56 protein-coding genes (2 of these 56 only partly in view) are annotated in these 56,507 nt (G+C 74.7%); 37 read left to right on the plus strand and 19 right to left on the minus strand.

From position 1 onward, the window contains the following. Positions 1-3,603, plus strand: the 3' portion of a protein-coding gene (gene metH / locus BMY88_RS09965; RefSeq protein WP_091942657.1) for a methionine synthase. Its footprint begins 207 nt before the window's first position; 3,603 of the gene's 3,810 nt are visible here — the last part of the coding sequence; its start codon lies beyond the left edge, outside the window; it ends in the stop codon at positions 3,601-3,603. 10 nt (positions 3,604-3,613) lie between these two features. On the opposite strand, the gene BMY88_RS09970 is transcribed toward metH, so the two are convergent. The 3 genes from BMY88_RS09970 to BMY88_RS09980 are packed head-to-tail and all read right to left on the minus strand — an operon-like array spanning position 3,614 to position 6,014. Continuing rightward, positions 3,614-4,513 carry an LLM class F420-dependent oxidoreductase gene (locus tag BMY88_RS09970; RefSeq protein WP_091942659.1) on the minus strand — a complete coding sequence of 300 codons (900 nt, stop codon included), beginning with the start codon at positions 4,511-4,513 and terminating at the stop codon, positions 3,614-3,616. Between the two features lie 34 nt (positions 4,514-4,547). Beyond that, positions 4,548-5,351: a thioesterase family protein gene (locus tag BMY88_RS09975; protein ID WP_139220455.1), complete on the minus strand. Its 804-nt coding sequence runs from the start codon at positions 5,349-5,351 to the stop codon at positions 4,548-4,550. 42 nt (positions 5,352-5,393) lie between these two features. Next, a complete protein-coding gene (locus BMY88_RS09980; protein WP_170861048.1) occupies positions 5,394-6,014 on the minus strand; it encodes a TetR/AcrR family transcriptional regulator in 621 nt (206 codons plus the stop codon). A 118-nt stretch (positions 6,015-6,132) separates the two neighbouring features. On the opposite strand from BMY88_RS09980, the gene BMY88_RS09985 reads away from it, so the two are divergent. Together BMY88_RS09985 and BMY88_RS09990 are read left to right on the plus strand one after the other, a co-directional pair. Beyond that, the gene (locus BMY88_RS09985; RefSeq protein WP_091942665.1) at positions 6,133-6,996 is read left to right on the plus strand and encodes an amidohydrolase family protein; all 864 of its coding nucleotides are present in this window, start codon (positions 6,133-6,135) and stop codon (positions 6,994-6,996) included. A 104-nt stretch (positions 6,997-7,100) separates the two neighbouring features. Beyond that, positions 7,101-8,288 carry an amidohydrolase family protein gene (locus tag BMY88_RS09990; RefSeq protein WP_091942667.1) on the plus strand — a complete coding sequence of 396 codons (1,188 nt, stop codon included), beginning with the start codon at positions 7,101-7,103 and terminating at the stop codon, positions 8,286-8,288. A 120-nt stretch (positions 8,289-8,408) separates the two neighbouring features. On the opposite strand, the gene BMY88_RS09995 is transcribed toward BMY88_RS09990, so the two are convergent. Next, positions 8,409-10,121: a class I adenylate-forming enzyme family protein gene (locus BMY88_RS09995; RefSeq protein ID WP_211435586.1), complete on the minus strand. Its 1,713-nt coding sequence runs from the start codon at positions 10,119-10,121 to the stop codon at positions 8,409-8,411. 110 nt (positions 10,122-10,231) lie between these two features. Between BMY88_RS09995 and BMY88_RS10000 the strand changes: the two genes are divergently transcribed. Continuing rightward, positions 10,232-10,999 carry an enoyl-CoA hydratase-related protein gene (locus tag BMY88_RS10000; protein WP_170861049.1) on the plus strand — a complete coding sequence of 256 codons (768 nt, stop codon included), beginning with the start codon at positions 10,232-10,234 and terminating at the stop codon, positions 10,997-10,999. Here BMY88_RS10000 and BMY88_RS10005 read toward each other — a convergent pair. Both BMY88_RS10005 and BMY88_RS10010 read right to left on the minus strand, forming a co-directional pair. Next, complete coding sequence (locus BMY88_RS10005) at positions 10,970-11,644, minus strand: TetR/AcrR family transcriptional regulator (RefSeq protein WP_091942671.1); 675 nt, start codon at positions 11,642-11,644, stop codon at positions 10,970-10,972. The genes BMY88_RS10000 and BMY88_RS10005 overlap by 30 nt on opposite strands. Positions 11,645-11,684: 40 nt before the next feature. After that, on the minus strand, positions 11,685-12,485 hold the full coding sequence (locus BMY88_RS10010) for an acyl-CoA thioesterase domain-containing protein (RefSeq protein WP_170861050.1): 801 nt from the start codon (positions 12,483-12,485) through the stop codon (positions 11,685-11,687). 58 nt (positions 12,486-12,543) lie between these two features. Here BMY88_RS10010 and BMY88_RS10015 point away from each other — a divergent pair, with 58 nt between their 5' ends. Further along, positions 12,544-13,281: an HAD family hydrolase gene (locus tag BMY88_RS10015; RefSeq protein WP_244524565.1), complete on the plus strand. Its 738-nt coding sequence runs from the start codon at positions 12,544-12,546 to the stop codon at positions 13,279-13,281. A 4-nt stretch (positions 13,282-13,285) separates the two neighbouring features. Here the strand turns inward: BMY88_RS10015 and BMY88_RS10020 are convergent, their stop codons facing one another. From BMY88_RS10020 to BMY88_RS10030, 3 genes are all read right to left on the minus strand, one after another. Further along, positions 13,286-13,810 carry an HtaA domain-containing protein gene (locus BMY88_RS10020; RefSeq protein ID WP_170861051.1) on the minus strand — a complete coding sequence of 175 codons (525 nt, stop codon included), beginning with the start codon at positions 13,808-13,810 and terminating at the stop codon, positions 13,286-13,288. A gap of 36 nt (positions 13,811-13,846) precedes the next feature. After that, positions 13,847-14,635: a maleylpyruvate isomerase family mycothiol-dependent enzyme gene (locus BMY88_RS10025; RefSeq protein WP_211435588.1), complete on the minus strand. Its 789-nt coding sequence runs from the start codon at positions 14,633-14,635 to the stop codon at positions 13,847-13,849. Positions 14,636-14,714: 79 nt separating this feature from the next. Continuing rightward, the gene (locus tag BMY88_RS10030) at positions 14,715-15,629 is read right to left on the minus strand and encodes a RecB family exonuclease (RefSeq protein ID WP_091942677.1); all 915 of its coding nucleotides are present in this window, start codon (positions 15,627-15,629) and stop codon (positions 14,715-14,717) included. Between the two features lie 121 nt (positions 15,630-15,750). Between BMY88_RS10030 and BMY88_RS10035 the strand changes: the two genes are divergently transcribed. The 9 genes from BMY88_RS10035 (at position 15,751) to pafA (ending at position 25,610) form a co-directional block, all read left to right on the plus strand. Next, entirely contained in the window at positions 15,751-16,722 is a 972-nt protein-coding gene (locus BMY88_RS10035; protein ID WP_280138711.1) for a tRNA (adenine-N1)-methyltransferase, read from the plus strand. A 216-nt stretch (positions 16,723-16,938) separates the two neighbouring features. After that, positions 16,939-18,663 (plus strand): proteasome ATPase, encoded by a 1,725-nt coding sequence (gene arc / locus BMY88_RS10040; protein ID WP_244524566.1) that lies wholly within the window; start codon positions 16,939-16,941, stop codon positions 18,661-18,663. Between the two features lie 80 nt (positions 18,664-18,743). After that, positions 18,744-19,640 carry a septum formation family protein gene (locus tag BMY88_RS10045; protein WP_091942682.1) on the plus strand — a complete coding sequence of 299 codons (897 nt, stop codon included), beginning with the start codon at positions 18,744-18,746 and terminating at the stop codon, positions 19,638-19,640. Positions 19,641-19,725: 85 nt separating this feature from the next. Then, positions 19,726-21,231, plus strand: coding sequence for a depupylase/deamidase Dop (dop, locus tag BMY88_RS10050; RefSeq protein ID WP_091942685.1), 1,506 nt, complete (start codon positions 19,726-19,728; stop codon positions 21,229-21,231). 80 nt (positions 21,232-21,311) lie between these two features. Continuing rightward, entirely contained in the window at positions 21,312-21,521 is a 210-nt protein-coding gene (locus BMY88_RS10055; RefSeq protein ID WP_091942687.1) for a ubiquitin-like protein Pup, read from the plus strand. A 252-nt stretch (positions 21,522-21,773) separates the two neighbouring features. Then, positions 21,774-22,298, plus strand: coding sequence for an endonuclease VII domain-containing protein (locus tag BMY88_RS24400; protein ID WP_280138712.1), 525 nt, complete (start codon positions 21,774-21,776; stop codon positions 22,296-22,298). Between the two features lie 144 nt (positions 22,299-22,442). Then, entirely contained in the window at positions 22,443-23,294 is an 852-nt protein-coding gene (prcB, locus tag BMY88_RS10065; RefSeq protein ID WP_091942903.1) for a proteasome subunit beta, read from the plus strand. 4 nt (positions 23,295-23,298) lie between these two features. Then, the gene (gene prcA, locus BMY88_RS10070) at positions 23,299-24,177 is read left to right on the plus strand and encodes a proteasome subunit alpha (protein ID WP_091942689.1); all 879 of its coding nucleotides are present in this window, start codon (positions 23,299-23,301) and stop codon (positions 24,175-24,177) included. A gap of 74 nt (positions 24,178-24,251) precedes the next feature. Then, positions 24,252-25,610 carry a Pup--protein ligase gene (gene pafA / locus BMY88_RS10075; RefSeq protein ID WP_091942691.1) on the plus strand — a complete coding sequence of 453 codons (1,359 nt, stop codon included), beginning with the start codon at positions 24,252-24,254 and terminating at the stop codon, positions 25,608-25,610. Between the two features lie 51 nt (positions 25,611-25,661). On the opposite strand, the gene BMY88_RS10080 is transcribed toward pafA, so the two are convergent. Continuing rightward, on the minus strand, positions 25,662-26,822 hold the full coding sequence (locus BMY88_RS10080; protein ID WP_244524567.1) for a DUF3866 family protein: 1,161 nt from the start codon (positions 26,820-26,822) through the stop codon (positions 25,662-25,664). A gap of 113 nt (positions 26,823-26,935) precedes the next feature. Here BMY88_RS10080 and BMY88_RS10085 point away from each other — a divergent pair, with 113 nt between their 5' ends. The 10 genes from BMY88_RS10085 (at position 26,936) to BMY88_RS10130 (ending at position 36,994) form a co-directional block, all read left to right on the plus strand. After that, a complete protein-coding gene (locus BMY88_RS10085; RefSeq protein WP_091942693.1) occupies positions 26,936-27,919 on the plus strand; it encodes a helix-turn-helix transcriptional regulator in 984 nt (327 codons plus the stop codon). Next, on the plus strand, positions 27,916-29,007 hold the full coding sequence (locus BMY88_RS10090; protein ID WP_091942695.1) for a helix-turn-helix transcriptional regulator: 1,092 nt from the start codon (positions 27,916-27,918) through the stop codon (positions 29,005-29,007). Before BMY88_RS10085 ends, BMY88_RS10090 begins: the two co-directional genes overlap by 4 nt. A 59-nt stretch (positions 29,008-29,066) precedes the next feature. After that, on the plus strand, positions 29,067-29,339 hold the full coding sequence (locus BMY88_RS10095) for a hypothetical protein (RefSeq protein WP_091942696.1): 273 nt from the start codon (positions 29,067-29,069) through the stop codon (positions 29,337-29,339). Positions 29,340-29,375: 36 nt separating this feature from the next. After that, on the plus strand, positions 29,376-29,732 hold the full coding sequence (tatA, locus tag BMY88_RS10100; RefSeq protein ID WP_091942698.1) for a Sec-independent protein translocase subunit TatA: 357 nt from the start codon (positions 29,376-29,378) through the stop codon (positions 29,730-29,732). A 19-nt stretch (positions 29,733-29,751) separates the two neighbouring features. Next, positions 29,752-30,699 carry a twin-arginine translocase subunit TatC gene (gene tatC / locus BMY88_RS10105; protein WP_244524568.1) on the plus strand — a complete coding sequence of 316 codons (948 nt, stop codon included), beginning with the start codon at positions 29,752-29,754 and terminating at the stop codon, positions 30,697-30,699. 7 nt (positions 30,700-30,706) lie between these two features. Next, entirely contained in the window at positions 30,707-31,639 is a 933-nt protein-coding gene (locus BMY88_RS10110; RefSeq protein ID WP_244524569.1) for a diacylglycerol kinase family protein, read from the plus strand. Then, positions 31,636-32,244, plus strand: a complete 609-nt coding sequence (locus BMY88_RS10115) for a TetR/AcrR family transcriptional regulator (RefSeq protein ID WP_170861052.1) — start codon at positions 31,636-31,638, stop codon at positions 32,242-32,244. Before BMY88_RS10110 ends, BMY88_RS10115 begins: the two co-directional genes overlap by 4 nt. Before the next feature lie 130 nt (positions 32,245-32,374). Next, complete coding sequence (locus tag BMY88_RS10120) at positions 32,375-33,187, plus strand: SDR family NAD(P)-dependent oxidoreductase (RefSeq protein WP_091942702.1); 813 nt, start codon at positions 32,375-32,377, stop codon at positions 33,185-33,187. 195 nt (positions 33,188-33,382) lie between these two features. Then, complete coding sequence (locus BMY88_RS10125) at positions 33,383-36,235, plus strand: DEAD/DEAH box helicase (RefSeq protein ID WP_091942704.1); 2,853 nt, start codon at positions 33,383-33,385, stop codon at positions 36,233-36,235. A gap of 111 nt (positions 36,236-36,346) precedes the next feature. After that, positions 36,347-36,994: a DUF4333 domain-containing protein gene (locus BMY88_RS10130; RefSeq protein ID WP_091942706.1), complete on the plus strand. Its 648-nt coding sequence runs from the start codon at positions 36,347-36,349 to the stop codon at positions 36,992-36,994. A gap of 42 nt (positions 36,995-37,036) precedes the next feature. On the opposite strand, the gene BMY88_RS10135 is transcribed toward BMY88_RS10130, so the two are convergent. Further along, positions 37,037-37,954 (minus strand): 5'-3' exonuclease, encoded by a 918-nt coding sequence (locus tag BMY88_RS10135; RefSeq protein ID WP_091942911.1) that lies wholly within the window; start codon positions 37,952-37,954, stop codon positions 37,037-37,039. An 80-nt stretch (positions 37,955-38,034) separates the two neighbouring features. Between BMY88_RS10135 and BMY88_RS10140 the strand changes: the two genes are divergently transcribed. The 4 genes from BMY88_RS10140 to BMY88_RS10155 are packed head-to-tail and all read left to right on the plus strand — an operon-like array spanning position 38,035 to position 41,194. After that, a complete protein-coding gene (locus BMY88_RS10140; RefSeq protein WP_244524570.1) occupies positions 38,035-39,174 on the plus strand; it encodes a M24 family metallopeptidase in 1,140 nt (379 codons plus the stop codon). Further along, on the plus strand, positions 39,149-39,622 hold the full coding sequence (locus BMY88_RS10145; protein ID WP_091942708.1) for an Lrp/AsnC family transcriptional regulator: 474 nt from the start codon (positions 39,149-39,151) through the stop codon (positions 39,620-39,622). The genes BMY88_RS10140 and BMY88_RS10145 overlap by 26 nt, the downstream gene beginning before the upstream one ends. A gap of 9 nt (positions 39,623-39,631) precedes the next feature. Then, positions 39,632-40,027: a nitroreductase/quinone reductase family protein gene (locus tag BMY88_RS10150; protein ID WP_091942711.1), complete on the plus strand. Its 396-nt coding sequence runs from the start codon at positions 39,632-39,634 to the stop codon at positions 40,025-40,027. Between the two features lie 45 nt (positions 40,028-40,072). After that, a complete protein-coding gene (locus BMY88_RS10155; protein ID WP_091942713.1) occupies positions 40,073-41,194 on the plus strand; it encodes an Rv2578c family radical SAM protein in 1,122 nt (373 codons plus the stop codon). A 112-nt stretch (positions 41,195-41,306) separates the two neighbouring features. Here the strand turns inward: BMY88_RS10155 and BMY88_RS10160 are convergent, their stop codons facing one another. Beyond that, positions 41,307-42,152 (minus strand): hypothetical protein, encoded by an 846-nt coding sequence (locus BMY88_RS10160; RefSeq protein ID WP_091942715.1) that lies wholly within the window; start codon positions 42,150-42,152, stop codon positions 41,307-41,309. A 109-nt stretch (positions 42,153-42,261) separates the two neighbouring features. Here BMY88_RS10160 and BMY88_RS10165 point away from each other — a divergent pair, with 109 nt between their 5' ends. Continuing rightward, on the plus strand, positions 42,262-43,470 hold the full coding sequence (locus BMY88_RS10165; protein WP_091942717.1) for a carboxylate-amine ligase: 1,209 nt from the start codon (positions 42,262-42,264) through the stop codon (positions 43,468-43,470). Between the two features lie 45 nt (positions 43,471-43,515). After that, positions 43,516-44,376, plus strand: coding sequence for a lysophospholipid acyltransferase family protein (locus BMY88_RS10170; protein WP_091942719.1), 861 nt, complete (start codon positions 43,516-43,518; stop codon positions 44,374-44,376). A gap of 4 nt (positions 44,377-44,380) precedes the next feature. Here BMY88_RS10170 and BMY88_RS10175 read toward each other — a convergent pair whose 3' ends face one another. After that, on the minus strand, positions 44,381-44,911 hold the full coding sequence (locus tag BMY88_RS10175; protein WP_091942720.1) for a GNAT family N-acetyltransferase: 531 nt from the start codon (positions 44,909-44,911) through the stop codon (positions 44,381-44,383). Positions 44,912-44,973: 62 nt separating this feature from the next. Between BMY88_RS10175 and BMY88_RS10180 the strand changes: the two genes are divergently transcribed. The 3 genes from BMY88_RS10180 (at position 44,974) to BMY88_RS10190 (ending at position 49,269) form a co-directional block, all read left to right on the plus strand. Next, on the plus strand, positions 44,974-46,497 hold the full coding sequence (locus tag BMY88_RS10180) for an amidohydrolase (RefSeq protein WP_091942721.1): 1,524 nt from the start codon (positions 44,974-44,976) through the stop codon (positions 46,495-46,497). Positions 46,498-47,002: 505 nt separating this feature from the next. Then, a complete protein-coding gene (gene lnt / locus BMY88_RS10185; RefSeq protein WP_091942723.1) occupies positions 47,003-48,637 on the plus strand; it encodes an apolipoprotein N-acyltransferase in 1,635 nt (544 codons plus the stop codon). 143 nt (positions 48,638-48,780) lie between these two features. Further along, positions 48,781-49,269, plus strand: a complete 489-nt coding sequence (locus BMY88_RS10190; RefSeq protein WP_091942725.1) for an FxsA family protein — start codon at positions 48,781-48,783, stop codon at positions 49,267-49,269. A 206-nt stretch (positions 49,270-49,475) separates the two neighbouring features. Here BMY88_RS10190 and BMY88_RS10195 read toward each other — a convergent pair whose 3' ends face one another. The 4 genes from BMY88_RS10195 to BMY88_RS10210 all read right to left on the minus strand — a co-directional run bounded on the left by BMY88_RS10195 (position 49,476) and on the right by BMY88_RS10210 (position 52,484). Then, positions 49,476-49,820, minus strand: coding sequence for an RNA polymerase-binding protein RbpA (locus tag BMY88_RS10195; protein WP_091942727.1), 345 nt, complete (start codon positions 49,818-49,820; stop codon positions 49,476-49,478). Positions 49,821-50,005: 185 nt separating this feature from the next. Beyond that, complete coding sequence (locus BMY88_RS10200) at positions 50,006-50,836, minus strand: thymidine kinase (RefSeq protein WP_244524571.1); 831 nt, start codon at positions 50,834-50,836, stop codon at positions 50,006-50,008. Further along, positions 50,833-51,711 (minus strand): lysophospholipid acyltransferase family protein, encoded by an 879-nt coding sequence (locus BMY88_RS10205; protein ID WP_091942917.1) that lies wholly within the window; start codon positions 51,709-51,711, stop codon positions 50,833-50,835. Before BMY88_RS10205 ends, BMY88_RS10200 begins: the two co-directional genes overlap by 4 nt. Beyond that, positions 51,708-52,484 (minus strand): glycerophosphodiester phosphodiesterase family protein, encoded by a 777-nt coding sequence (locus tag BMY88_RS10210; protein ID WP_091942920.1) that lies wholly within the window; start codon positions 52,482-52,484, stop codon positions 51,708-51,710. The genes BMY88_RS10205 and BMY88_RS10210 overlap by 4 nt, the downstream gene beginning before the upstream one ends. Positions 52,485-52,622: 138 nt before the next feature. Here BMY88_RS10210 and BMY88_RS10215 point away from each other — a divergent pair, with 138 nt between their 5' ends. Next, positions 52,623-53,045 (plus strand): hypothetical protein, encoded by a 423-nt coding sequence (locus BMY88_RS10215; protein WP_244524572.1) that lies wholly within the window; start codon positions 52,623-52,625, stop codon positions 53,043-53,045. A gap of 5 nt (positions 53,046-53,050) precedes the next feature. Here BMY88_RS10215 and BMY88_RS10220 read toward each other — a convergent pair whose 3' ends face one another. After that, entirely contained in the window at positions 53,051-53,260 is a 210-nt protein-coding gene (locus BMY88_RS10220) for a hypothetical protein (RefSeq protein WP_091942729.1), read from the minus strand. Between the two features lie 519 nt (positions 53,261-53,779). Further along, positions 53,780-54,601 (minus strand): ArsR/SmtB family transcription factor, encoded by an 822-nt coding sequence (locus BMY88_RS10225; protein WP_244524573.1) that lies wholly within the window; start codon positions 54,599-54,601, stop codon positions 53,780-53,782. Positions 54,602-54,702: 101 nt separating this feature from the next. Between BMY88_RS10225 and BMY88_RS10230 the strand changes: the two genes are divergently transcribed. The 3 genes in view from BMY88_RS10230 to BMY88_RS10240 are tightly spaced (at most 51 nt apart) and all read left to right on the plus strand, a layout consistent with a single transcriptional unit that may run on beyond the window. After that, on the plus strand, positions 54,703-55,062 hold the full coding sequence (locus tag BMY88_RS10230; RefSeq protein WP_244524574.1) for a VOC family protein: 360 nt from the start codon (positions 54,703-54,705) through the stop codon (positions 55,060-55,062). Between the two features lie 17 nt (positions 55,063-55,079). After that, the gene (locus tag BMY88_RS10235) at positions 55,080-55,916 is read left to right on the plus strand and encodes a helix-turn-helix domain-containing protein (protein ID WP_091942731.1); all 837 of its coding nucleotides are present in this window, start codon (positions 55,080-55,082) and stop codon (positions 55,914-55,916) included. A gap of 51 nt (positions 55,917-55,967) precedes the next feature. Continuing rightward, positions 55,968-56,507, plus strand: partial view of a TIGR03086 family metal-binding protein gene (locus BMY88_RS10240; protein WP_091942733.1) — the 5' portion only. The gene runs 57 nt beyond the window's last position; only the first 540 of its 597 coding nucleotides appear in the window; the start codon lies at positions 55,968-55,970; its stop codon lies beyond the right edge, outside the window.

Here is a 56,507-nt window from a genome sequence, read left to right on the forward strand (position 1 = left end):
CGGCCCGAGATCATCGCCGGCATCCACCGCGAATACCTCGAGGCCGGTGCCGACCTCGTCGAGACCAACACCTTCAACGCCACCGCGATCTCCCTGAGCGACTACGGGATGTCCGAGCTCGCCTACGAGCTCAACGTCGCCTCGGCCCGGCTGGCCCGCCGCGAGTGCGACGCGATGACCGCCCGGACGCCGGAGAAGCCGCGCTACGTCGTCGGCGCCATCGGCCCGACCAGCCGGACGGCGTCCATCTCGCCCGACGTCAACGACCCCGGCGCCCGCAACGTCACCTTCGACGAGCTCGTCGCGGCCTACCTCGAGCAGGCCGACGGCCTGGTCGACGGCGGAGCGGACGTCCTGCTCGTCGAGACCATCTTCGACACCCTCAACGCGAAGGCCGCGATCTTCGCGCTCGAGACCCTCTTCGAGCAGCGGGACCGCCGCTGGCCGGTGATGATCTCCGGCACGATCACCGACGCCTCCGGCCGCACCCTCTCGGGCCAGGTCACCGAGGCGTTCTGGCACTCGGTGCGGCACGCAGCCCCGCTGCTGATCGGCCTGAACTGCGCGCTCGGGGCCAAGGAGATGCGGCCCTACATCGCCGAGATCTCGCGGATCGCCGACACCTTCGTCTCCTGCTATCCCAACGCGGGGCTGCCCAACGCGTTCGGCGAGTACGACGAGTCGCCCGCCGAGACGGCGGCGATCGTCGGCGAGTTCGCCGAGGCCGGCTTCGTCAACCTCGTCGGCGGCTGCTGCGGCACCACGCCCGCGCACATCGCCGCGATCGCCGCGGCGGTCGAGGGCGGAACGCCGCGCACCGTTCCCGAGGTCGCGCCCGCGCTGCGGCTCTCGGGCCTGGAGCCGCTGACCGTCACCGCGGAATCGCTGTTCGTCAACGTCGGCGAGCGCACCAACATCACCGGCTCGGCCCGCTTCCGCCGGCTCATCCGCGAGGGCGACTACGCCGCCGCGCTGGCCGTGGCCCGGCAGCAGGTCGAGGCCGGCGCGCAGGTCATCGACGTCAACATGGACGAGGGGATGATCGACGGCGTCGCGGCCATGGACCGCTTCCTCAAGCTGGTCGCGGGCGAGCCCGACATCTCCCGCGTGCCGCTGATGGTCGACTCCTCCAAGTGGGAGGTCATCGAGGCCGGCCTGCGGTGCGTGCAGGGCAAGGCGATCGTGAACTCCATCTCCATGAAGAACGGCGAGGAGGAGTTCGTCCAGCAGGCGCGGCTGTGCCGCAAGTACGGCGCCGCGGTCGTCGTCATGGCCTTCGACGAGCGCGGCCAGGCCGACGACCTGGCCAGGCGCCAGGAGATCTGCCGGCGGGCCTACGACATCCTCGTCGACCAGGTCGGGTTCCCGGCCGAGGACATCATCTTCGACCCCAACGTCTTCGCCGTCGCCACGGGCATCGAGGAGCACGCCACCTACGGCGTGGACTTCATCGAGGCCACCCGCTGGATCAAGCAGAACCTCCCCGGCGCGCTGGTGTCCGGCGGGGTCTCGAACGTGTCGTTCTCCTTCCGCGGCAACAACCCCGTCCGCGAGTCCATCCACGCGGTGTTCCTCTTCCACGCCATCGCCGCGGGCATGGACATGGGCATCGTCAACGCCGGCGCGCTCGAGGTCTACGACGAGGTGCCGGCGCAGCTGCGCGAGCGGATCGAGGACGTCGTCCTCAACCGCCGCCCCGACAGCACCGAGCGGCTGCTGGAGATCGCCGGCGACTACGCCGGCGACGGCGCCGTCAAGGAGGTCGCCACCGAGGAGTGGCGCAGCCTCCCGGTGGGGGAGCGGATCACCCACGCGCTGGTGAAGGGCATCGACGCCTTCGTCGAGGACGACACGGAGGAGCTGCGCGCGCTCATCAGCGAGCGCGGCGGGCGGCCCATCGAGGTCATCGAGGGCCCGCTGATGGACGGCATGAACGTCGTCGGCGACCTGTTCGGCGCCGGCAAGATGTTCCTGCCGCAGGTGGTGAAGTCCGCCCGCGTCATGAAGAAGGCCGTGGCCTACCTCATCCCGTTCATCGAGGCGGAGAAGAAGCCCGGCGACGTCGAGCGCAGCAACGGCAAGGTCGTCATGGCCACCGTGAAGGGCGACGTCCACGACATCGGGAAGAACATCGTCGGCGTCGTGCTCCAGTGCAACAACTACGACGTCGTCGACCTGGGTGTCATGGTCCCGACGCAGAAGATCCTGGACGCCGCCAAGGCGGAGGGCGCCGACGTCATCGGCCTGTCCGGGCTCATCACCCCGTCGCTGGACGAGATGGTCACCGTCGCGTCGGAGATGGAGCGCCAGGGCTTCGAGATCCCGCTGGTGATCGGCGGGGCGACGACGTCGCGGGCGCACACCGCCGTCAAGGTGGCGCAGCGCTACCACGGCCCCGTCATCTGGGTGAAGGACGCCTCCCGCTCGGTCCCGGTGGTCGCGGCCCTGCTGTCCGACGAGCAGCGGCCCACGCTGCTCGCCGACACCGACGCCGAGTACGCCATGCTGCGCGAGCGGCACGCGGCCCGGCAGGACAGCCGCAACCTGCTCGCGCTGGACGCCGCCCGCGCTGCGGCACCGCCCCTCGACTGGAGCTCCTACACCCCGCCTCGGCCGCGGATGCTGCTGCAGCAGGCGCGCGACGTCTGCGACGGTCCCGGCTGCGACCACGCCCACGGCCTGGCCACCCAGTTCGTGAAGACGTTCCCCGACTACCCGCTGGACGAGCTGCGCGACTACATCGACTGGCAGCCGTTCTTCAACGCGTGGGAGATGCGCGGCCGGTTCCCCGACATCCTGCACAACCCCACCTCCGGCGAGGCCGCCCGGCGGCTGTACGAGGACGCCCGGGCGATGCTCGACCGGATCGTGGCCGAGCGGTGGCTGCGGGCCAGCGGGGTGTTCGGGCTGTTCCCGGCCAACCGGGTCGACGGCGAGGACATCGAGGTCTACACCGACGAGACCCGCCGCGAGGTGCGCACCACCCTGCACCAGCTGCGCCAGCAGACCGAGGGCCGCGACGGCTCGGCCCGCAAGTCCCTGGCCGACTTCGTCGCGCCGAAGGAGAGTGGGCTGCGCGACTACGTCGGCGCGTTCGCGGTGACCGCGGGCCTGGGCTCCGCGGATCGGGTGGCGGCGTTCAAGAAGGAGCACGACGACTACAGCGCGATCCTGCTGGAGTCGCTGGCCGACCGGCTGGCCGAGGCCTTCGCCGAGCGGCTGCACGAGCGGGTGCGCCGCGAGTTCTGGGGCTACGCCGCCGACGAGCACCTCGACAGCGGCGACCTGATCGCGGAGAAGTACCGCGGCATCCGGCCCGCTCCGGGCTACCCCGCCTGCCCGGAGCACACCGAGAAGCGGACGATCTGGGAGCTGCTCGACGTGGAGGCCGCGGCGGGCATCGAGCTGACCGACAGCATGGCGATGTGGCCGGGCGCCGCCGTCAGCGGCCTGTACTTCGCCCACCCGGAGGCGCAGTACTTCGTCCTGGGCCGGCTGGGCCGCGACCAGGTCGAGGACTACGCGCGCCGCAAGGGCTGGACCCTCGCCGAGGCCGAGCGCTGGCTCTCGCCGAACCTGGGGTACCGCACCGACGACGAGTGACCGTCCGGCGTCACCGCAGGACGGCGTCCACCCGCGCCTTCAGCCGGGCGATGTGGTCGACGTGCTCGGCGACGGTCGTGAGGCCCTGGCGGGCGCTGGTCACGGTCACGTCGGTGGCTCCCGCGTCGCGCAGGCGGGGGAGGGCCTCGACGGTCCGGGTGGCCCAGTCGCCCCCTCGCTCGTCCGGCAGCAGGACGAAGACGCCCCGGAACCCCGCCGGGGAGCGGCCGGCGTCGCGCAGCAGCTCCTGGACGCGCTGCCACTGCCCGACCGCGGTGTCGCGGAAGGCGTAGCCGAAGACGAACCCGTCGGCGAGCTCGGCCGCGCGGCGGAACGCCGCCTCCGACGAGCCGCCGTACCAGATCGGGATGCTGCGGCCGGCCGGCGGCGGGTTCAGCGCGGCGCGGTCGATCTGGTCGAACTCGCCCGTGAAGGTCAGGGCCTCGCCGGTCCACAGCTGCCGCAGGTAGGGGATCTGCTCGGCGATCCGGCGGCCGCGGGCGCTCCAGTCCGCCCCCATGGCGTGGTACTCGACGGGGTTGTACCCGACCCCCACGCCGAGCCGCAGGCGTCCGCCGGACAGCAGGTCGACGTCGGCCGCCTGCCGCGCGAGCAGCACCGTCTGCCGTTGCGGCAGCACCAGGACGCCGGTGACCAGCTCGATCCGCCGGGTGAGCGCCGCGAGGTGGGCGAATGCCGTCAGCGGGTCGTGGAACGGGTCCCGCTCGGTGTACATCCGTGGCGGCATGGGCAGGTCGCGGGGCGCGTGCACGGCGCCGACCACGTGGTCGAACATCAGCAGGTGGTCGTAGCCGAGCTCCTCGACCGCGACCCCGAACCGGCGCAGGGCGTCCGGGTCGCCGCCCAGCTCGTCCTGCGGATAGGCCACGCCCACGCGAACCGTCGTCATCGTCCGTCCTCCCTGCGCCGACACCCCTGACCGCTCAGCGCGGCAGGGGCTGGACCAACTGGCCGATGGTGACCTCGGCGAACACGCCGTCGCCGTCGTGCAGCGCGGCCCGCACGACTCCACGCCCCAGCGTCGGGGTGAACCGGGTCAGGCCGGTGATGGCGACCCACTCGCCGGTCTGCTGCCGCAGCACATGGGCGCTGACGTCGGGGTTGATCGTGCTCGCCGTGGCAGCGCCGAAGTCGACGCCCATGTTGTTCGCGTAGTCGAAGCTCACGGCCAGGCGCGCCGACGGACGGACCGGCTCCCCGGCGACCACCGGGACCTCGAGCCGGATCCACAGCCCCGTCGTCGACCCCTCCCTGCTCGGGGCGTACCGCATGTCGACCCCCCGGAGGAAGCCGCGCGCCGGGGACGCCGACTCGCGCAGGCTCGGCACCTCCTCCGGCGGGACCAGCGGGCTGCCGCCGTCGGCCGGGGCTCCGGTCGGCAGCCCGTCGAGCGCCGACAGGTCCGCATCGCGCAGCCGCAGCGCGGAGGCGCGGGCGTGCAGCTCGCCGTCCACGAGCAGGTGCAGGTCGACCAGCTGGATCTTCTTGCCCTCGCGGACGACGGTGGGCTCGACCGTGAGCCGCCGGCCCACCGGGAGGGGGCGGACGAGGTCCGCCGTCATGCGACTCACAGTCATCGGGACCAGCGTGGGGACCGTGTCGAGGACCTGACCCAGGAGCGCGAGCGTGGATCCGCCGTTGGCGTGCCGGGGATCCCAGGCACCCTGCGTGCACTCGGTGGCGACGTAGCCGTCCCCGTCGCGGACGAAGAGGGCGCCGGCGTCCATGCCGCCCACCGTCTCACGGCCGGTCGGCGGACCCGACGGGGGTCAGGTGCCGGCGGTGCGGGCGCCGGCGAGCAGCAGCCGGGCCACGCCCTCGACCCGGTCCACCGCCTCGGCCAGGCTGGCCCGCCCGGTCACCAGGGCGGTCACGGAGTTCATCAGCACGGCGTCCAGGCCGCGGCCCACGTACGGCACCGCCTCGGGCGGCAGCCCGACCAGCATCTGCTCCATGAGGGCCTTGCTGCGGGTGCCCATCTCCGCCACCGTCTCGACGACGTCCGGATCGGCCGAGGTCTGCATGAGCACCATCAGCGCGCCCATGTTCGGGTTGCGGTGGAACGCCCGCACGGCCCGGCGCAGGTAGGCCGACACCAGCTCGCCGGGGTCGGCGTCCCGCGTCCGGCTCACCGAGGCCATGCGGCCCATCAGCGGCTGCTGCCACTCGGCCAGCGCCGCGGCCAGCAGCTGTTCGCGTGAGCGGAAGTACTTGTAGGCCGTGCCGAGGGCGACGCCGGAGCGCTCGGCGACCTCCCGCATCTGCAGCGCCTGCGGACCCCGCTCGGTGACGATCTCGACCACCGTCTCCAGGAGCCGGGTCCGGCGCGCCAGCTGGCGGGGGGTCATGGCCTCGCGCGGCAGCGGCGCGGGGGCCTCGACGGCGGTCACGCCGACGACGGTATCGGGCGCCGACCCGGCCGGGGAGGAGCGCTCCCGCCCGGACCCCCCGGCCGGGGGAGACGCGCCGCGCCTTGACACGAAATGGAACGATGTTCCAAAGTGCCCCGTGCCCGGACCCACAGACCTGCCCGTGATCGACACGCTGATCGGCTTCCCGACCGAGGGGTCCGGGCAGTACGACTTCATCCGCCGGCAGACCAAGGACGCGGCCTCCCGCGCGTCGGCCATGCCGGTCGAGTACATGTTCACCGACGTCCCCGACGTCGCGCCGACGTCGGACCCCGTGTCGATCACGCTGCACGAGATGGACCGCTTCGGCATCGAGAAGGGCATGGTCCACGTGACCGGCGACGACGCCCGGCGCGCGGTCCGCGAGCACCCCGACCGGTTCGTCCCGGCGGGGGTCGTGACCGACCCGAACGACGTCATGGGCAGCGTGCGAACCCTCCGGCAGGCGCACGAGGAGTTCGGCGTCCGGGCGACGACGGTCTTCCCCGCGGGCACGTTCCCGCAGGTCGCCATCGACGCGCCGCAGATGTACCCGGTCTACGCGACCTGCGTCGAGCTCGGCATCCCGATCTTCGTGTGCGCCGGCATGCCGGGGCCCCGCGTGCCGTACGAGGTGCAGGAGGTCGGCCGCATCGACCGGGTGATGTTCGACTTCCCGGACCTGGTGTTCGTCACCCGCCACGGCTGCGAGCCGTGGGAGGAGCTGGCCGTGAAGCTCATGCTGAAGTGGCCGAACCTCTACTACTCCACGTCCGCGTTCGCCCCGAAGCACTACCCGAAGGCCATCGTCGACTACGCCAACAGCCGCGGCGCCGACAAGGTCCTCTACGCCGGCTACTTCCCGGCCGGGCTGTCGCTGGAGCGGATCTTCCGGGACATGCCCGCGGTGCCCTTCCGCGACGAGGTGTGGCCGAAGTTCCTCTACGGCAACGCGGCCCGGGTCCTCGGCCTGGCCGGCTGACTTCGGGCGTTGCCCGAACAGAAACATCGTTCTAAAGTCGTTCCCGTCGCGCGGCGGTTGCGCGGCATCGGCGGTCCCCGCCGACCAGGGAGAGAGGCAACCCCGTGACCGAGCTGCCGTTCCGGTTCTTCGACTGCGACAACCACTACTACGAGGCACTGGACGCGTTCACCCGGCACCTCGAGCCCCGGTACCGCAAGCGGGCCATGCAGTGGGTGCAGGTCGAGGGGAAGACGCGCCTGCTGGTCGGCGGCAAGGTCAACAAGTTCATCCCGAACCCGACCTTCGACCCGGTCGCCGCTCCCGGCGTGATGGACGAGTACTTCCGCGGCCGCAACCCCAAGAGCGCCGACCCGAGCAAGCTGTTCGGCGAGCTGGAGCCCATCCGGCCGGAGTACCGCGACCGCGACGCCCGCCTGGCGCTCATGGACGCCCAGGGCATGGAGGCGTGCATCATGCTGCCCACCCTCGGGGTCGGCATGGAGCACGCGCTGGACCACGACATCCCCGCGATGACCGCCGCGTTCCGCGCCTTCAACCGCTGGCTGGAGGAGGACTGGGGCTTCGCCTACCGCAACCGGATCTTCGCCGCGCCCTACATCACGCTGTCCGACCCGGAGAACGCCGTCCGCGAGCTGCAGTGGGCCCTGGACCACGACGCCCGGTTCGTCGTCATGGTGGGCGGGCCGGTGACCACCGTGTTCGGGCACCGGGCGCCCGGCGACGCCATGTTCGACGCCTTCTGGCAGCTGGCCAACGACTCGGGGATCACGGTGATCTACCACGGCGGCGATACCCTCTACACGAAGTACCTGGGGGACTGGGGCGAGAACGACTTCGCCGAGGCCTTCCGCGCCAACGCGTTCCGGAGCCTGCACTCGGCCAGCTACATGCAGGACACCCTCGCCAGCCACCTCGCGCTGGGCCTGTTCTCCCGCTTCCCCAACCTGCGGATCGCCGCGATCGAGACCGGGTCGTCGTGGGTCTTCCACCTGTTCGAGAAGCTCACGAAGGCCTGGGGTCAGGTGCCGCACCTGTTCCCGGAGGACCCCCGCGAGACGTTCGCCCGGCACGTCTGGGTCGCGCCGTTCTACGAGGACGACCTCAAGAGCCTGCTCGGGCTCCTGGGCGCCGACCACATCCTCATGGGGTCGGACTATCCGCACGTCGAGGGCCTGGCCGAGCCGGCGAGCTACCTGAAGGACCTGCAGAACGTCGACTACACGATGGCCGACGCCGAGAAGGTCATGAAGGACAACGGCTGGGCCCTGGCGACCCGCCGCCCGGCCTGACGCGGCCGGATCGGCGGCGGCCGCGGCCCCGGGGCATCGCGTCGGAGTTGCTCGTGCTCTGCCCACGGGGCGGGGCAGAGCACGAGCCCGACCGGGGGACCCGCAGGCCGGGCCCCGGGCTCAGCGCCCGGCCTGCTCCTCCTCCAGCCGCACCTTCAGCAGCTTGCCGGTGTCGCTGTACGGGAGGGCGGTCCGGAACTCCACCGTGGCCGGCACCTTGAACGCCGCGAGCGCCTGCCCGCACCACGCGCGCACGGCCGCCTCGGTCAGCCCCGACCCCGCCCGGGGGACGACGAACGCCTTCGGCTCCTGGCCCAGGTCGGGATGGTCGACGCCGATGACCGCGGCGTCGTCGACGTCCGGGTGCTCGATCAGCCGGTTCTCGATCTCGATCGGGTAGACGTTCTCGCCGCCGCGGATGATCAGGTCGCGCCGGCGGCTCTCCAGGAACAGCAGCCCGCCGGAGATCCGCCCGAAGTCGCCGGTGCGGTACCAGCGGTTCTCGTGGAGGGCGGCGGCGGTGGCGGCCTCGTCGCCCCAGTAGCCGAGGAACACCGAGGGGCTACGCAGGAAGACCTCGCCGACCTCGTGCTCGACGGCCACCGAGCCGTCGTCGCGCCGCACCTCGATCTCGACCGTCGCCTGCGCCGGCCCCACGGACTCCGGCACGTCGAGGAACTCGTCGTTGCCGATGCGGGCGCCGAGCCCGACGGTCTCGGTCATCCCGTAGCCGTTGCCGAGCCGGACGCGCGGGAAGCGCTCGTGCAGCGCGCGGACGAGCTCCGGGGGGAAGGCCGACCCGCCGGTGGACGTCGACGTGACCGTCGACAGGTCGTAGCGCGCGACGTCCGGGTGCCGCAGTAGCCGCCAGAACTGCGTGGGGACGCCGGCCAGGTAGGTGGCCCGGTGCGCCTGCACGAGCTCCATGAGCACCACCGGGTCCCACCGGCCCGGAGTCGGGAAGACGAGCTTGGTGGGGGAGGCGGCGGCGGTCACCAGCACCGGCGCGATCCCGGAGACGTGGAACAGCGGCCCCGTGACCACCGAGCACGCCTGGGGCGGGGTCCAGCCGGCGGGCGGCGGGGGCGCAGTGGCCATCGCCATGGCGCCGGACAGCCGCCCGACCAGGGCGAAGTTGACGATGTTGCGGTGCGTCAGGACCGCGCCTTTGGGGCGGCCGGTCGTGCCGCTGGTGAACAGCAGCACGGCCGGGTCGTCCTCGGCGATGTCGACAGGCTCGGGGGAGCGGCCGAGGAACTGCTGCGCATCGGCGTGCAGCTCGTCGAGGCGGACGACCGGGACACCGGCCGGCACCGAACTCGACTCGATCCGCTCCAGCCGGCGTGCGTCACCGACGACGAGGACGGGCGAGCTCAGGGCGATGCCGAACCGCAGCTCCGGACCGGTCCACCATCCGTTCAGGCCCGTGACGACCGCGCCGATGGTCACGACGGCCCACATCAGAAGGGCGTACTCCGCGTGGTTGGCGGCGACGATCGCGATGCGGTCGCCGGGGCGCACCCCGTAGCGCTGCTGGAGCAGGAGCGCGATCGCGTCCATGTCGGCCATGGCATCGCGGTAGGTCCAGGTCCGCCCCGTCGGCACCGAGACGAGGAACGGCAGGTCCAGCTGTGCCGGGGTCTTGTCCTCCAGCAGCGCCCGCAGCGTCCGGGGCCGGCGGACGAAGACGGTGTGCGGCCGGCCGAGGACGTCCTCGACGCCCAGCTCGAAGGGGGCGCCGGGGCCGAGAAGGGCCTCCCGCGCGGCCGGGGGCAGCGCCGCCGCCCCCTCCCAGTGCAGGCGGGCCGGCGGGGTCTGGGTCGCCTCGACCACGGGGACTCTCGCTTCCTGTCGCCGGCTGCGCCGGTGCGGTCCGCGTCCGGCATCCCCGGCCGCGCCCATCATTGTTATGATTGCATCCGTGTTCGCGGGGTGGAGGAGCCGTGTCGGCTGAGGTGCGCACCGCGGTGCGCGTGCGTGTCCGCGACCGGGTGGCCGAGGTGACGCTCGTCGACGTCGGCCGACGCAACAGCTGCAACCCGGTGCTGGTCGAACAGCTCGTGCGGGTCTGCGACGAGCTGCGGCACGACCGCTCGGTGCACGTCGTCGTCCTGCGGGCCGAGGGGCCGGTCTTCTCCGCCGGTGGGGACGTCGACTCGCTGCTCGAACCCGCCGGCGACCCGACGGCCGTCTACGCCGGGTTCGCCGCCCTCGCCGCGCTGCCGGTGCCGGTGCTCGCTGCGGTGCACGCGCCGGTCATCGGGGCCGGGGTGAACTTCCTGCTCGCCTGCGACGCCGTCGTCGCCGCCCGCAGCGCCACCTTCGACATCCGTTTCCTCGACGTCGGCATCCACCCCGGCGGCGGCTATCTCACGCGGATGCAGGAGCGGATCGGCAGGCAGGGCACCGCGGCGCTGATCCTCTTCGGTGACGTCGTCACCGCGGAGGAGGCACAGGGCTGCGGGCTGGTCTGGCGGTGCGTGGCCGACGAGGAGCTCGGCACCGTCGTCGGCGGGCTGGCCGCGAGGGTGGCCGGCCGCGACCGCGAGCTCCTGCGCCGGACGAAGGCGACGCTGGCGCTCGGGCCCGCGATGACCGTCGGCCGGACGGCCGCGGAGGTCGAGCAGATCGCCCAAGGCTGGTCGCAGCGGCAGCCGGCCTATCTGGCCGGTGTCGAGCGCCTACGGGCTCGCGTTCACCGCTCCCCCTGAGCAGGTGGGCTCCGGGGCCTCGGCATGCCGGAGCGCCTCGGGCGGCCGCGCCGCTGCCGGGGTGGCGGCCAGGCCGCGGACCAGGGCGTCGACCAGCCCGGCGGCGCGCGCCGCCGGATCCGGCCGACCGACGAGGGCGCGGAACAGCACCGTGCCCAGCAGCATGTCCACGACGCCGTCCAGGTCCGCGTCCGCGCGCAGCTGACCGGCCTGCACCCCGGCCCGCAGGCGGTCGAGGAGCTGCTGCCGGGACGGGCCGGTCAGGTGCTCGTAGAGGCGGGCGGCGTGCGCGTCGCTGTCCGCCGCGGCCGCGGCCAGGCCGCGCACGAGCGCGGCCTGGATCGGGTCCTCCAGCTGCGCGAGCAGGGCATGGAACCACTCCTGCAGGTCGGCGTCGATGTCACCGGTGTCCGCCGGCGGCGCCGTCGCCGGGGCCAGGTGGCCGGCCAGCGCGGCCTCGGCGACGACCGCCGACTTCGACGGCCACCACCGGTAGACCGTCTGCTTGGCCACCCCGGCACGGGCGGCGATCGCCTCCATCGTGAGCTTGTCGTAACCGCCGGCGCCGAGCAGGTCGCGGGCTGCCTCCAGCACCGCCCGGTGGGCGCGGGCGCTCCGCGGCCGCCCGCGCTCCCTGCCCGTCATGCCGCCGACCCTAGCCAGCGACGGCGTCCCGGCCGGCCGGTCAGCGGGCCCGGGGCTGGACCAGCTGGCAGACGGTGACCTCGGCGAAGACGCCGTCCAGATCGCTCAGACTCGCCGTCGACACCCCGCGCCCGAGGGACGGCGAGAATCGGGTGCCCCCCGTGAGCGCCACCCACTCGCCGGTCATCGGCCGCAGCAGGTGCGCGCTGACGTCGGGGTTGATCGTCGTGGCGGTGCCCGGCGGCATGGCCACGTTGATGTTGTTGGCGAAGTCGAACGCCAGCGCCGCGCGGGCCGAGGTGCGCACCGCCTCGCCGTCGACGACCGGCACCTCCAGGCGGACCCACACGCCCGTGGTCGTGCCGTCCCGGCTGGGGGCGTAGCGCATGTCGACGCCCCAGAGGAAGCCGGCCTGCGACACCGAGGACTCCCGCAGGCTCTCCGCGGCCTCCGGCGGCACGAGCTGCGGCACGGTCCCGGCCGAGCCCGCCGGCAGGTCGTCGCGACCGGTGAGGTCCGCGTCGCGCAGCCGCAGCGCCGACGCCCGGGCGTGCAGCACGCCGTCGACGTGCAGGCTCAGGTCGACGAGCTGGATCTTCTTGCCCTCGCGCACGACCGAGGTGGTCACCGTCAGCGGGCGGTGCAGCGGCACCGGGCGCATGAGGTCCGCCGTCATCCGCGCCGGCGTCATCGGGACCAGCGACGGCACGTCCTCGAGGCAGTGCCCGAGCAGCGCGAGCACCGAGCCGCCGTTGGCGTCCCCCGGGTCCCACGCCCCCTGCGCCAGTTCCGTCGCCACGTACGTGTCGTTCTCGCGGAGGAAGAGTGCGCGCGCGGCCATGCCGGCCACCGTGTCACAGGCCGCCGGGAGATCCCCGTACCGTGGCCGGGATGTGCGCGTGGGCTCCCCGGTGACGGCGTCGACCCGGGAGCGGGTGACCGCGCCGTGCGCCGTCCTGTTCGACATGGACGGCACGCTCGTGGAGACCGAGGAGTACTGGGGCGAGGCCCTGCACGACCTCGCCCGCCGGCGCGGCGGCGAGCTGAGCGCGGCGGCGCGAGGGGCGACCGTCGGCACCAGCATGCGGACGGCGATGGGGGTGCTGTACGCCGACCTCGGCCTGCCGCCGGCCGAGTCCGCCCTGGAGGCGGACGCCCGCTGGGTGGAGGACCGCGTCGCCGGCCTGATGGCCGCCGGGGTGCGCTGGCGCCCGGGTGCCCGCGAGCTGCTCGCCGCGGTGCGGACGGCGGGGGTGCCCACCGCCCTGGTGACGACGACGAACCGGCGGCTGACCGACCTGGTGCTGGCCTCCGTGGCCCGCTCCTTCGGCGGGCGCCTCCCGTTCGACGTCACCGTCTGCGGCGACGAGGTGCCCGCGCGCAAGCCCGACCCCGCTCCCTACCGGCAGGCGGCGGGCGCCCTGGGCGTCGACGTGCGGTGCTGCGTGGTCGTCGAGGACTCGGCGGTCGGGGTGGCGGCGGGTCTCGCCTCGGGCGCCGCGGTGCTCGGCGTGCCGGCGATGCAGACGCTCGACCCGGCGCCCGGCCTGGTGCTGCGGGAGACCCTCGCCGGGCTGGGGTTGGCCGAGCTCGCGGCGATGCTGGCGCCGGCCGGCCTCGCCTGCCGGTGCGGCTGACGGCTCAACCGCGCAGGGGCAGGACCACGCTGAGCTGCTCGAACGGCTCGCCCGGCTGGTAGACGTCGTTGAACAGCACCGAGCCGGCCTCGGTGAGCCGGACGTCGGACCCCAGCCACACCTGCGCCCCCTCGGGGGCCGGCCCCGGCTGCAGGCGCAGCGTGACCAGCGGGACGCGGGCGGCGTCGGCCCGGGCGTAGGGGTCCTCGATGGAGAGGTCGGCCTCCTCGCCACGCACGGTGATCAGCGGGGCCGCGACGCGCACGAACAGCATCCCGCCGTGCCCCTTGAACCGGATGTCGCCGCGGAAGGCCCACACGTGGTCGACGTCGGGCGCGGCGGCGGCGCTCGCGGTGGCATCGTCGGCGGGGAACAGGAGCGTGTCGTCGCCGAGCGGCACCGCGCCGTCGTGGATGGACCCCTGCCCGTCGGGCATCCGGCGCACGTAGGCGATGAAGGACCGCTTGATGCCCCACAACAGCCCGAACGGGATCTCGCCCGTGGACCCGTCCGCCGGCTGCTCGCTCATGGTCGGCGATCCTGCCATCCGCGGCCGGGCCGGCGCTCAGCCGAAGGTGCTGGCCGCGAGCCACCCGTCCAGCAGCGCACGGTCCCCGAACACCTCGGCGCCGGCGTCGTCGATCCGCTGCCGGCCGCAGACCACGAGCAGGAGCCCCGCCACCGGCCCGCGGACCGCGACCGCGGACTTCTCGTGCGCGCGCCGCCACGAGGGCACGGCGCCGGTCAGGTCGACCACCCACTCGGCGTCGAGGGAGGCGGGGGTGTCCGTGGCGTGCAGGTGGACGGTCCGCCCCGGGCCCAGCAGGGCGCGGCGCTCGGGGAAGAGCTCGAGCATCTGCGGCACCGAGGCGAGCTCGAGCCACTCGTCGAGCCCGTCGACCGCGAGTTCGGGGTCGACGGTCCAGGGCCGGCCGGCAGCCAGGGCGGCGTCGGCGCCGTGCACGACCGTCTCGTGGGTGAAGCGCCGGGTGAAGAAGCTTGCGGCGCCGGGGCCGAACGGTGTCCACACCGGGGCGTCGGGACCGGCCTCCCGGAGGGCCCGGGCCAGTGCGGCGGAGCTCTCGGCCAGGGCCCGGTCCAGCTCTGCCGGGGGCTGCTCGGCCGGTCGGGTGACGTTCCGGAAGAACGCGTCGTCCGGTGGGGCGTCCGCCCGGGCGGCGACGAGGTCGGCCGCCCAGCGCTGCCCGCCGGACAGGTGCCGGACCAGCGCGCCGACGGTCCAGCCCGGGCAGGTGGGAACGGGAGTGGCCGGATCGGCGGACCGCACCACGTCGCGGAGCAGCTCGGTCCGGTCGAGGAGGGCGGCGATCAGCCGCTCGTGGCTCAGGGGCACGGGCAGGGAGCCTGTCAGACGGCCCCGGTGCAGGGGGCCGCACCGAGCGTGCGAGCGGTGGGGAGCACCGGGGCCCTCATCAGTCGCGCTCGACGATCGGCAGGGTGGCCCAGCCGGCCGCCGCGGCGGCCTCCGCCGGGAAGGGCGGGGGAGTGCCGCCGAACGAGGGGCACAGGGCCTGGTGGTCGCACCAGTCGCACAGCCGGGTCCGGTTGGGCCGGAAGTCCTGCGTGGCCACGGCCCGCTCGATCGCCGCCCAGATCGCCTGCAGCGTGCGCTCGAAGCGGACCAGCTCCGCCTCGTCGGGGGCGTAGGTCAGCGCGTCGCCGCCGGCGAGGTAGAGCAGCTTCAGCTGGCTGGCCACGACGCCGCGGGTGCGCCACAGCACCAGCGCGTAGAACTTCATCTGGAACAGCGCCTTGGCCTCGAAGGCCTCGCGGGGCATCGAGCCGGTCTTGTAGTCCACGACCCGCAGCGCTCCGGTCGGCGCGACGTCGAGCCGGTCGACGAAGCCGCGCAGGAGCAGGCCGTCGGGCAGCGTCACCTCGACCAGCTGCTCCCGGCCCTCGGGCTGGATGCGCGTCGGGTCCTCCAGCGAGAAGTACGACTCCACCAGCGTGCCGGCCGACGCCAGCCACGACTCCAGCGACGGCGTGGGCTCACCGGCCTCGGCCGCCGCGAACAGCTCGGTGATGGCCGGGTCGGCCGACAGCTCCGCCCAGGCCGGCGCGATGAGCTGCTGCGCCGCCTCAGGTGTCCGTTCGCGCGCCGGGAGGTCGTAGAGCTTCTCGAGGACGGTGTGCACCAGCGTGCCCCGCACCGCGGCCAGGCTCTTGCGCTCGGGCAGCCGGTCGATGGTGCGGAAGCGGTACAGCAGCGGGCAGGTCTTGAAGTCGGCGGCGCGGCTGGGGGACAGCGACGGCCGGCGCGGCGCGGAGTCGCCCGCCGCCTCGGCGGGGGAGGGGGAGACCGGATCCGGGTGCAGCACCGTCATGGGTCCGAGGCTAGGGCGGCCCACCGACAGTTCCGAGCGCCCGCGCCGGGCAGGGTGCTCCGCTCCGGTCCGCGGCGCCGCCGTCCGGGCCGCTCCGGGCCCCGCCGTACGCTCGGCGCCCGTGGACCCGCAGCAGGAGCAGCCCCTCGACGCCTCGGCGGACCCCGTGCCCGACGCCCTCCCCGTGCCCGACGCCCTCCCCGTGCCCGACGGGGCCACCGGCGACCTCGAGCCGGCGCCCGAAGGCCTCGCTCCGCCGCGCGAGCTCGTTCCCGGCGCCTTCGAGGCCGGCGACCGGGTGCAGCTCACCGACCCCAAGGGCCGGCACCACACCGTCGTCCTCCAGGCGGGCAAGGAGTTCCACACCCACCGCGGCGCCATCCGGCACGACGACCTGATCGGCGCGCCCGAGGGCTCGGTCGTCCACTCGACGTCCAACACCGGCTACCTGGCGCTGCGCCCGCTGCTGGCCGACTTCGTGCTGTCCATGCCGCGCGGCGCCCAGGTGATCTACCCGAAGGACGCGGCCCAGATCGTCGGCTTCGGCGACGTCGGGCCCGGCATGCGGGTGCTCGAGGCCGGCGCCGGCTCCGGCGCGCTCACCTGCTCGCTGCTGCGCGCGGTCGGCAGCGGGGGATCGGTGACCAGCTACGAGCGGCGCGAGGACTTCGCCGACGTCGCCCGCGGCAACGTCGGCGCCTTCTTCGGCGAGGTGCCCGGCAACTGGGACCTGCGCCTGGGCGACCTGGCCGACCACCCCGCCGCGGAGGTCGTGGACCGCGTGGTGCTGGACATGCTCGAGCCCTGGGCGGTGCTGCCGACGGTCGCCGCCGCGCTGCGGCCCGGGGGTGTGCTCGTCGGCTACGTCGCCACGGTGACGCAGCTCTCCACCTACGTCGAGGCGCTGCGCGCGCAGGGCGTGTGGACCGAGCCCTACGCGTGGGAGTCGCTGATCCGGCCGTGGCACGCGGTCGGGCTCGCCGTCCGCCCGGAGCACCGGATGGTCGCCCACACGGCCTTCCTGGTCACCGCGCGGCGGCTGGCCGAGGGCTCCGTCGCCCCGATTAGGCAGCGCCGCGCGCAGAAGTACTAGGCACCCGCCCCGCCCGTCCTCGCGGGCCCGGTCGGCGCCCCGCGGCGGGGCCACGGGGGTTCGGTATCAGCTCGGCAGACGTAGCGCGAGCCACCGGCGGCGTCCCCTCCTGCGTGTATAGATTTGCGTCCTGGCTCCCCCGATGTGCGGAGGTGCGCGATGGGCCCAGGTGTTGGCAGTGGTCCCGACGAGTTCCGGGCGCGGCGCGAACGTGATGTGACCGCGCTCCTCAGCCAGATCTCCTACCTCGAGGAGGAGATCGGTCTCCTGCGCCGCAAGGTGGCCGAGAGCCCACGGACGGTGCGCGCCCTCGAGGAGCGGATCGCCGAGGCGGAGGGGCGCGCGGCGTTCCTCTCCGAACGCAACGACAAGCTGGCCGGCACGCTGCGCGAGGCGCGCGAGCAGCTGGTGGCGCTCAAGGAAGAGGTCGAGCGGCTCGGGCAGCCGCCGTCCGGCTACGGCGTCTTCCTGACCCGGCACACCGACGGCACCGTCGACGTCTTCACCGGCGGGCGCAAGCTGCGGGTCACGGTGTCCCCGTCGGTCGAGGTCGACGGGCTGCAGCACGGCCAGGAGCTGATGCTCAACGAGGCCATGAACGTCGTCGAGGCGCGCGGCTTCGAGCGCGGCGGCGACATCGTCATGCTCAAGGAGCTGCTCGAGCCGGTCGAGGGCGAGGTGCGGCGGGCCCTGGTGATCGGGCACACCGACGAGGAGCGCGTCGTCTTCCTCGCCGACTCCCTCACCGGCCAGCCGCTGCGCAGCGGCGACTCGCTGCTGCTGGAGTCCCGGTCGGGCTACGCCTACGAGAAGATCCCCAAGAGCGAGGTCGAGGAGCTCGTCCTCGAAGAGGTCCCCGACATCGACTACACCGACATCGGCGGGCTGGCCCGGCAGATCGAGCAGATCCGCGACGCCGTGGAGCTGCCGTTCCTGCACGCCGACCTGTTCCGCGAGTTCGAGCTGCGCCCGCCCAAGGGCATCCTGCTGTACGGGCCGCCCGGCTGCGGCAAGACGCTGATCGCCAAGGCCGTGGCCAACTCGCTGGCCAAGAAGGTCTCGGCGCTCAAGGGCGAGGGGCAGGGCAAGTCGTTCTTCCTGAACATCAAGGGCCCGGAGCTGCTCAACAAGTACGTCGGCGAGACCGAGCGGCACATCCGGCTGGTGTTCCAGCGGGCGCGGGAGAAGGCGAGCGAGGGCACGCCGGTCATCGTGTTCTTCGACGAGATGGACTCGATCTTCCGCACTCGCGGGTCCGGGGTGTCCTCGGACGTGGAGAGCACCATCGTCCCGCAGTTGCTCAGCGAGATCGACGGCGTCGAGGGCCTGGAGAACGTCATCGTCATCGGCGCCTCCAACCGCGAGGACATGATCGACCCGGCGATCCTGCGGCCGGGCCGGCTCGACGTGAAGATCAAGATCGAGCGGCCGGACGCCGAGGCGGCCCGCGACATCTTCACGAAGTACCTGACGACGACGCTGCCGCTGCACTCCGACGACCTCGCCGAGCACGGCGGCAGCCGCGAGGCGACGATCGCCGGGATGATCCAGCGCACCGTCGAGCGGATGTACACCGAGAGCGAGGAGAACCGGTTCCTCGAGGTCACCTACGCCAACGGTGACAAGGAGGTCCTGTACTTCAAGGACTTCAACTCCGGAGCGATGCTCCAGAACATCGTCGACCGCGCCAAGAAGATGGCGATCAAGGAGCGGCTGGAGACCGGGGCGGGCGGGCTGCGGGTCGGTCACCTCATGCAGGCCTGCCTGGACGAGTTCAAGGAGAACGAGGACCTGCCGAACACGACCAACCCGGACGACTGGGCACGGATCTCGGGCAAGAAGGGCGAGCGGATCGTGTACATCCGCACGCTCATCAGCGGCAAGGGCAGCGAGTCCGGCCGGGCCATCGACACCGCCACGAACACCGGCCAGTACCTGTAACGCCGCCGACCGCGGCACCGACCCCCTCACCGGGGCCGGTGCCGCGGAAGGTCCACCGCCGGGGAGGGGGCCCGCACGTCATGGGTGCCACCCGTTCGCACCGTCGCGCCCGGTGGGCCGTCGCGGCGCTGATGGCTGCGGCGCTGCTCGCCGGCTGCAGCAGCACGGTCGCCGGCGACGCGCTGCCCGCCGACCCCGGTCCGGCCAAGCCCACCGTGCCCGCGGCCGGCCCGGGCGGCGCAGATCCGGCGGCCCTGCCGATCGTGGGCACCTGCTACGACCTGGACGCGGGGCAGGAGAGCACGCCGCTCGACCCGCCCGGGTCGGTGTCGTGCGGCGACCCGCACGACGCGGAGACCGCGGTCGTGGGCGACACCGGTCTCGGCCCGGACGACGAGCGGCCGGTCGAGGACGACCTGTACGACGACACCCCGCTGGGCCGGGCGTTCGGCGAGCTGTGCTCCCTCGACGACGTCGTCGCCTACCTGGGCGGCGAGGACCCCGAGGACCCCTACGCCTACTACGCGTCGTTCCTGCCGTCGGAGGACCAGTGGGAGGCGGGCGCCCGCTGGATGCGCTGCGACGTCTTCTACGGCTACACAGACCCCGAGACAGCACCCGGCGTGATGGCGGGCGGGCTGGCCGGCCCGGACTCGGCGGCCTACCGGGTCTGCTTCAGCGGGTCGGCGACGAGCTACGGCGTCGTCCCCTGCTCGGAGCCGCACGAGGCCGAGCCGACCGGCTTCGCGCTCGCCGACGTCCCCGAGGGCGCGCCGTATCCCGACGAGCCCACCCGGCAGGCCCTCGCCGCCAGCTGTGCCGACGAGGTGCAGGAGTACGTCGGCGGGCCGGCGCCGTTCGGCTACGCCGCCGCCGTCTGGGTGGACGAGGCGGAGGACTGGCCGGACGGCGGCGACGCCCGCTGCGTCCTCGTGCCCGCCGGTGGCGGCTCGACCACGGGCAGCGTCCGCCCGTGAGGGTCGGCGCCCCAGAGCGGCCGGCGCCCGCGAGGCCCCGGCGCGCGGCCGTCGGACGGCGAGGGCCGCGGCCTAGGGTTGGCGCATGAGCGTTCGGCGGGTCATGGGCACCGAGGTCGAGTACGGCATCTCGGTGCCCGGGCAGCCGACGGCGAACCCGACGACGCTGTCCAGCCAGGTGGTCAACGCCTGGTCGGTGGCCGAGGCGCCGTCGCCACGCCGGGCCCGCTGGGACTTCGAGGAGGAGTCGCCGCTGCGCGACGCCCGCGGTTTCGACCTGTCCCCGGCGCAGGCGCTGGACCACAACGACCTCGACGAGGACGCCGGGATGGCCAACGTCATCCTCACCAACGGCGCCCGGCTCTACGTCGACCACGCCCACCCCGAGTACTCCACGCCCGAGGTCACGAACCCGCGCGACATCGTGCTGTGGGACAAGGCGGGGGAGCGGGTCATGGCCGAGGCCGCCCGCCGGGCCGCCCGGGTGCCCGGCACGAGCCCGATCCAGCTCTACAAGAACAACACCGACGGCAAGGGCGCCTCCTACGGGTCGCACGAGAACTACCTGATGGACCGCCGGACGCCGTTCGTCGACATCATCCGCGGCCTGATCCCGTTCTTCGCGACCCGCCAGGTGTTCGCCGGCTCCGGGCGGGTGGGCCTCGGCGTGGAGGGGCGCACCCAGGGCTTCCAGCTCTCGCAGCGGGCCGACTTCTTCGAGGTCGAGGTGGGCCTGGAGACGACGCTCAAGCGGCCGATCATCAACACGCGCGACGAGCCGCACGCCAACCCCGACGAGTACCGGCGGCTGCACGTAATCATCGGGGACGCCAACCTGGCCGAGCTGTCGACGTACCTGAAGGTCGGGACGACGTCGCTGGTACTGGCGCTCATCGAGGCGCGGGCGCTCACGCGGGACCTGTCGATCGAGGAGCCGGTCGCCGCGCTGCAGGCGATCAGCCACGACCCGACCCTGACGTACAAGGTGCGGCTGCGCACCGGCCAGCGGATGACGGCGCTGGAGGTGCAGGAGGCCTACCTCGAGCAGGCCCAGCGCTTCGTCGACCAGCGGGGCGACGGCGACGAGCAGACCGCCGACGTGCTGCGCCGCTGGGCCGAGGTGCTGGAGGTGCTCGCCGACGACCCGATGCGCCTGGCCGACCGGCTCGACTGGCCGGCCAAGCTGCGGCTGCTCGAGGGGTACCGCAGCCGGGACGGCCTCGCCTGGGGCGACTCCCGGCTGAAGCTGGTCGACCTGCAGTACAGCGACGTCCGGCCGGAGAAGGGCCTGTACCACCGGCTGGTCGCCCGCGGCTCGATGCAGCGGCTGCTGACCGAGGAGGAGGTGACCGCGGCGATGCTCACCCCGCCGTCGGACACCCGGGCCTTCTTCCGCGGCGAGTGCCTGCGCCGGTACCCCGCGCAGGTCGCCGCCGCGTCGTGGGACTCGGTCGTGTTCGACCTCGGCCGGGAGAACCTGGTGCGCATCCCGACCATGGAGCCGCTGCGGGGCACTCGCGACCACGTGGGGGCGTTGTTCGAGTCGACGTCGAGCGCTCAGCAACTGGTCGACACCATCACCGGCGGCTGAGCTCGCGCGACGCTCGAACGTCACCCCCGGGGGGTAGCGTTCCGCTCAGCAGGCACTTCGACTCTGTACGGGAGGTCGGCATGGCCACGAGGGACACCGGCGGGCAGCAGCGGGCCACGCGCACGCGCGAGGAGACCGAGGAGGTCGAGGCCTCGGTCGACACCGAGGTCGCCGAGCGCCAGAAGGAACTGACCGAGGACGTCGACTCCATTCTCGATGAGATCGACGAGGTGCTCGAGGAGAACGCCGAGGAGTTCGTAAGGCAGTACGTACAAAAAGGGGGTCAGTGAAACGGTTTAGTCTCGAATCCAGAAATGGATCAAAAATACTGCCGGGATTGCGGCTCGAACCAGCCGATCGCGGAGTTCACCAGGAATCGGAACTCTCGAGACGGATACGCTTTCTACTGAAAGACGCACGCGCGGCGTCGGCACCGCGTTGCACGGGCGGGGCGCGAGGGCGCGCCGTCGCGGCGCTATGCGAACGAGGTGCCCGTACCTCGCGGACACAAATGGTGTCCCGACTGCGACACAGTCCTGCCGGTGGCTGCGTTCGGCAGGAATGCCGCCAGCCGTAGCGGCATCAACTCCTACTGCAAGCCCTGCCACAACGCGCGAGGTCGTCGGAGCAAGGAGGCCGCCGGCGGTGGGCGCACGTATCACCTCAGGCGGCGGTACGGGATCACCGCGGCGGATTTCGACGCGATGTTGGCCGCGCAGGGTGGGCTCTGTGCCATCTGTGCGTCGGCTCCCGCCGAGCACGTCGACCATGATCACGACACGGGACGGGTGCGCCGGCTGCTCTGCTTCAACTGCAACGGTGGGCTCGGGCAACTCCGGGACGACCCCGGGGTCCTCCGGGCGGCGGCTCGCTACGTCGAGCACCACCGCGACGAGCCCGAACCGGCGCGCACCGGACCGTCGGCACCTCCGCCGTCTCCGCGGCGGTCGAGCAGCCCGGGCCGCCCGGAGCTGCGAGCGCGTGCCGCGGGGTGCCGGACGCACGACGTCGTCCGCGCGCGGCTGGCCGTCCTGCTCGCGGAACCCGGCCGGTCCGCCGGCAGCTGATCTCCCGGTGACGTACGCCCCCTCGCCGCCGGCGGACTCCGCCCTGCGGGCCCGGGCCGCGCCGGTAGGGTCGGCGGGGCGTGCCGATCGGCGCGCGGACCAGCGATCGGCACCCCTCGTCGAGGGCGTGGAGAGGTGGACGGGTTGAGCCAGTGGCCGACCGAGCGGAGCGGGTTCCCGCACGCGTACCTGGACCGCGTGGGCTCGTCCTTCACCGACTTCCTCGCGACCGCCGCGCCGGACCTGCTGCCCGGCCGCCGGCCGGTCCCGCAGCTGCCCGTGGGTGACCTCGCCCCGCACGGCACGACGATCGTCGCCGTCACGTTCGACGGCGGCGTCCTCATGGGCGGCGACCGCCGCGCCACCATGGGCAACCTCATCTCCAGCCGCGACATCGAGAAGGTCTACCCGGCCGACTCGTGGTCGGTGATCGGCATCGCCGGGGCCGCCGGCATCGCGATCGAGATGGTGCGGCTCTACCAGGTGGAGCTCGAGCACTACGAGAAGATCGAGGGGATGACCCTCTCGCTCGACGGGAAGGCCAACCGGCTCGCCGGCATGATCCGCGGCAACCTCGGCGCCGCGCTGCAGGGGCTGGCCGTCGTCCCGCTGTTCGCGGGCTTCGACCTCGACGCCGCGCCCGGAGCCACCCCCGGGCGGATCTTCAGCTACGACGTCACGGGCGGGAACTACGAGGAGCGCGGCTACGCCGCCGTCGGCTCCGGCTCGCTGTTCGCCCGGAGCTCGCTCAAGAAGACCTGGCGCGCGGACCTGTCGGCCGCTGCCGCCACCCGCACCGTGGTCGAGGCCCTCTACGACGCCGCCGACGACGACTCGGCCACCGGTGGGCCGGACCCGGTGCGCCGGCTCTACCCGATCGTCTACCGCGTCGACGCCGAGGGCGCCGTCCGGCTGACCGACGACGAGATCGCCGCGGTCGCCGACACGATCGTCACCGAGCGGTCGGCCGCCGACCGGAACAGCACGGGGGCCTGACGCCATGACCATGCCGTACTACGCCTCGCCCGAGCAGCTGATGCGCGACCGCTCGGAGTACGCCCGCAAGGGCATCTCCCGCGGTCGCAGCGTCGCCGTCCTCACGTACGCCGACGGCATCCTGTTCATCGCCGAGAACCCCAGCGCCACCCTGCACAAGGTCAGCGAGCTCTACGACCGCATCGGCTTCGCCGCCGTCGGGCGCTACTCGGAGTTCGAGAGCCTGCGGGTGGCCGGCGTCCGGCTGGCCGACGTCCGCGGCTACTCCTACAACCGGCGCGACGTCACCGGGCGGGTGATCGCCAACGCCTACGCGCAGACCCTCGGCACGGTCTTCACCGAGCAGATGAAGCCCTTCGAGGTGGAGCTGTGCGTCGCCGAGGTCGGCACCACCGCGGAGACCGACCAGCTCTACCGGCTCACCTTCGACGGTTCCATCGTCGACGAGGCCGACTTCGTGGTCATGGGGGGCCAGGCCGAGGCGGTCACCACCCACCTGCGCGAGCACTTCTCCCCGGGCATGGCCCTGGCGGAGGCGCTGATGGTCGGCGTCCGCGCGCTGTCGGCGGTCAGCCCCGCCATGGCCAACGGCGGCGGGGACGCCGCACTGCTCGCCGCCGCCCAGCTCGAGGTCGCCGTCCTGGACCGCCGCCGGCCCAAGCGGGCCTTCCGCCGGGTCGTGGGCGCCGCGCTGCACGCGCTGCTCGGGGACGGCGACGACGGGGCCGCCGACACCGGCGAGGCCGCTCCCTCGGCGCACGCGCCCAGCACCCCCGCGCCCGGCACGCCGCCCGGCCTGGGCGACCCGGCCGCCCCCGACACCGCGGGCGGCACAGAGGGCAGCGGCGAGGGCGGCAGCCCGTCCGATCCCGGCGCGTCCTGAGCCCATCGTCCGATCCCGGCGTCGCCCCGCGCCGGGATCGGGCCGTTGTCGTCCGCGACGCCTAGGCTCGGGACGTGGACCGACGGATCTTCGGAATCGAGACCGAGTACGGCGTCACGTGCACCTTCCGCGGCCAGCGACGGCTGTCCCCGGACGAGGTCGCCCGCTACCTGTTCCGCCGGGTGGTGTCCTGGGGGCGGAGCTCCAACGTCTTCCTCCGCAACGGCTCCCGGCTCTACCTCGACGTCGGCAGCCACCCCGAGTACGCCACCGCCGAGTGCGACGACCTCACCGAACTCGTCGTCCACGACAAGGCCGGCGAGCGCATCCTCGAGGGCCTCCTCGTCGACGCCGAGCAGCGGCTGGCCGAGGAGGGCGTCACCGGCGACATCTACCTGTTCAAGAACAACACCGACTCCGCGGGCAACAGCTACGGCTGTCACGAGAACTACCTGGTGGGCCGGCACGGCGAGTTCAGCCGCCTGGCCGACGTGCTCATCCCGTTCCTGGTCAGCCGCCAGATCGTCGTGGGCGCCGGGAAGGTGCTGCAGACCCCGCGGGGCGCCATCTACTGCGTCAGCCAGCGCGCCGAGCACATCTGGGAGGGCGTCTCCAGCGCCACCACCCGGTCGCGGCCGATCATCAACACCCGCGACGAGCCGCACGCCGATGCCGAGCGCTACCGCCGGCTGCACGTGATCGTCGGCGACTCGAACATGAGCGAGACGACGACCCTGCTCAAGGTCGCCTCCACCGACCTGGTGCTGCGGATGATCGAGGCCGGCGTCCCGATCCGGGACATGGCGCTGGAGAACCCGATCCGCGCCATCCGCGAGATCAGCCACGACATGACCGGCCGCCGCAAGGTCCGGCTGGCCAACGGTCGCGAGATGTCGGCCCTGGAGATCCAGGCCGAGTACCACGCCCGGGCCACCGAGTTCGTCGACCGCGAGGGCTTCGGCCCGGTGCACCGGCAGATGCTCGAGCTGTGGGGCCGGGTGCTCAAGGCCGTCGACAGCGGGGACCTGTCGCTCATCGACCGCGAGATCGACTGGGCCATCAAGTTCCGGCTCATCGAGCGCTACCGGGCCAAGAACGACATCCCCCTGGCGCACCCGCGGGTCGCGCAGATGGACCTCGCCTACCACGACATCAGCCGGCGCCGGGGCCTGTACTACCTGCTGGAGCGCGCCGGTCAGGTCGAGCGGGTGGCCCACGAGCCGCGCGTGTTCGAGGCCAAGAACGTGCCCCCGCAGACCACCCGCGCCAAGCTCCGCGGTGAGTTCATCCGCAAGGCGCAGGAGAAGCGGCGTGACTTCACCGTCGACTGGGTGCACCTCAAGCTCAACGACCAGGCGCAGCGCACCGTGCTGTGCAAGGACCCGTTCAAGTCCGTCGACGACCGGGTGGAGAAGCTCATCGCCTCGATGTAGCCGTGCAGAAGCGCGGAATCGCCCCGGGGCGGAAGCGCGGAATTGCCCGTCTCAGCCGACGGCGGGGTCGGCTGCGGCCGCTTCCGCGGGGGCCTCGGTGTCGTCGGTGCCCGCCGGCAGCGGGACACGGAGGGCGGCGTAGCGGCCCGCCGCCGCGGCGGCGAGGAAGTACGGCCGCTCCTCCTCGTAGCCGCGGCCCATCGTCGACAGCGGGACGGGCGAGAGGCCCAGGGCCCCCTCCAGCCCGTCGACGTCCATCCAGACGACGGGGTTGCGCTCGGGCTGCCCGGCCAGGTCCTCCTCGACCTGCCGGCCGAGCTCCGAGCCCAGCCCGCGCGGCGCCACCAGCGTCACGCCGCCCAGCGCCACCCGCCCGAACGCGGTCAGCGAGTGGTGGGACACCCCGCGGTGGCGCGGACGGGGATCGGCGTCGGAGATCCGCAGCGCACCCACCGCCTGCCCGCCCAGGACCGCGACCGCGTTGCACGCCTCCCCGGCGGTCACCCCGGAGAAGCCCCACGGGGTGCCGGTCCCCAGGTTGCCCGGGCCCTGGCTGACGATCGCCACGTCGGCGCCGAGCACGTGCCGGGCGGCCAGCAGCGCCGTGTGCACGGTCACCGCCTCCAGGTCGCCCCCGAAGGCCTGGCCGGCGGTGACCACCCCGGCCAGCGACGCCCGCAACGCCGACAGCGTGCGGGAGAAGCCGGCCACCAGCGCGCCGCCGTCGGTCATCACGTAGGCGACCCTGAGGTCGGGGTCGGTGGCCAGGATCCCGATGAGCACCGCGGGCAGCGCCGAGTGCAGGTCCGCGACCACGACGGGCATGCCGTCGAGGTGGTCGGCCTCGCTGATCGTCGCGTGGTGCTCGGTGGCCTGCTCGTCGACGCCCTGGACGCTGACCTGCAGCGGGGTATACCGGGCCTTCACCAGGTGCCCGGAGCCGGTCGGGTCCGGGGGCAGCCGGTCGGGCACGGCGACGACGAGCGCGTACCCGCCGGTGCCCAGTCGCTGTGCCCACGCCGTGGTGTTGAGCAGCACGTCGTCGCCCACCTCGGGGGTGCCCACGATCGACGGGTGCGCCAGCGAGCGGACGGCGCCGTCCCCGGGCACCTCGACGGTCAGTTCGACCGCGTCGCGCCACGAGCGGCCGACGGCGGTCACCGTCCCCCGCCGCCAGCGGATCCGGCTCGCGGTCGTCTGCTCCTCGCCCACGAGGTGGAGGCTAGTTGCGTCGCCGGGAGCCCGCCGACTCCCGGCCCCGCCGACAGCGCCCGGACCGGGCTCGCGCGGGGTGGGGGCGGGGGCCCGTCCACTAGCCTGGGCCCGTGGCGGCGAAGCGGGCGGAACGACTGGTCAACCTGGTCATCGCCCTCCTCGGCACCCGCCAGTACGTCAGCGCGGCGCGGATCCGCGCCACCGTGCCCGGCTACGAGGCCGACGACGGCACCGAGCGGGCAGACGAGGCGTTCAAGCGCATGTTCGAGCGGGACAAGGCCGACCTGCGCGAGATGGGCGTTCCGCTGGAGACCGGACGGACCAGCGCGTTCGACACCGAGGACGGCTACCGCATCGCGCGCGCGGACTACGAGCTGCCCGAGCTCACCCTCGACGGCGAGGAGGCCGCGGCCGTCGGTCTCGCCCTGCGCCTGTGGGAGTCCGCGCAGATGGCCGGCGCGGCGCAGAGCGCCCTGGTGAAGCTCAAGGCCGCCGGCGTGGACGTCGACCCCGCCCGCGCGCTGCCCCTGCGCCCCCGGCTGGACTCCGACGAGCCCGCCTTCGAGCCCTGCTACACCGCCGCCCGCGACCGCCGCCTGGTCGAGTTCGACTACCGCCGGCCCGACGAGGGCGCACCCGCGCACCGCCGCGTGCAGCCCTGGGGCGTGGTGGCCTGGCACGGGCGCTGGTATCTCGTCGGCCACGACCTCGACCGGCGGGCGCCACGGGTGTTCCGGCTGTCCCGCGTCGCCGGGGCCCCGCGCGTCACCGGCCCGGAGGGCGCGTTCGAGCCGCCGCCGGACCTCGACCTGGCCGCGCTCGTCGCCGGCCAGGACGGGGGACAGGAGCAGCTCGTCGTCGTCCGGGCGCGGCCGGGTGCCGCCGTCGGCCTGCGCCGCACCGCCGTTCCGCTCGAGCCGGCCGACGACGACGAGGACGGGGACCTGCTCCAGCTGCGCACCACCGACCTCTCGCGCCTGGCCGACCAGCTGGCCGCCTACGGCGCGGACGTCCTGGTGGAGTCGCCGCAGGAGCTCCGCGACGCGGTCGTCGAGCGGCTGACCCGGCTCGCCGCGATGGGGGCCCCGGCATGACCGCCCCCGGCACCACGGAGCGGATGACCCGGCTGCTGTCGCTGGTCCCGTACCTGACGGCGCGCCCCGACGGCGTCCCGGTGGCCGAGGCCGCCCGCGACTTCGGCGTGACCGAACGGCAGCTGCGCCGCGACCTCGAGCTGCTGTGGATGTGCGGGCTGCCCGGCTACGGCCCCGGTGACCTCATCGACCTGTCGTTCGAGGGCGACCGGGTGCGGGTGACCTTCACCGCCGGCATGGTGCGGCCGCTGCGGCTGACGACCGACGAGGCGGTGGCCCTGGTCGTCGCGCTCCGCGCGCTGCTGGAGTCCCCGGGCCTCGCCGAGCGGGAGGCCGTCAGCCGGGCGCTGGCCAAGGTGTCCGCCGTCGCCGGCCACGCGGGGGAGCGGACGACGCCGGTCGCGCTGTCGGTCGACGCCCGGGAGCAGGCGCTCACCGTCGTCCGCGAGGGCCTCGAGCGCGGCCGGGCGCTGCACCTGCACTACTACGTCCCCACGCGGGACGAGCGGACCGAGCGCACGGTCGACCCGATGCGGCTGCTGCTGGTCGACGGGCACACCTACCTCGAGGCGTGGTGCCGCCGGGCCGAGGGCGTGCGGCTGTTCCGCCTGGACCGGGTGGACGACGTCGTCGTCCTCGACGAGCCCGCCGCGCCGCCGGCCGAGGCGCACGGCCGCGACGTCGAGGGCGGCGTCTACCGGCCGGGCCCGGAAGCGCGGCTGGTGCGGTTGCGGCTGGCCGGGAGCGCCCGCTGGGTCGCCGAGTACTACCAGGTGGAGGACGTGCGCGAGGTCGACGACCCGCCCGGCGGCCTGGCCGTGTCCGTGCGCACCGCCGACCTCGCCTGGGCCCGCAGGCTGGTCGCCTCCCTCGGCGGGGGCGCGGTCGTCGACGAGCCGGCCGAGCTGGCCGCCTCGGTCGCCGCCGACGCGCGGGCCGCGCTCGGCCGGTACGCAGCCGGCGCCCGGCCGGACCCGGGCCGTGATGCCCGGCCGGACCCGGGCCGTGATGCCCGGCCGGACCCGGGCCGTGATGCCCGGCCGGACCCGGGCCGTGATGCACCGCCGGACCCGGGCCGTGATGCCTGAGCGGACCCCGGCCGTGATGCCTGGCGGGACCTCCGGGTCCGGCGGCTAGGGTCGGCGCCGTGCTGCTGGTCGTCTGGATCGCCGTCCCGGTCGTGTGCCTGCTCGTCCTCGCCGTGCTGGCGTACGGCGTGCTCGGGGCGCTGCAGCGGCTGGGCCGCGAGGCCAACGCCCTGCAGCGGGAGACGGCGCCGCTGCTCGCCCAGGCCCAGGCGGTCCAGGCACGGGCGGTCCAGGCGCGGGCCGGCGCGGCGCCGGAGGGCGCCTCCCCACCAGCGGGTGAACGGCCGGCGAACGCCGTCGGGCTGCCCGGTTCCGGCGCCTCCCGGGCGTAGCATCGCCGTCAGCCACCCAGTCCTGGAGGAACCCCGATGAACCTCGGCCCCCTGGAGATCGGTCTGATCATCCTGGCCGTCCTGCTCCTCTTCGGCTACAAGAAGCTGCCCGACGCCTCCCGCTCCCTGGGCCGCTCGCTCCGGATCTTCAAGGGCGAGATGAAGGGCATGAAGGACGACGACAGGGCGGCCGACGTCCGCAGCAAGGAGCCGGCGCAGACGTCGGCGCCGCTGCGGGGCGAGGTCATCCCGCCGGCGGCCCCGCTCGGCGACCCCGTCGCCGAGGCGCGCGCCGCCCAGCTCGAGGCCGAGGCCCGCGCCGCGGAGGCGCAGGCCGCCGCGCTGCGCGCGCGTGCCGCCCAGGCAGCCGCCTCGGGCGACACCCCTCGCTGACCCCCTCGGCACGGCGACGGTGAGCGAGGCCGCCCCCCGACGTACCCGCAGGCGCCGCCCGCCGCGGGACGCCGCGGCGACGATGTCGCTCATCGCGCACCTCACGGAGCTGCGCAACCGCGTCGGCAAGGCGCTGCTGTTCATCCTGATCGGCACCGCGGTGGCGTTCTGGTGGTACGACCACGGGCTCGGTGAGTTCATCCGCGCCCCCTACTGCGGCCTGGACCCGGACCTGCGGGCGCTGGGCACCGGCGGCTCAGCCGACGACTGCGACCTGCTGGTGACCGACGTCATCGGCGGTGCGCTGATCCGGCTGAAGATCGCCTTCATCGTCGGCATCGTGCTGTCGGCGCCGTTCTGGCTGTACCAGGTGTGGGCCTTCATCACCCCGGGGCTCAAGCGGAACGAGAAGCGCTACGGCGTGGCCTTCGTCGCCGCCTCGACGGCGCTGTTCGCCCTCGGCGCTGGCCTGGCCTACATCTCGCTGGCCAAGGGCCTGGAGCTGCTGCTGGAGCTGGCCGGCGACGGGGTGGCCATCGCGCTCACCGCGCAGGACTACATCGGCTTCGTCATCGCCCTGCTGTTGGCCTTCGGCGTCAGCTTCGAGCTCCCGCTGATCGCCGTCGTGCTCAACCTGGTCGGCGTGCTCAGCTACGCGACGCTGGCCAAGGGTCGGCGCTGGATCTACTTCCTCACCATCGTCTTCGCGGCCTTCGTCACGCCCACCCAGGACCCGTTCACCATGCTGCTCATGGCGGCGCCGATGTGCGTGCTGTTCGAGCTCGCCATCCAGATCGCCCGCCAGGTCGACCGGCGGCGGGCCCGCCGCGCGGGCCTGGACGGGCTCGCGGGCCTGGCCGACGACGAGGCCTCCCCGCTGGACGCGCGGCCGTCGCCGCTGGACCCCCGTCCCTCCGCGCTCGACGAGGAGCCGGTCGCCGGCCCCTCCGCTCCCACCGCCCGCTGACGTCGCGGTGGGAGCCGGGCTGCGCGCCGCCGTCCTCGTCAGCCCCGCGGCGGGCCGGGGGAGGGCACCCGCGGTCGCGGCCGCCGTCCTGGCCGAGCTCAGGGCCGGTGGCGTGACCCCCGAGCTCCTGCCCGCCACCACCCGCGCCGACGCCGAGCGCCAGGCCGCGGCGGCGGTGTCCGGCGGGGTCGACGCGGTGGTCGCCGTCGGCGGGGACGGCGCGGCGCACGCCGGGCTGCAGGCGGTGGCCGGGACCCCGACCCCGCTGGCCGTCGTCCCCGCCGGCACCGGCAACGACCTCGCGCTGGCCCTCGGCGTCCCCGGCGACCCGGCGGCCGCCGCCCGGGCGGTCGCCGAGGACCTGGCCGCCGGCACGGCCACCACGATCGACGCGGGCCGGACGGGGGAGCGGTGGTGGGCCACGGTGCTGTGCTGCGGCTTCGACTCCGCCGTCACCGACCGCGCCAACCGGCTGCGCTGGCCCCGCGGTCCCCGCCGCTACGACGTCGCGATCCTCGCCGAGCTGGCCCGGCTGCGGCCGCGCGAGCTGACGCTCGTCCTCGACGGCGAGGCGACGACGCTGCCGGTCACGCTGGTCGCCGTCGGCAACACCGCCTGGTACGGCGGCGGCATGCGGGTCTGCCCCGGGGCCGACCCGACCGACGGGCGCTTCGACGTCACCGTGGTCGGGCCGGTGAGCCGCCGCGAGCTGGTGCGCACCCGGCCACGGCTGGCCGCCGGCACGCACGTCGAGCACCCGGCCGTCACCGTTCACCGGGCCGCCCGGGTGGAGCTGGCGGAGGTCCCGGGCGGGTCCGGGCTCACCACCTATGCCGACGGCGAGCGGGTGGCCCCGCTGCCGGCGGTCACCGACTGCGTGCCCGGCGCGCTGCGCGTGGTCGGCGCGGGCCGCCGGCCGGCCGGGGGAGCGGCGGCGTGACCACCGCCTCGGCGTCCAGCCGCGTGCCCCGGCGGGACGCCCGGGAGAACCGGCAGCGGCTGATCCAGGCCGCGTCCGACGTCTTCGGCGAGCACGGCACCGACGTCAGCCTGGAGGTGGTCGCCGCCGAGGCCGGGCTGGGCCTGGCGACGCTGTACCGGCGGTTCCCCACCAAGGACGAGCTGATCGCCGAGCTGGTGGAGGCCGTGCTCGGCCACCTCGTCGAGGTGGCCCGGCGGGAGTCCGCCGCCGAGGACGGGCAGGGGCTGGAGCGGTGGCTGGCCGAGTACGCCGACATCCAGTTCCGCAAGCGGGGGTTCGTCGCGCGTCTGTGGGCCGACCCCGGCACGGGAGAGCTGCGCGCCGAGCTCGACGGGCTGCTCGCCGAGCTGCTGGACGCCGCGCACGACGCCGGCCGGGTGCGCCCCGAGCTGACCGTCCCCGACATCCTGCTGGTCGTGCACGCCCTGCGCGGGGTCGCGCTGTCGACCGGGTACGACGAACCCCAGGCGTGGCGGCGGCTGCTTGCCCTGCTGCTCGCCGGGCTGCGTCCCGGTGCGGCCGGCCTGAACGCCGCGCCATGGTCCCCCCGCCCGCGTAAGTGAAGTCCTGAACTCTCACTTCTCTTGTGGTGGCCCCGGGTTCCTGGCAGCGTGCGGGTCCAGCGCGGGGGCGATCGGCCCCCGCCCCGCCCGGCCGGCGCGATCCGCGCCGGCCAGCGCCGAGGAGGACCCCATGACCGTGCTCGCCGACCCGCTCAGCCTGCGGGGGAGGACCGCGATCGTCACCGGTGGCGGGACCGGCATCGGCGCGGAGACCGCGCGGATCTTCGTCCGGCACGGCGTCGACGGCGTCGTCCTCGCCGCCCGCACCCAGGCGGACCTGGACCGGGTGAAGGCGGAGCTGGAGGAGCTGGGGGCGCAGGTGGGCAACCCGGACGTGCGGGTGCTGGCCGTGCCGACCGACGTGAAGAAGGAGGAGTCCGTCGTCGCCCTGGTGGAGGCGGCGATCGACGCGTTCGGACGGATCGACGTCCTGGTCAACAACGCCGGCGGCACCCGCATGGGTCCGCTGGAGTCGACGCCGACCAAGGCCTGGGACTCCGTGTTCGACCTCAACGCCAAGGGCCCGTTCCTGTGCACCCGCGAGGCCGGGCGGCACATGATCGCCGCCGGCCGCGGCGTGATCGTCAACCTCTCCTCCGGCGCCGGGGTGACCGGCGTCCGGTACGGCGCCGGCTACAGCGCCGCCAAGGCCGCCCTGCAGATGTTCACGCGGGTCACGGCGGCGGAGTGGGGCCGCCACGGGATCCGGGCCAACTGCATCGCCGTGGGCGGCGTCGCCTCCGAGCGGGCATCGGCGGCGTGGGAGGTCGCGGGGCTGGACCCGGCGGAGATGGGGAAGGGAACGGCGCTCGGGCGGATCGGCGTGCCCGCCGACATCGGCCATGCCGTCCTCTTCCTCGCCACCGACGCGTCGGCCTACGTCAGCGGCCAGACCTTCTCCGTCGACGGCGGACCCGTCCTCGGCGGTCCGCCCCAGGACTGACCGAGGACCCTCCCGCCCCTCCGGCTCGCGGCCCGCTACGGGCCCGTGCGACACGGCCGGACCATCACCGTTATCCCCAACACCGTCGCCGCCGGAGGCGGCCGGCGTCCGGAGGAGGGACCGGGGAGGGCAGCAACGGCACGGCGCCCCGGCGTTCCGGCTGGCCCGCGGGCCGGAACCGCCTACCGTGGGGGCATGTCCAGCCCCGCTGAGCGGTACGCGGCTGCCCGGCGGCGGAGCGCGCACCCGGCCCTGGCCGACTTCGCGGCCGATCTCGGCTTCTCCCTCGATCCCTTCCAGGTCGAGGCCTGCGAGGCGCTCGACGAGGGCGCCGGCGTCCTCGTCTGCGCGCCCACCGGTGCGGGCAAGACCGTCGTCGGCGAGTTCGCGGTGCACAAGGCGCTCGCCGCGGGCCGCAAGGCGTTCTACACCACCCCGATCAAGGCGCTGTCGAACCAGAAGTACGCCGACCTCGTGCAGCGCTACGGCGCGGCGAAGGTCGGACTGCTGACCGGGGACAACGCGATCAACGGCGACGCCCCCGTGGTGGTCATGACCACCGAGGTGCTGCGGAACATGCTGTACGCCGAGTCCCCGGCGCTGGCGGGGCTCGGCTACGTGGTCATGGACGAGGTGCACTACCTCGCCGACCGCTTCCGCGGCGCCGTGTGGGAGGAGGTGATCATCCACCTCCCGCCGTCGGTGACCCTGGTGTCGCTGTCGGCCACGGTGAGCAACGCGGAGGAGTTCGCCGACTGGCTGGTCACCGTCCGCGGCCACACGAAGGTCGTGGTCAGCGAGGTGCGGCCGATCCCGCTGTGGCAGCACATGCTCGTGGGCAACCGCGTGTTCGACCTGTTCTCCCTCCGCCCGGCCGCGCACGCCGCCGAGCAGGGGGACGATCCGCGCCGGCGGTCGACCCGGGAGCGCGGCGCCTCCGTCGTCGACCCGGAGCTGGTCCGTTTCGTGCGGGAGCAGGAGCGCCGGCTGGACACCTGGGGCGGCGGGGGAGGGGGCGGCCGGCGGCGCGAGGGGTTCGACCAGCGGCCGCGGTACCGGCCTCCGCCCCGCCCCGACGTGATCGAGCGGCTGGACCGGGCGGGGCTGCTGCCCGCCATCACCTTCGTCTTCAGCCGCAACGGCTGCGACGCCGCCGTCGACCAGTGCCTGCGGGCCGGCCTGCGGCTCACCGACGAGCACGAGCGCGCGGAGATCGCCGCGATCGTCGACGAGCGGACCGGCTCGCTGCCCGAGCAGGACCTGCACGTCCTCGGCTTCTGGGAGTGGCGCGAGGGGCTGATGGCCGGCATCGCCGCGCACCACGCCGGCCTCGTGCCCGCCTTCAAGGAGGCGGTGGAGGAGTGCTTCGTCCGCGGCCTGGTCAAGGCGGTGTTCGCCACCGAGACGCTCGCCCTGGGCATCAACATGCCCGCCCGCACCGTCGTCCTCGAGCGGCTGGTCAAGTGGAACGGCGAGGCGCACGTCGACGTCACGCCGGGGGAGTACACCCAGCTCACCGGCCGCGCGGGGCGCCGGGGGATCGACGTGGAGGGGCACGCCGTCGTCGTCTGGGGGCCCGGTCTGGACCCCTCCGTCGTCGCCGGCCTGGCCAGCACCCGGACCTATCCGCTGCGGTCGTCGTTCCGGCCGAGCTACAACATGGCCGTCAACCTGGTGGGCAGCTTCGGCCGGACCCGCACCCGGGAGCTGCTGGCCTCGTCCTTCGCCCAGTTCCAGGCGGACCGCTCGGTGGTCGGGCTGGCCCGGTCCGCGGCGCGGCACGAGCGCGACGCCGAGCAGTTCGCCGCGGAGATGGCCACCGAGGGCGGGGACGTGGCCGGGTACGTGCGGTTGCGCCGGCAGATCTCGGACCGGGAGAAGGAGCTCTCCCGCGACTCGCAGGCCAAGCGCCGGCTCGAGGCCGCCGAGGCGCTGGCCGCGCTGCGGCCCGGCGACGTCATCCGGGTGCCCTCGGGACGGCGGCAGGGGCTGGCCGTCGTCCTGGACCCCGGCGTCTCCGACGGCGGCCTGGACGGCGACGGCGAGGCCCGCCCGCTCGTGGTCACCGAGGACAAGTGGGCCGGCCGCCTCGGCCCCGTCGACTTCCCGACGCCGGTCACCGCGCTGGCGCGGGTGCGGGTGCCGCGCAACTTCAACCACCGCAGCCCGCACGCCCGCCGCGACCTGGCCGCGACCCTGCGCAACGCCCGCGTGGAGAACGATCTGGGCGCCCGCCGGGTCAAGCACCGCTCCGCCGCGGCCGACGACCCGGTCCTGGACGACCTGCGCCGCGCCCTCCGCGCCCATCCGGTGCACGCCCTGCCCGACCGGGAGGAGCGGGTGCGCGCCGCCGACCGGTGGCTGCGCGCGGTGTCGGAGGCGGAGACACTGCACCGCCGGATGACCGAGCGGACCGGCTCGCTCGCCCGCCAGTTCGACCGGACCTGCGACGTGCTCGAGGAGCTGGGCTACCTCGTGCCCGAGGTCGCACCGGCCGGTTCCCCACCGGACTCCCCGGCGGATCCGCCCCTGGTCACCGACGAGGGGCGGCGGCTCGGCCGCATCTGGTCGGAGGCGGACCTGCTGGTCGCCGAGTGCCTGCGCTCGGGTGCCTGGCGGGGGCTGACCCCCGCGGAGCTCGCCGCCGTCGTGTCCACCGTGGTGTTCGAGGCGCGCCGGGAGACCCCCGGCCAGCCGGCCGTGCCCGCCGGCAAGGTCTCCGGCGCGATCGCGGAGATGCGCCGGATCCGATCCCGGCTGCTCGAGGTCGAGGTCTCCGCCGGCGTCCCCCCGACCCGCGATCTGGACCTCGGCTTCGCCTGGGCGGCCTACCGATGGGCCGACGGGCAGGACCTGGACCGGGTGCTGGCGGGGGCCGAGCAGGCCGGCACCGAGCTGTCCGGGGGCGACTTCGTGCGCTGGGCGCGGCAGCTGCTCGACCTGCTCGACCAGCTCGGCAAGGGCGCCGACGACGGCGTGGCGGCGACGGCACGAGCGGCGGTGCCCAAGGTGCGTCGCGGGGTGGTGGCGGTTGCCGCGGGCGGGTGACCTGCGCGCCGCGGACCGGTCTGCGGCACGTAGGTGGGGCAGAATGCCACCCGCCCCCGTCCGCGGGGAGAGCACGCCACACCGCCACACACCGTCCGGACGGGAGCGACGATGACCAACCCACCGCAGGGTGGCAACCAGCCGGGGCAGTACGGGCAGCCGGGCCAGCAGTACGGCCAGCCCTCCTACGGCCAGCCGGCACCCGGTGGGTACGGCGGCCAGCAGGGCGGGCAGCCCGGCTACGGGCAGCCCGGGCAACCCCCCTACGGCCAGCCGGGTCAGCCGGGTCAGCCCGGCTACGGCCAGCAGGGTCAGCCCGGCTACGGGCAGCCCGGGCAGCCCTCGTACGGGCAGCCTGGCTACGGCCAGCCGGGCCAGCAGTACGGGCAGCCGGGCTACGGCCAGCCGGGCGGGCCGGGCCAGTACGGCCGGCCGGCGAAGAAGTCGAAGACGGGCCTGATCCTCGGTCTCGCCGTCCTCGCGCTGGTGCTGATCGCGGCCGCGATCATCCTGCCGCTGTTCGTGTTCGACAAGACGGTGCTCGACGCCGACTCGGTGCGCTCGGACGTCAGCCGCCAGTACAGCGAGCAGTACGGCACGGAGCTGGCGAGCCTCGACTGCCCCGACGACATGGAGGTCGAGGTCGGCGAGAGCTACGAGTGCACCGGGGCCGAGGCCGACGGTGGCGCGGAGGTCCGCATCTCGATCACGATCACCGACGACGACGGCGCCTACACCTGGGCCGACGTCTCGAGCTGACGAACGACCCGACGGCGGCCAGCACCTGGCCGGCCGGTGCGCTCAGTCCAGCGCGTCGGCCGGCCAGCCCAGCGCCGCACCCAGCCGGCGCAGCGACGACCCGATGCCGTGCGCCTCGGCCAGCGCCGCGAGCGCCGTCGGGTCGGCCGGCCGGCGGGGGAGGTCGCCGTCCACCGCCGGCAGGTCGACGTCCGTGGCCACCGCCACGACGACGGGTGCCGCGTCCAGGTACGCCGCACCCGCGTGCAGCTTCTTGAGGACGGCGGCCGTCAGCGGCGCCTTCGGGACGACGGTCCGCGCGGCCGCCGCCCGGACGCCCGCGAGGTCGCCGAACTCGGAGATGAGCGCGGACGCGGTCTTCGCGCCGATGCCCGCGACCCCCGGCAGGCCGTCGCTGGGGTCGCCGCGCAGGACCGCGAAGTCGGCGTAGGCCCGGCCGGGGATGCCGTACTTCGCCGCCACCGCCGCCTCGTCGACCACCTCGATGTCGGTGATGCCGCGGTTGGTGTAGAGGATCCGCACGCCGCGGGCGTCGTCCACCAACTGGAACAGGTCGCGGTCGCCGGTGACGACGTCGACCGGGCCGCGGGCCCGCGTGGCCAGCGTGCCGATGACGTCGTCGGCCTCGTACCCGGGGGCACCGACCCGCGCCAGGCCGGCCGCCGCGAGGACGTCCACCAGGACCGGGACCTGCGGGCCCAGCTCGTCGGGGGTCTCCTCGCCGCCGTCGGGCGCCAGCCGGTGGGTCTTGTACGTGGGCAGCGCCTCGACCCGGAAGGCCGGCCGCCAGTCGTCGTCCCAGCAGGCCACCCAGCGGTCGGGGCCGTGCGTGGTGATCAGCCGGGCGGTCATGTCGAGGAAGCCGCGGACGGCGTTGACCGGGCGCCCGTCCGGGGCCGTGACGCTCGTGGGCACACCGTAGAAGGCCCGGAAGTACAGGCTGGCGGCGTCCAGCAGCATCGTCGTCACGACCGGGGACGGTAGCGGGCTCCGCCCTCCGGGCCGTATTTCGGTCGTGCCCCACCGATAGTCTTGCCCTCGTGACGGCGAACACGGGGCCCCTGGTGACCATCGAGCGGGTGCACGCCGCGCGGGACGTGGCGGAAGAGGTGGGCCTGGACCTGCTGGTGGTGACGCCGGGGTCGGACCTGCGCTACCTCAGCGGGTACCACGCCCACGCCATGGAGCGGCTGACCGCGCTGGCGGTCCCGCGGCGGGGGGAGCCCTTCCTCGTGGTCCCGCGGCTGGAGGCGCCGATGGTCGACGCCGGCCCCGCCGGGGCGCTGGGCCTGGAGGTCCTCGCCTGGGACGAGACCGACGACCCGTTCGCGCTGCTGGCGCGGGCCGCGACCGGCCGGCTGGGGTCCGCGCCGGCGCGCGTCGCGGTCGGCTCGCGCACCTGGGCCGAGCACGCCCTGGGGGTGCAGCGGGCCCTGCCGGGGTCCGCGCTGGAGCTGGCCGCCCCGGTGCTGGACCGGCTGCGGATGGTCAAGACCGCCGCTGAGGTCGAGGAGCTCGCCGCAGCCGGCGCCGCGATCGACCGGGTGCACGCGCGGATGGGCGCGTTCCTCCGCGTCGGCCGCACCGAGGCCGAGGTGGGCGCCGACATCGCCGCGGCGATCCTGGCCGAGGGGCACGTCGGGGTGGACTTCACGATCGTCGGCTCCGGGCCGAACGGCGCCAGCCCGCACCACGAGCTGTCGGGGCGGGTCGTGGAGGCCGGGGACCTCGTGGTGGTCGACATCGGCGGCGAGCTGCCGTCGGGCTACCGCTCCGACTGCACCCGCACCTACGTCGTCGGCGGCGAGCCCGACGCCGGGACCGCCGAGTGGTACGCCGTGCTGCAGGAGGCCCAACGGGCGGCGGTCGCCTCCGTCCGCCCGGGCACCACCGCCGAGGCGGTCGACGCGGTCGCCCGGCAGGTCATCACCGACGCCGGCTGGGGGGAGCAGTTCATCCACCGGACCGGGCACGGCATCGGGATGGACACCCACGAGGCGCCCTACATCGTGGCCGGCAACGAGCTGCCGCTCGTGCCGGGCATGACCTTCTCGGTCGAGCCGGGCATCTACCACGCCGGGCGCTGCGGCGCGCGGATCGAGGACATCGTCGTCTGCACCGCCGAGGGCGTGCGCTCGGTCAACGCGGGTTCCCGTGAGCTCGTCCGCCTCCCCGGCTGAGGCCCCCGGACCGGTCGACGTCGACCGGGCGCTGATGGCGGCTCTCGCCCGCGACGGCCGGGCCAGCTACACCGAGCTCGCCGACCGGGTGGGGTTGTCGGTGTCCGCGGTGCACCAGCGCGTGCGGCGGCTCGAGCAGCGCGGCCTGATCACCGGCTACCGGGCGTGCCTCGACGCGACCGGCCTGGGGCTGGGGCTGACCGCCTTCGTCGCGATCACGCCCCTGGACGTCGACCGGGCCGAGGAGGCGCCGGTGAAGCTCGCCCACCTGGCGGCGATCGAGGCGTGCCACTCGGTCGCCGGGGCGGAGAGCTACCTGCTCAAGGTGCGGGTCGCCTCCACCCAGGCGCTGGAGGACCTGCTCCGCGAGATCCGGTCGCTGGCGGGGGTGAGCACCCGGACGACCGTGGTGCTGTCGACCGTCTTCGAGGACCGGCCGCCCCTCTAGCCTGCGACCGTGCCCGCCGCGTTCGCCGTGACCAACCGCCTGGCCAACCCGGTGCTGCGCCGGGTGCTCCGCTCCCCGCTCGGCGCGCGGGTGGGCCGGCGGCTGGCCGTGGTGCGCTACACGGGCCGGCGCACCGGCCGTCCGCACGAGCTGGTGGTGCAGTACGTCCGGGACGGGTCGACCGTCTGGATCCTGGTGGGGGCCGCGGAGCGCAAGACCTGGTGGCGCAACCTCACGGAGCCGGCCGACGTGGAGCTGTGGGTGGCGGGGGCGCACCTCCGCGCCCGCGCGGTCGCCGTCGAGGGCGACGCCGCCGGCCTGGCCACCTACCGGGCGGTCGTGCCGGCGGCCCCGGCCGACCCGGCGGGCGTCGTGCTCGTGCGGGCGGACGTCGTCGCCGGCTGAGCGGTCCGCGCTGGACACTGCATCGAACGTGTGTTCGGATGAGGTGTGCGGTGGGATGCCCAGCGGCTCGACCTCGAGGAGCCGACGACGCTGCCCGGCATGCCGTCGATCCGCGGCCTGCTGCGCAGCGTCGAGGTCGCGGAGTTCCCCGGGCTCACCTTCCACGAGGTGCGTGCGCGGTCGGCGCTGAACGCCGTCCCGTCCGGCTCGGGCATGCCGTTCGGCCACACGATCAACCCGTACCGCGGCTGCTCCCATGCCTGCCTGTACTGCTTCGCTCGAGGGACGCACCAGTGGCTGGAGCTGGACACCGGGCGGGACTTCGACACCCAGATCGTGGTGAAGACCAACCTGGTCGACGTCCTGCGCCGGGAGCTCGGGCGCCCGTCGTGGCGGCGCGAGCACGTCGCGCTGGGCACCAACACCGACCCCTACCAGCGAGCCGAGGGCCGCTACCGGCTGATGCCCGGGGTGATCGACGCACTGGCCGGCTCCGGCACGCCGTTCTCGATCCTGACCAAGGGCACCCTGCTGCGCCGCGATCTGCCCCGGCTCGTGGCCGCGGCACGCGAGGTGCCGATCGGGCTCGGCGTCTCGATGGCGATCTGGGACGAGGAGCTGCACGCCGCGCTCGAGCCGGGGGTGCCGTCGCCACGGGCCCGGTTGGACCTGGTCCGCGCGATCACCGATGCCGGCCTGCCGTGCGGCGTGTTCCTGGCGCCGGTGCTCCCCGGGCTCACCGACAGCCGGGCCGACCTCGACGCCGCGCTCGGCGCGATCGCGGCCGCCGGGGCCTCGGGCGGCACAGTGGTGCCGCTGCACCTGCGGCCCGGTGCGCGGGAGTGGTTCACCGGCTGGCTGGCCCGCGAGCACCCGCAGCTGGTGCCGCGGTACCGGCAGCTCTACGGCCGCGGCGCCTACGTGCCGGCCGAGTACCGGCGGTGGCTGGCCGACCGGGTCGGGCCGCTCCTGACCGCGCACGGCCTGGACCGGCAGGCCGGGGGAGAGGCCCGCGGGACCGGCGTCCCGGGAGACGACGACGCGGCCTTCCCCGCCGGCAGCCTCCCGGAGCGCCGGGAGGACCCGGCAGCCGGGATCCCCGGAGCCCGGCCGCGGCAGCCGGCATCCGCGGCGCCCGTCCCGCCCGAGCAGCTGTCGTTGCTCTGAGCTGCGCCTGGCCCGGTCGAGGCGGCCCCGGGTGCCTGCGACCAGGTCGCGGGTGCCCTGCCCGCCCCTGGGGGCAGAGCACGAGGACTCCAGGAGCGGGGGAGGGGACCCGTCAGCCCGCCCGGCGCGCCTCGCGGGCGACCGCGCGCTCGGCGCGGACGACGCCGCGTCCGCTGACCGGTGGCGCCCCGGCCGCGAGGGACAGGCGGCGGTAGGAGTCGTAGGACAGCTCCCGGTAGGTCTCGGCGAGCGCGGCTGCCCACTCCCGGCGCCGCGGCCCCGCCGTCGCCCGCAGGTGGTGCCCCGTGCCGACCGCGTGCTTGGTGAACGTCACCTGCAGTGCCTGGTTGGACAGCCGGCCGCCGATCCGGGAGTCCAGACCCGGGCCGCGGCGCAGCGCCGGGAGCACCCAGGGGCTGGCGGCCAGAGCGGGGAAGTGGCCGCGCACCTCCTCCCACGCGTTCCAGGCCGTGGTCGCACCCGGCACCGACCACTCGCCGTCGTCGGTGCGCACGACGAGCCGGCCGGCGCTGGGGTGCACCTGGTCCCGGCGCAGCGACCGGAACTGGCCGACGGCCGCCGGCCAGCCCAGGGCGAGCGCGCACCAGGCCACGGCGCGCAGGTGCTCGGGGTCCTCGCTGCGGATCCGGGTCAGCGGCCGGAGGTCGAGCGTCGCGGGGTCGGGCTCCGGCGTCCGCGGAACGGGCAGCGCGACGCCGCCGTACCGGGCCACCTTGCTGTACAGCGTGACCGTCGCCGGCCGCCAGCCGCGGGCGACGGCCACCGGTTCGAGGCCGTCCTCGGCCAGGTCGTCGGGGCCGAGCCCCAGTTCCAGGGCGGCGTCGACCAGCCGCCGCCACTGCGGTCCGTAGCCCTCGGGCGCCGTCAACCGGCGCCACGCCCGCTCCGGGGGCGGCACCGGCATGTCGGGCAGGGGGAGCTGCCACTCACGTGCCATGCCGGAACTCTACCGTTATCCCTAACAACATTGCATGATTTCCTCGGCGGCCCTCGCCGTTGACATCGTCCGCGCCTCCGGCGCAAGCACCGATCGGGGGACCCTCCGCATGCCCGGGGCCCGATCTGGGGACCACGAGCGGGTGCGGACCCTGGGCGTGGAGGAGGAGTTGCTGGTCGTCGACCCGTCGGGGGTGCCGGTCCCGCTCGGCCCGCAGGCCCTGGAGGCCGCCGCCCGCCGGGGCGAGGGGGAGACGGTCGGCGAGCACGACCGGGCCTCGCGGGACGACGGTGCGGTCGACAGCGGGGGGAACGGCGACGACGAGGCCACCGACCCGCCCGGCCACCTCGTCCCCGAGCTCAAGGCGCAGCAGATCGAACTGGGCACCCGCGTCTGCCGGGACCTGGCCGAGGTCACCGCGGAGCTCCGCCACTGGCGGGCTCGCGCGGACGCCGCCGCTCGGGCCGCGGGCGCGCGGGTCGCCGCGCTGGCCAGCTCCCCGGTGCGGGTGGAGCCCGTGACCACACCGGGGGAGCGGTACGCCGACATGACCGAGACCTTCGGCCTGACGGCGCTGGAGCAGCTCACCTGCGGCTGCCACGTGCACGTCTCGGTCGCCGACGACGAGGAGGGCGTCGCCGTCCTCAACCGGATCCGGGTGTGGCTGCCCGTGCTGACCGCGCTGACCGCGAACTCGCCGTTCTGGCTGGGCCGGGACAGCGGCTACGCGAGCTTCCGGTCGCAGTCGTGGAACCGGTGGCCGTCCTCGGGTCCCACGGAGCTGTTCGCCGACGCCGCGGAGTACAGGCAGGTGGTGGCGGACCTGGTGGCGACCCGGACGATCGTCGACACCGGGATGGTCTACTTCGACGCCCGGCTGTCCGAGCGGTGGCCGACGGTCGAGGTCCGCATCGCCGACGTCGCCCTGCGCGTCGAGGACGCCGTCACCCACGCGGGCCTGGTGCGGGCCCTGGTGGAGACCGCGGCCCGGGAGTGGCGCGACGGCGTCCCGGCCCCCGGCGTCCGCAGCGAGCTGGTCCGCGTGGCCGGGTGGCGCGCCGCGCGCTCGGGGATCGACGCCGAGCTGGTGTCGCCGCTCGACGGCCGCCCCGCGCCCGCGGCCGACGTCGTTGCCGCGCTGCTGGAGCACGTGCGTCCCGCGCTGGCCGAGGCCGGGGACGAGGAGCGGGTCTCGGCCGGGGTGGCGACCATCCTGAGCCGCGGGACCGGGGCCCAGGAGCAGCGGCGGGTGCACGTCGGGACCGGCGACCTGACCGCGGTCGTTCGCGCCGCGATCGAGGTGACGACGGCGGGATGAGCGGTTCCGGGGCGCCGTCCAGGTGGCCCCGTTAGGGTCCCGCCCATGGAGATCGTCCGCTGGCGCGACATCGTCCGCCGCGACCTGTACGGGTCGCGTCCCGACCGGCGGGACCGGCCCTACCGGTTCGTCGTCCGGATGGCGATGGTGGTGTTCCGGCTCTTCGGCTTCCGCTTCACGGTCCGCGGCGGTGAGCACGTGCCGACGACCGGCGGCGCGATCATCTGCAGCAACCACGTCAGCTATCTCGACTTCACCTTCCTCGGGCTGGGCGCGCTGCCCGCGCACCGCCTGGTGCGGTTCATGGCCAAGGCCTCGGTCTTCGGCCACTGGTTCGCCGGCCCCTTCATGCGGGCGATGGGGCACATCCCGGTCGACCGGAAGGCGGGGGCCGCGGCGTTCGAGGCGGCCGTCCGGGCACTCAAGGACGGCGAGGTCGTCGGGGTCTTCCCCGAGGCCACGATCAGCAGCAGCTTCACCGTCAAGGACCTCAAGGCCGGCGCCGCGAGGATGGCCCTGGACGCCGGGGTGCCGATCGTCCCCGCCGCCGTCTGGGGCGGGCAGCGGATCACCACCAAGCACCACAAGCCGCAGCTGCGCCGCGGCGTCGCGATCACGGTGCTGCTGGGCGAGCCGATCGTGGCCGCGCCGGGGGAGCGGACGGCCGCGCTGCTGCGCCGCACCCGGGCGGCGATGGAGGAGCTGCTGGACCGGGCCCAGCGGGAGTACCCGCAGCAGCCCGCGGGCCCGGACGACCTGTGGTGGCAGCCGGCGCACCTCGGCGGCACCGCGCCGACACCCGAGGAGGCGAAGCTGCTCGACGTGGCCGACTACTCGGGCACGCGGAAGAAGGCGAAGCGGCCGCACCCCGTGGCGCGGCTGCGCCGGCGGCTCCTGCGCCGCTGAGGGCTCACTCGACCACGGTCGGGGCCATCAGCCGGTAGGTCTCCAGCTCGACGTCGTACCACCGGCGCAACCGTCCCAGCGGCGTCATCCCGAGCCGGCGGCAGACGGCGACCGACGCCTCGTTCCCGGGCCGGACGACGGCGTAGACCTCGGGCACGCCGAGCCGGAACGCCCGCTCGATCACCGCCCGGGCGGCCTCGGTGGCGTAGCCGCGGCCCCACGAGTCCGGGTGCAGGTGCCAGCCCACCTCGACCTCCCCGACGCCGCCGGGCAGGGGCTTGAGCAGCACGGTGCCGGCGATCCGCGGCGGCTCGCCGGTCTCGACCGCCCAGCAGCCGTACCGGGGGTCGGTGTCGCCGACCCGGCGCCAGCGCTCGACCAGCTCCACCGGCGTCACCGTCGGCCCGCCGCCCAGCCAGCGGGTGACCTCCGGGCGGCCGTACAGGTCGGTGAGGCGGGCGAGGTCGTCGCGCCGGGTGGACCACGGGCGAAGCCGGAGCCGGTCGGTGCGCGGCAGCGCCTCGGTCGGTCCCATCGTCGGGCCCTACCCCGCGGGGCCGCGGGTAGCCGTCCCGCGCCTGCGGTCATGCTGCTCCCATGAGCGTGCTCCTGACCGACGTGACCGTCGGCGACCGGCCCGGCCGCGCGGTGCACGTGGTCGACGGCCGGATCGGCTGGGTGGGCGGCGCGGGCGACGCCCCGGGCGCCGGGCGCACCGTCGCGGGGGAGGGGGCGCTGCTCACCCCCGCGTTCGTCGACGCCCACGTGCACGCGACGGCGACCGGCCTGGCGCTCACCGGTCTCGACCTCCACGGGAGGTCGAGCCTCGGGCACGCCGTGGCGTCCGTCGCCGACCACGTGCGGCGCAGCCCGCCCGGTGGCGTGCTGCTGGGCACGGGCTGGGACGAGACGGGCTGGCCCGAGGGCCGTGGCCTCACGCGGGCGGACCTGGACGCGGTCGCGGACGGCCGGCCGGTCTACCTGGCCCGTGTCGACGTCCACTCGGCGACGGTCTCCACCGCGCTGCTCGACCTCGTGCCCGGCATCGCGGGCCTGCCCGGCTTCGGCGCGGACGGGCGGCTGCGGCTGGACGCCCACCACGCCGCCCGGCAGGCGGCCTTCGGCGCCGTGACGGCGCCGCAGCGCCGGGCCGCCCAGCGCGCGACGCTGGCCGCGGCGGCGGGCCTCGGGATCGGGAGCCTGCACGAGATGGCCGGCCCCGAGGTGTCCGGCGCCGACGACCTGGCGGAGCTGATCGCCCTCGCCGTGGAGGAGCCCGGGCCGCGGGTGGTCGGCTACTGGGGGGAGCTGTCCGAGCGCGGCGGGCTCACGCTGGTGGCCGAGCTCGGGCTCGCCGGTGCCGGGGGCGACCTGTTCTGCGACGGCGCGCTCGGCTCGCACACCGCCGCGCTCGGCCGCCCGTACAGCGACCGGCCCGAGACCGCCGGGGAGCTGCGCTTCGACACCGGCACGCTCGTCGAGCACGTGCGCGCCTGCACGCTGGCCGGCGTCCAGGCGGGCTTCCACTGCATCGGGGACGCCGCCGTCGGCCAGGTGCTCGACGCGATCGGCGCCGTCGTCGACGAGTTGGGCGTCGCCGCCGTCCGGGCCTGCCGGCACCGGCTCGAGCACCTGGAGATGGTCGGCCCCGGGATGGCGGCGCGGATGCGCGCGTGGGACGTCGTCGCCAGCGTCCAGCCGGCCTTCGACGCCGCCTGGGGTGGTCCGGAGGGGATGTACGCCGAACGGCTGGGGGTCGACCGGGCGCTGGCGTGCAACCCGTTCGCCGAGCTGTCCGACGCCGGGATCACGCTGGCGCTGGGCAGCGACGCCCCGGTCACGCCGCTGGACCCCTGGGGCGGGGTGCACGCGGCCGTCGACCACCGCACGACGGCGTCCGGCCTGCGCCCGTTCGACTCCTTCGACGCGGCCACGCACGGGGGCTGGTACGCCGCCCGCGACGAGCACGCCGCCGGGCCGCTGGCCGTCGGAGCGCCCGCCGACCTGGCGCTGTGGGCGACGGACGCGACGCTGTCGCAGGTACTGGCCGACCGCGCCCGGCCGGCCTGCCGCGAGCTGCTCGTGGCCGGCGTGAGCTCCTCGGCGGTCGGGCACCCGTAACGATCGCGTCACGGTCCGCCACGGTCGCGCCGCAGCGGCCCGTGGCGGCGGCCCCGCTTCCTACAGTCGCTGCAGTTCCGTTCCGGAGGCACCGGTGTGCTCCTCCCGGGACGGCGCGCACCCTCCCGGTCGCGCGGGTCCCACGGGATCCGCCCCGCCGGGCCGGCGGAGGGGGCGCGCCCGACCGGAGCAGGCGCGCTCCCGGCACCCCGGCGAGGACCGGCACGGCCCGCACCGCCTGGACAACGACCCGACGACCGCCGCCCGCGGCCGCCCGGGCCGGCCCCGGGGATGCGTCGGCCGGCTCGCCGTCCCGCCGGCTCGCACCGGTTCGGCGGCTCGCGGATCGGCCCCGACGGCGCGACCGGCCCCGTCGGGGGACCGGTACCCCGGCGCGGAGTGGGATGCTGGCCCGGGACCGGAGCACCGCGCCGGTCCCGGCCGGCGTCCGCGCCGGCCTCCGACCGCCCGGCCCCCGGGCGCCACGACCTCGGGGAGGCCACGGGTGTCGGCAACCGCGACCGGTGCCGTGGCCGCGCCGGCGGACCCCGGCGAGAGCCCCGGTCCCCGGACCCGCCGGCTGCCCTGGCGGACCGCGCTGGCCGCCGCCGGTGGTCTCGCGCTGCTGCTGGCGTTCCCCGGCTGGTCGCTGCCCGCCCTCGCCGTCCTCGGCCCGGCGGCGCTGGCGCTGGCCGTCCGCGGGCAGCGCGCCCGGTCGGGGGCCTGGCTCGGCCTGGTGCTGGGCCTGGCGTTCCTCGTGCCGCTGCTGTCGTGGACCGGCGTCTACGTCGGCGCCTTCCCCTGGCTCGCCCTCGCCGTCTACCAGGCGACCTACTTCGCGCTGCTGGGCGCCGCCACGGCCGCGGTCTCGGGGCGGCGGTGGTGGCCGCTGTGGACCGCCGCCCTCTGGGTCGCCGACGAGGCGCTGCGCGGCCGGTGGTTCCTCGGCGGCTTCCCCTGGGGGCGGCTGGGGCTGAGCCAGACCGACGGGCCGTTCCTGTCGCTGGCGGCCTACGGCGGCGTGCCCCTCGTGAGCTTCGCCGTGGCCCTGACCGGGACGCTGCTGGCCGCGGCCGTCCTGGCCCTGGCCCGGGCCCGGCGCGGCTCGCGGACCGGGCCCGCGGGGGAGCGGACCGGGGCCCTGCGGGCCGGCGTCCTCGCCGTGGTCGCCGTGCTCGCCGTCCCGCTGGCCGGCGCAGTGGCCTGGCTGCCGCTCGCGGGCCCCTCGCTGACCGAGGGCGGTCCGACGCGGACCGTGGCGGTCATCCAGGGCAACGTGCCCCGCGCGGGCCTGGACTTCAACGCCCAGCGGCGCGCGGTGCTCGACAACCACGTGCAGCGGACCGTCGAGCTGGCGGCCGCCGTCGAGCGTGGCGACGCGGAGCAGCCCGACCTGGTGATCTGGCCGGAGAACAGCTCCGACATCGACCCGTACACCAACGCCGACGCCGCGCGGGCGATCGACCGGGCGGCCGAGGCCATCGAGGCGCCCATCCTCGTCGGCGCGGTGGTCGACGGGCCGGGACGGTTCCTCAGCAACACCGGCATCGTGTGGGACCCGGAGACCGGGCCGGGGGAGACCTACGTCAAGCGCCACCCGGTGCCCCTGGCCGAGTACGTGCCCGCCCGGTCGTTCTTCCGCTTCTTCACCGACAAGGTCGACCTGGTGCGCCGCGACTTCCGCGCCGGCGACGAGGTCGGGGTGCTCGACATGGCGGGGGCCCGCGTCGGCGACGTCATCTGCTTCGAGATCGTCTACGACGGGCTGGTGCACGACACCGTCGAGGCCGGCGCCGGGATGCTCGTCGTCCAGACCAACAACGCCACGTTCGGGTACACCGACGAGAGCGAGCAGCAGCTGGCCGCCAGCCGGCTGCGGGCCGTGGAGTACGGCCGCACGGTCGTGGTGGCCGCCACGAGCGGCATCTCCGCGATCGTGGCGCCCGATGGGTCGGTGGTGCGCCGCTCGGAGCTGTTCACCGCGGCGACCTTCGTCGAGGACATCGCCCAGCGGAACTCCACGACGCTCGCCGAGCGGCTGGGTGCCGGCCCGGAGTGGGTGCTGACGGCGCTGGGGGTGGGCGCCCTCCTCGGGGTGGTCGTGCCGGGCATCCGGCGGCGGCGGGCGCGCACCGCCTGAGCCCAGGAGCAAGACGGCGCCCTCGCGCGTTGTGACTGGTGCGGGCCCGGCGCGGCCCGCACGAGAGTCCGCGACGGCGGGTGCGTCGAGCGCGGTCCGGACGGCGGACCGCGGGCGGCCCGCGCGGTGGACGAGGGAGTGTCGTGGGTCGTCGTGTGCGGACCGCGTTCGGCGTGCTCGCGCTGGCCGAGGTCGTCGTTTTCATCCTGGTCGCGGCCTGGATCGGGGTCGGCTGGACGATCCTGGCCACGCTCGTCACGAGCGCGCTGGGGCTGCTGCTGCTGGGCCGTCAGGGCACCCGCGCCCTGACCGAACTGCGGGCGCAGGCGCAGGAACGGCGTCCCTCCGGCCGGGCGCTGGGCGACGCCGGACTGATCGCCGTCGGCGGGCTGCTCATGCTGCTGCCCGGCTTCCTCGGCGACATCGTGGGCCTGCTCTGCCTGCTGCCGCCCACCCGGCCGCTGCTGCGGGCCCTGCTGGGGCGGGTGTTCGTCTCCCGCCTGCCGGCCCACCTGCGCGGCCCCGTGCACGTGCGCAGCGCCCGGGCCGAGGGCGTCGGCGGACCCGCGGCGGCCCGCGCCCGGCCGATGGTCATCGAGGGGGAGGTGCTGCGGGAGGACCCGCGGCCCTGAGCCCTCCCGGGCCCGGCGGCGATCGGGGTCCCGGCATAGGAAGCCTTTCCCACGCCCTCGGCCGCAGGACGTGGGCAGAGCTTCCTATGCCGCGGGCGGCGCGGGGCGGGTGACCCGGGCGGCGCGGCGAGCGGCGCGGCAGACCCCGGAAACGCATCCGGCCCCGGTGGGAGATCCCACCGGGGCCGGACGTCGATCAGGTGCGCTCAGCTGGCGCGGGTGCGGCGACCGCGGAGCACCTCGAGGCGCTCGGCGAGCACCTCCTCCAGGTCCTCGACGGAGCGACGCTCGAGCAGCATGTCCCAGTGGGTGCGCGGCGGCTTGACCTTCTTGGGGGCCGGCTCGGCACCGCCCACGAGCTTGGCGCCCACGCCGTCGAACTTGCACTCCCACGTGTCGGGCACCTCCGCGTCATCGGCGAAGGGCACCGAGAACAGGTGGCCGGAAGCGCACTTGTACTCGACGTACTGACGCTCGATCGGCGCGGTGTTCCGCTCGGTCTCATAGCTCACGCTGCCCAGTCGGCTACCGCGTAGGGAACGCTCGCCCATGGCACACCGTCCTCTCGTGCTGAAGGTGTATCGGTCTCATCCCGGTCCGTCGCGAGCAGGGGTACCCACTGGACGGGGGGATCGAAAGGACCAACGACAGAATTCGCGGAGAGATTCCGCTTCGTCGGCCCGTAATCATCGCATGGGGTGGTATCGGGGCGCACACCGCCCCCCGGAAGAGGGACTCAGGGGAGGGCGAGCTGCCCCGGACCGGCCGCGGTCGGGCCCAGCTGGCCCAGCACGTGGTGCCGTCGGCACAGCACCTGGTAGTGGACGTCGGTCTCCGACGTCCCGGCCGACGGTTCGCCGGGCGCCGGGGTGGGCGCGGTGTCGGCGACGACGACCGTGGCGCCGTGCCGGACCATCGCCCCGTCGACGACGCGGGCGTTGAGCAGCCCCGGCAGCCCGCACCAGCACAGCACCTCGACCTGGATGCGCTGGACGTCGTCGGCGACCTCCAGCAGGCGCTGCGTGCCCGGGAACAGCCGGGTCCGGAAGTCGGTGGTCAGCCCGAAGGCCCAGACGTCGACGTGCGACTCGTCGACGAGCTCGGCCAGCTGGTCGACCTGGACCGGGGTGAGGAACTGCGCCTCGTCGACGATCAGGTAGTCCACCCGGCGTCCCTCGCCCCAGTGGCTGCGCACCAGCAGCCGGAGGTCGGTGGTGGCCTGCACCTCCACGGCGTCGCGGGTGAGGCCCACGCGCGAGCTGATCCGCGGCCGGCCCGAGCGGTCGCCCTGGGTCAGCAGGATCCCCGACCGGCCCTGCCGGGCCTGGTTGTGGTCCACCTGCAGCGCGAGCGTGGACTTGCCGCAGTCCATCGGCCCGTGGAAGAAGCGCAGGTGCGCCGGAGCCGGATAGCTGCGGCGGTTCCCCGCGACCGGGACGGCGGACGGCCGCTGCCGGCGGCGCGGATCGGGGTCGGGCACGGTCAGGTTCACCGCGTCGTCGGGTGGGGTCACCGGCGCTCCGGGGGAGTCGTCGTCCGTCGGGGTGGAGGGTTCGGGTGCCGTCACGGGACGTCGTCCGGGACGAGACCGCCCGGGAACGCCGAGACCGCCGTCGTCGGGCGGGTGGGGTCGACGAAGGCGGGCCGGTCCGGCTCGTCGGCTCGCAGCGGCACCAGGCCGCGGGTGATCGCCGCGGCGATCCGGTAGCGGGCGCGGTTGGCGTCGCCGACGCGGCCCATGCGCAGGTCGTCGAGCACGACCGGGGGACCGAGGTGGACCCGCAGGGCCGGCCGGCGGACGGCCGCGCGGGCCAGGGTGCGCAGCTTGCCCCAGTCGTTGCCGTACTGGAGGACCTCGTGGGCGCCCCACTGGCTGACCGGGATCACCGGGACGCCCAGACCCAGCGCCATCCGCGCCATGCCGGTGCGCCCGCGCTCGGGCCAGCCGTCGGCGGCCAGCCCGACCCGCCCCTCGGGATAGGCGACGACGTGCCCGCCGTGGACGAGGGCGACCTCGGTGACGCGGACGGCGTGCCGGGCCAGCTCGGTGCCGCGCTCGACACGGATGGCGCCGGTGCGCTCCAGCAGCGGCCCGGCCACGGGGGCGGAGATGATGCCCCCGGTCGCCATGATCCGCGGGACGACGCCGATGCGGTGCAGGGCGACGGCGACGACGAACGGGTCGAAGTCGCCGATGTGGTTGGCCGCCAGCAGCAGCGGCCCGTCGCGGAGGTGCTCGGGGATCCCGCCGGTCACCTCCACCCGGCCGAAGAGGCCGACCAGCCACGAGCAGCGCCGCAACGCGGCGCGCCAGAACCACCACGGCGGCGCCGCGGCGATGGCCAGCTCCCGGACGAACCACTCGGGGTCGTCGGACCGGACGACGCCCTGCAGGTGGTCGGGCAGCGGCGGCGTCCGGGGCCGCCAGTCGCGCAGGCTCATCGCGGAACCCACTGGCCGCGCTCCACGAGCACGCCCCGCAACAGGGCCGGCCGGTCGGTCATGATCCCGTCGACGCCGAGGTCGAGCATGGTGTGCGCCTCCTCCTCGGTGTCCACGGTCCACACGTGCACCTGGAGCCCGCGGTCGTGGGCCGTGGCGAGGAACCGCTCGTCGACGAGGGCCCGTCCGCCCAGGCGCAGCGGGACCTGGGCGCACCCGGCCTCGATCCGGACCAGGCCGGCGGCGCGCGGCGAGTACGACGACAGCCGGAGGGCGGCCACCCCGCGCGGGCCCAGCGACGTGCACACCGTCGGGCCGAACAGCCGGCGGGCCGCGGCGAGACGGGCGTCGGAGAAGGAGCCCAGGCAGATCCGGTCGGCCATCCGCATCCGGCGGACCAGTCGCACCAGCGGCGCGAGGACACCCGCTGCCTTGATGTCGAGGTTGAACCGGACGTCGGGCCAGGCACCGAGCAGCTCCTCCAGCCGCAGGATCGGGTCCCGGCCGCCGATGAGGGCGGTCGAGACCTCCGACCAGGGCAGCTGGTCCAGCCGGCCGCTGCGGTCGGTGACCCGGTCCAGCGTCGGGTCGTGGAACACCACCGGCACGCCGTCGGCCGTCACCTGGACGTCGGTCTCCAGGTACCGGTAACCCAGGTCCACGCAGGCCTGGAAGGCGGGCATGGTGTTCTCCACGTGCTCGATCGCCCCGCCGCGGTGCGCCATCGCCAGCGGGGTCGGCGCGTCGAGGAACGCGAAGCGGGCCGGGGGCACGGTCGACACGCTAGTGCGACACGGCGAACCGCTGGTCAGGCCCTCGACCGCCCGGGGTGCGGCGTTCGACACGCGGGCCCCCGCGAGTGTCGGGCGTGTTCCCCGAACCTGTCCGCCCCGCCGTCTACCGTGCCTCCCGTGGCAGAACAGCAGGGGTCCGCCGTCGTCCTCGACGCCGAGGTCCGGGAGTCCGACGGTGGCCCGGTGTCGCGCCGGGGGAGCAGCGCCGAGCGCCGGTGCGGCTGGTGCCGCCGGGTGCTGCCGCAGCAGAGCTCGGTCGGCCGGCCGCGGCTGTACTGCGGGCAGGCGTGCCGCCAGCGGGCCTACGAGCAGCGCAACGCCACCGCGAAGGCCGGGCTGTCCGGCGACGTCGTCCTGGTGACCCGGGCGGAGCTGGACGGGCTGCAGGACCGGCTGTACCAGCTCCGCTGCGCGCTCGAGGACGTGCAGACCCTGCTGAGCGAGCGGCCGACCAAGGCCGAGCTCGAGCGCTCGCTCGCCGAGCTCGTGCACTCGACCGGCCGGCTCGACCGGCTGTGGGTCAACGAGCGCGCCGGCTGAGCCGATCAGTCCGGGTCCTGGTGGTCCTCGCCCTCCTCGATCTCGCGCTCCGGGTCGGTGTAGTTCGGCCCCGGGCCAGGACCCTGGTTGACCTCGTCGTCCGTCGTCCCGTCTCGTTGGTCGCTCCCGGCGGCCTCGCAACCGGTCAGCGTGGCGCCACCCCCGAACAGGGCGAGGGCGGTCAGGACGGCGGCGACGGGTCGGCGGAGGTGCATGCTCCGAGCCTATTGAGGTCGCCGCCGCGGCGCCCACCGGGTCCTGCCATTCATCCCTAGATCCGTCACAGTGACGGAACTACTGGGGTGTCACTGGGTGCGGGGAAGTGGCTCCTGCGGGGCCTGGTGGGGCTCTGTCGGCGTCCCACCGGAGGAGTTCGTTGTCGATCATCGGCAGGTGGCTGGCTGGCGCGCCGAGTGGGGCAACCAGTCGCCAATGATCAACTTCGGGGTGGAGGTGGCGGCGGTCGTGGGTGGCGGCCGGCGGAGGTGATCATCGGCAGGTGGTTGTTCGACGCGCCGGGAGGTGCAGCCATCTGCCGATGATCAACAACGGGGTCGGGTCCGGCGGTCGTGATCATCGGCAGGTGGCTGCGCGACGCGCCGAGTAGGGCAGCCAGTCGACGATGATCAACTGGGCGGCGTTCGGCCGTCAGCGCCACTCTCCCCGGCGTCATCTCGTCCGCCGATAATGCACATTATGTCAACTCGCCGGCAGTGCCGCCCCTCTCGGAGAGCTCAGCCGGTCGCCGCAGGCATCTCCCACGGCGGGACCGGCAACGCCTCCCCGGTCTCCAGCAGCGACTTGAGGTTGGCCAGCACCGCCGGCCAGCCGTGCGACACCTCGTCGAGCGCCGTGCCGTCGGCCAGCCGCTCGTGGGTCACGGTCAGCCGCACGATGCCGTCGTGCTCCTCGACGAGGAACGTCACCCGCGACGCCGTCTCCGGCGACTCCTCGGGCTCGCCGAAGGTCACCACGAGCCGTGTGGGCGGCTCGACCTCCAGGACCCGACCGCCGGCGTCCACGGCGCCCGAGCCGTCGGTCCGCCGGTGCTCCCAGATCGAGCCCGGTCGCCAGTCCGACACGTTCGCGTGGCCCCAGTAGGTCGCGGTCAGGTCGGCGTCGGTCAGGGCGTGCCACACCTGCTCCGCCGAGGCACGGATGTAGGTGACGTAGACGTAGGTCGGCACGGCGCCGGCGTCGGGGTCGTGTGCGGTCTGCTCGGTCATGGCGTCCTCCTCTGCCCTCTCCTTGATGGCGCGGATCGCGTGCAGCCGGGGCCGGTCGAAGGCGGAGATCCACCGCTGCTCGATCTCGGAGATCGGCCCCGGGTCCAGATAGTGCAGCCGTTCCCGCCCCCGGCGGACGACGGCCACCAGGCCGGCCCGCTCCAGCAGGTCCAGGTGCTGGGTCGCGGACTGGCGCGTCATGGAGAGCTCGGCGCAGAGCTCCCCTAGCGTCTGGCCGTTGCACCGCTTCAGCCGGTCCAGCAGGAGCCGGCGGGTGGGGTCCGCCAGCGCCTTGAAGACGACGTCCAGGTCGCCCGCTCCCCCGGTCACCGCCTCATCATGCAGGCAAACACCTGCATGTCGCAAGGTGCCGATGAGTTCGCCGCCCGACCGCGGTCGGACCTGCGTCCGACCCCGACCGGAGGAGCACCGTGCCCAGCGCCGTCCAGCCCATGCTCGTCACCCGCGACCTCGACCGCCTGGTCCGCTTCTACGAAGGGGTGGCCGGCGCCGAGACCACCGACCGCCACCCGCCCGAGGGCCCGGTGTTCTACCAGGGCCTGCGCATCGGCGACTCCGACCTCGGCATAGTGGCGGAGGACGACGTCCCCGCCGAGTCCGGCCGGATACTGCTGAGCATCGAGGTGGCCGACGTCGATGCGACCCTCGCGCGGGTCGAGGAGCTCGGCGGTGCGACCTCGGGGCCGCCCAACGACATGCCCTGGGGGCAGCGGGTCGCCCACGTCCGCGATCCCGACGGCAACGTGGTGAACCTGACGACGACCCGCTGAGTCGTACCGTTCCGGCCGTGGACGTCAGCGGCGGCAACAGCAGCGACGGAACCGGCGGGGACGGCGGGGACGGCGACGGGACGCGCGGCATCCTCTCCCCCGGCGCGATGCCCGACGTCTTCCGCGTGGACCGGCTGGAGCCCTCGGCCGATCTCGACGACCTGGTCGCCGTGCACTGGCGGGTGGCCTGGGACCTGCCGGCCGGCCGGGAGCACGAGTCACTGGTGCTCTCCTACCCGGCGGTGAACGTCTCCTTCGAGCCGGACGGCGCCTGGGTCACCGGCCCGGTGTCGGGCACCTACCGGCGTCGTCTCACCGGGCGGGTCGCCGTGCCCGCGGTCCGCTTCCGCCCGGCGGCCTTCCGCTCCCTGGTCGACCGGTCGGTCTCCTCGCTGCGCGACCGGGTGGTCCCGGCCGGGGAGCTCCTGCCGCTCCCCCCGGCCGTCGTCGACGGGATCCGCGCCGCGCCGGACCTGGCCGCCGCCCGGCCGCTCGTCGAGCAGTGGCTGCGCGGTCTCCCCCGCCGCCGCACGGACGAGCAGGCGAAGCTGGACGCCGCGGTCGAACTCGTCGAGCGCGACCGCTCGCTGACCCGCGTCGACCAGTTGGCCGAGCGCTGCGGCCGCTCCGTGCGGTGGCTGCAGCGGGCCTTCGCCGACGCGGTCGGCCTGCCGGTCAAGCAGGTCATCCGCATGGCGCGGCTGCGCGAGGTCGCCCAGCGGGCCCTGACCGGCGACGTCGACTGGGCCGCCGTCGCCACCGACCTCGGCTACACCGACCAGGCACACCTGGTCCGCGACTTCACCGCCGCCGTCGGGACGCCACCGGCGCGGTACGCCCGCTCGGCCCGCTGACTGTCGTGTTCGTACAAGACGGGCACGTCCGCCGTCGCCACCATCGAGGGCATGACGACGCCGACGCTGCCAGCCCTCTACACCGACCTCGCCGACGCCGCCCGTGCGGCCACTGCCGTCGCCCGTGGCGCCGCCGCGACACCCCTGGACTCCCCCACCCCGGCCACCGAGTGGGATCTGCGCACCCTCGTGGACCACTGGGTGCTGTACACCTCCTACGGCCTCGAGCACCGGGCCCGCCGCGCCGACCTGCCCGAGGAGCTGGTCGCCCGCGACTTCGCCGCCGAGCCGGACTGGCCGCAGCGCTACGCCGAGCAGCTCGACCGGGCGCTGGCCGCCTGGCGGGAGCCCGCCGCGTGGCAGGGCGAGGTCGACTTCGGCGGGGGCTCGACCATGCCCGTCGAGGCGGTCGTCGGGATGAACCTTGCCGAGCTCGTGCTGCACGGCTGGGACGTGGCCGCGGCCACCGGTCAGACGATCGAGATCGGCGACGGGACCGCGCGCACCGTGCTGGGGCTGGTCGAGCAGTTCGCCGAGATGTTCCGCGAGTACGCCGGGTTCGCCGACCCGCTGCCGGTGGAGGACGGCATG

It is taken from the genome of Trujillonella endophytica (genome assembly GCF_900110555.1).
GTDB classification, from domain to species: Bacteria; Actinomycetota; Actinomycetes; order Mycobacteriales; family Geodermatophilaceae; genus Trujillonella; species Trujillonella endophytica.

Coding starts and splice junctions, on each gene's coding strand:
- BMY88_RS09970 (WP_091942659.1), bottom strand. CDS start 4,513: ATGACGACGGTTCGCGTGGGCGTGGCCTATCCGCAGGACGAGCTGGGC.
- BMY88_RS09975 (WP_139220455.1), bottom strand. CDS start 5,351: ATGGACGCCGGCGCCCTCTTCGTCCGCGACGGGGACGGCTACGTCGCC.
- BMY88_RS10005 (WP_091942671.1), bottom strand. CDS start 11,644: ATGACGGGCAGGGAGCGCGGGCGGCCGCGGAGCGCCCGCGCCCACCGG.
- BMY88_RS10010 (WP_170861050.1), bottom strand. CDS start 12,485: ATGGCCGCGCGCGCACTCTTCCTCCGCGAGAACGACACGTACGTGGCG.
- BMY88_RS10020 (WP_170861051.1), bottom strand. CDS start 13,810: ATGAGCGAGCAGCCGGCGGACGGGTCCACGGGCGAGATCCCGTTCGGG.
- BMY88_RS10030 (WP_091942677.1), bottom strand. CDS start 15,629: ATGACGGTGCTGCACCCGGATCCGGTCTCCCCCTCCCCCGCCGAGGCG.
- BMY88_RS10045 (WP_091942682.1), top strand. CDS start 18,744: ATGGGTGCCACCCGTTCGCACCGTCGCGCCCGGTGGGCCGTCGCGGCG.
- dop (WP_091942685.1), top strand. CDS start 19,726: ATGAGCGTTCGGCGGGTCATGGGCACCGAGGTCGAGTACGGCATCTCG.
- BMY88_RS10055 (WP_091942687.1), top strand. CDS start 21,312: ATGGCCACGAGGGACACCGGCGGGCAGCAGCGGGCCACGCGCACGCGC.
- prcA (WP_091942689.1), top strand. CDS start 23,299: ATGACCATGCCGTACTACGCCTCGCCCGAGCAGCTGATGCGCGACCGC.
- BMY88_RS10090 (WP_091942695.1), top strand. CDS start 27,916: ATGACCGCCCCCGGCACCACGGAGCGGATGACCCGGCTGCTGTCGCTG.
- tatA (WP_091942698.1), top strand. CDS start 29,376: ATGAACCTCGGCCCCCTGGAGATCGGTCTGATCATCCTGGCCGTCCTG.
- BMY88_RS10120 (WP_091942702.1), top strand. CDS start 32,375: ATGACCGTGCTCGCCGACCCGCTCAGCCTGCGGGGGAGGACCGCGATC.
- BMY88_RS10125 (WP_091942704.1), top strand. CDS start 33,383: ATGTCCAGCCCCGCTGAGCGGTACGCGGCTGCCCGGCGGCGGAGCGCG.
- BMY88_RS10130 (WP_091942706.1), top strand. CDS start 36,347: ATGACCAACCCACCGCAGGGTGGCAACCAGCCGGGGCAGTACGGGCAG.
- BMY88_RS10135 (WP_091942911.1), bottom strand. CDS start 37,954: ATGCTGCTGGACGCCGCCAGCCTGTACTTCCGGGCCTTCTACGGTGTG.
- BMY88_RS10160 (WP_091942715.1), bottom strand. CDS start 42,152: ATGGCACGTGAGTGGCAGCTCCCCCTGCCCGACATGCCGGTGCCGCCC.
- BMY88_RS10165 (WP_091942717.1), top strand. CDS start 42,262: ATGCCCGGGGCCCGATCTGGGGACCACGAGCGGGTGCGGACCCTGGGC.
- BMY88_RS10170 (WP_091942719.1), top strand. CDS start 43,516: ATGGAGATCGTCCGCTGGCGCGACATCGTCCGCCGCGACCTGTACGGG.
- BMY88_RS10175 (WP_091942720.1), bottom strand. CDS start 44,911: ATGGGACCGACCGAGGCGCTGCCGCGCACCGACCGGCTCCGGCTTCGC.
- BMY88_RS10180 (WP_091942721.1), top strand. CDS start 44,974: ATGAGCGTGCTCCTGACCGACGTGACCGTCGGCGACCGGCCCGGCCGC.
- BMY88_RS10195 (WP_091942727.1), bottom strand. CDS start 49,820: ATGGGCGAGCGTTCCCTACGCGGTAGCCGACTGGGCAGCGTGAGCTAT.
- BMY88_RS10205 (WP_091942917.1), bottom strand. CDS start 51,711: ATGAGCCTGCGCGACTGGCGGCCCCGGACGCCGCCGCTGCCCGACCAC.
- BMY88_RS10220 (WP_091942729.1), bottom strand. CDS start 53,260: ATGCACCTCCGCCGACCCGTCGCCGCCGTCCTGACCGCCCTCGCCCTG.